Source organism: uncultured Jatrophihabitans sp., from assembly GCF_964252635.1.
Taxonomy (GTDB): domain Bacteria; phylum Actinomycetota; class Actinomycetes; order Mycobacteriales; family Jatrophihabitantaceae; genus Jatrophihabitans.
The window spans coordinates 1-54223 of record NZ_CAXUNP010000006.1; the positions used below are offsets into that span (position 1 = coordinate 1).

At 71.3% G+C, this 54223-nt stretch carries 58 protein-coding genes (1 of these 58 cut by a window edge); 31 read left to right on the forward strand and 27 right to left on the reverse strand.

Annotated elements, in window-relative coordinates; genetic code table 11:
- The first annotated feature begins 39 nt into the window (after window positions 1–39).
- The gene (locus ACFFCA_RS04040) at window positions 40–540 is read left to right on the forward strand and encodes a class F sortase (protein ID WP_375482279.1); all 501 of its coding nucleotides are present in this window, start codon (window positions 40–42) and stop codon (window positions 538–540) included.
- 7 nt (window positions 541–547) lie between these two features.
- Here the strand turns inward: ACFFCA_RS04040 and ACFFCA_RS04045 are convergent, their stop codons facing one another.
- The gene (locus ACFFCA_RS04045) at window positions 548–943 is read right to left on the reverse strand and encodes a hypothetical protein (RefSeq protein ID WP_375482060.1); all 396 of its coding nucleotides are present in this window, start codon (window positions 941–943) and stop codon (window positions 548–550) included.
- 127 nt (window positions 944–1070) lie between these two features.
- Here ACFFCA_RS04045 and ACFFCA_RS04050 point away from each other — a divergent pair, with 127 nt between their 5' ends.
- Both ACFFCA_RS04050 and ACFFCA_RS04055 read left to right on the forward strand, forming a co-directional pair.
- Entirely contained in the window at window positions 1071–1298 is a 228-nt protein-coding gene (locus tag ACFFCA_RS04050; protein ID WP_375482062.1) for an SRPBCC family protein, read from the forward strand.
- On the forward strand, window positions 1299–1466 hold the full coding sequence (locus ACFFCA_RS04055; RefSeq protein ID WP_375482064.1) for a hypothetical protein: 168 nt from the start codon (window positions 1299–1301) through the stop codon (window positions 1464–1466).
- Here the strand turns inward: ACFFCA_RS04055 and ACFFCA_RS04060 are convergent.
- From ACFFCA_RS04060 to ACFFCA_RS04070, 3 genes are all read right to left on the reverse strand, one after another.
- Window positions 1463–2848: a PP2C family protein-serine/threonine phosphatase gene (locus tag ACFFCA_RS04060; protein WP_375482066.1), complete on the reverse strand. Its 1386-nt coding sequence runs from the start codon at window positions 2846–2848 to the stop codon at window positions 1463–1465. The two genes, ACFFCA_RS04055 and ACFFCA_RS04060, sit on opposite strands and share 4 nt — an antisense overlap.
- 93 nt (window positions 2849–2941) lie before the next feature.
- The gene (locus tag ACFFCA_RS04065) at window positions 2942–3952 is read right to left on the reverse strand and encodes an NAD(P)H-binding protein (protein ID WP_375482068.1); all 1011 of its coding nucleotides are present in this window, start codon (window positions 3950–3952) and stop codon (window positions 2942–2944) included.
- Between the two features lie 13 nt (window positions 3953–3965).
- The gene (locus ACFFCA_RS04070) at window positions 3966–5018 is read right to left on the reverse strand and encodes a GlxA family transcriptional regulator (protein ID WP_375482070.1); all 1053 of its coding nucleotides are present in this window, start codon (window positions 5016–5018) and stop codon (window positions 3966–3968) included.
- A 118-nt stretch (window positions 5019–5136) separates the two neighbouring features.
- On the opposite strand from ACFFCA_RS04070, the gene ACFFCA_RS04075 reads away from it, so the two are divergent.
- Window positions 5137–5973, forward strand: a complete 837-nt coding sequence (locus ACFFCA_RS04075; protein ID WP_375482072.1) for an alpha/beta fold hydrolase — start codon at window positions 5137–5139, stop codon at window positions 5971–5973.
- 43 nt (window positions 5974–6016) lie between these two features.
- Window positions 6017–6442: a hypothetical protein gene (locus ACFFCA_RS04080; RefSeq protein ID WP_375482074.1), complete on the forward strand. Its 426-nt coding sequence runs from the start codon at window positions 6017–6019 to the stop codon at window positions 6440–6442.
- A gap of 46 nt (window positions 6443–6488) precedes the next feature.
- On the opposite strand, the gene ACFFCA_RS04085 is transcribed toward ACFFCA_RS04080, so the two are convergent.
- On the reverse strand, window positions 6489–7088 hold the full coding sequence (locus ACFFCA_RS04085) for a TetR/AcrR family transcriptional regulator (protein WP_375482076.1): 600 nt from the start codon (window positions 7086–7088) through the stop codon (window positions 6489–6491).
- A gap of 11 nt (window positions 7089–7099) precedes the next feature.
- Window positions 7100–7513 carry a hydroxyphenylacetyl-CoA thioesterase PaaI gene (gene paaI / locus ACFFCA_RS04090; protein ID WP_375482078.1) on the reverse strand — a complete coding sequence of 138 codons (414 nt, stop codon included), beginning with the start codon at window positions 7511–7513 and terminating at the stop codon, window positions 7100–7102.
- Between the two features lie 93 nt (window positions 7514–7606).
- Here paaI and paaZ point away from each other — a divergent pair, with 93 nt between their 5' ends.
- From paaZ to paaK, 7 genes are read left to right on the forward strand one after another with little or no spacing between them, the layout of a single operon-like run.
- Entirely contained in the window at window positions 7607–9661 is a 2055-nt protein-coding gene (gene paaZ, locus ACFFCA_RS04095) for a phenylacetic acid degradation bifunctional protein PaaZ (protein ID WP_375482079.1), read from the forward strand.
- Window positions 9658–10584, forward strand: a complete 927-nt coding sequence (gene paaA / locus ACFFCA_RS04100) for a 1,2-phenylacetyl-CoA epoxidase subunit PaaA (protein ID WP_375482081.1) — start codon at window positions 9658–9660, stop codon at window positions 10582–10584. The genes paaZ and paaA overlap by 4 nt, the downstream gene beginning before the upstream one ends.
- Window positions 10581–10943 (forward strand): 1,2-phenylacetyl-CoA epoxidase subunit PaaB, encoded by a 363-nt coding sequence (gene paaB / locus ACFFCA_RS04105; RefSeq protein ID WP_375482083.1) that lies wholly within the window; start codon window positions 10581–10583, stop codon window positions 10941–10943. Before paaA ends, paaB begins: the two co-directional genes overlap by 4 nt.
- Before the next feature lie 8 nt (window positions 10944–10951).
- A complete protein-coding gene (gene paaC, locus ACFFCA_RS04110; protein ID WP_375482085.1) occupies window positions 10952–11776 on the forward strand; it encodes a 1,2-phenylacetyl-CoA epoxidase subunit PaaC in 825 nt (274 codons plus the stop codon).
- A gap of 5 nt (window positions 11777–11781) precedes the next feature.
- Window positions 11782–12285 carry a 1,2-phenylacetyl-CoA epoxidase subunit PaaD gene (gene paaD, locus ACFFCA_RS04115; protein ID WP_375482087.1) on the forward strand — a complete coding sequence of 168 codons (504 nt, stop codon included), beginning with the start codon at window positions 11782–11784 and terminating at the stop codon, window positions 12283–12285.
- Entirely contained in the window at window positions 12282–13352 is a 1071-nt protein-coding gene (gene paaE, locus ACFFCA_RS04120) for a 1,2-phenylacetyl-CoA epoxidase subunit PaaE (RefSeq protein ID WP_375482088.1), read from the forward strand. The genes paaD and paaE overlap by 4 nt, the downstream gene beginning before the upstream one ends.
- A 17-nt stretch (window positions 13353–13369) precedes the next feature.
- The gene (gene paaK, locus ACFFCA_RS04125) at window positions 13370–14677 is read left to right on the forward strand and encodes a phenylacetate--CoA ligase PaaK (protein WP_375482090.1); all 1308 of its coding nucleotides are present in this window, start codon (window positions 13370–13372) and stop codon (window positions 14675–14677) included.
- A gap of 60 nt (window positions 14678–14737) precedes the next feature.
- Here paaK and ACFFCA_RS04130 read toward each other — a convergent pair whose 3' ends face one another.
- From ACFFCA_RS04130 to ACFFCA_RS04185, 12 genes are all read right to left on the reverse strand, one after another.
- Window positions 14738–15790 carry a peptidoglycan-binding protein gene (locus ACFFCA_RS04130; RefSeq protein WP_375482092.1) on the reverse strand — a complete coding sequence of 351 codons (1053 nt, stop codon included), beginning with the start codon at window positions 15788–15790 and terminating at the stop codon, window positions 14738–14740.
- A gap of 216 nt (window positions 15791–16006) precedes the next feature.
- Complete coding sequence (locus ACFFCA_RS04135) at window positions 16007–16390, reverse strand: PPOX class F420-dependent oxidoreductase (RefSeq protein ID WP_375482094.1); 384 nt, start codon at window positions 16388–16390, stop codon at window positions 16007–16009.
- Window positions 16391–16397: 7 nt separating this feature from the next.
- On the reverse strand, window positions 16398–16961 hold the full coding sequence (locus ACFFCA_RS04140; RefSeq protein WP_375482096.1) for a hypothetical protein: 564 nt from the start codon (window positions 16959–16961) through the stop codon (window positions 16398–16400).
- Window positions 16962–17091: 130 nt separating this feature from the next.
- On the reverse strand, window positions 17092–18849 hold the full coding sequence (locus tag ACFFCA_RS04145; protein WP_375482098.1) for a choice-of-anchor G family protein: 1758 nt from the start codon (window positions 18847–18849) through the stop codon (window positions 17092–17094).
- Between the two features lie 131 nt (window positions 18850–18980).
- The gene (locus ACFFCA_RS04150) at window positions 18981–20696 is read right to left on the reverse strand and encodes an FAD-dependent oxidoreductase (RefSeq protein WP_375482100.1); all 1716 of its coding nucleotides are present in this window, start codon (window positions 20694–20696) and stop codon (window positions 18981–18983) included.
- Window positions 20697–20756: 60 nt separating this feature from the next.
- Complete coding sequence (locus ACFFCA_RS04155) at window positions 20757–21173, reverse strand: ankyrin repeat domain-containing protein (RefSeq protein ID WP_375482102.1); 417 nt, start codon at window positions 21171–21173, stop codon at window positions 20757–20759.
- Window positions 21174–21261: 88 nt separating this feature from the next.
- Window positions 21262–22041 (reverse strand): phosphate ABC transporter ATP-binding protein PstB, encoded by a 780-nt coding sequence (pstB, locus tag ACFFCA_RS04160; protein ID WP_375482104.1) that lies wholly within the window; start codon window positions 22039–22041, stop codon window positions 21262–21264.
- Window positions 22042–22054: 13 nt separating this feature from the next.
- Entirely contained in the window at window positions 22055–23023 is a 969-nt protein-coding gene (pstA, locus tag ACFFCA_RS04165; RefSeq protein ID WP_375482106.1) for a phosphate ABC transporter permease PstA, read from the reverse strand.
- Between the two features lie 70 nt (window positions 23024–23093).
- Window positions 23094–24053 (reverse strand): phosphate ABC transporter permease subunit PstC, encoded by a 960-nt coding sequence (pstC, locus tag ACFFCA_RS04170; RefSeq protein WP_375482281.1) that lies wholly within the window; start codon window positions 24051–24053, stop codon window positions 23094–23096.
- Between the two features lie 305 nt (window positions 24054–24358).
- Window positions 24359–25498 carry a phosphate ABC transporter substrate-binding protein PstS gene (pstS, locus tag ACFFCA_RS04175; protein ID WP_375482108.1) on the reverse strand — a complete coding sequence of 380 codons (1140 nt, stop codon included), beginning with the start codon at window positions 25496–25498 and terminating at the stop codon, window positions 24359–24361.
- A 158-nt stretch (window positions 25499–25656) separates the two neighbouring features.
- A complete protein-coding gene (gene mshD, locus ACFFCA_RS04180; RefSeq protein ID WP_375482110.1) occupies window positions 25657–26565 on the reverse strand; it encodes a mycothiol synthase in 909 nt (302 codons plus the stop codon).
- Window positions 26566–26588: 23 nt separating this feature from the next.
- Window positions 26589–27359: a DNA-binding response regulator gene (locus ACFFCA_RS04185; protein WP_375482112.1), complete on the reverse strand. Its 771-nt coding sequence runs from the start codon at window positions 27357–27359 to the stop codon at window positions 26589–26591.
- A gap of 187 nt (window positions 27360–27546) precedes the next feature.
- On the opposite strand from ACFFCA_RS04185, the gene ACFFCA_RS04190 reads away from it, so the two are divergent.
- The 6 genes from ACFFCA_RS04190 (at window position 27547) to ACFFCA_RS04215 (ending at window position 32199) form a co-directional block, all read left to right on the forward strand.
- Window positions 27547–28371, forward strand: a complete 825-nt coding sequence (locus ACFFCA_RS04190) for an alpha/beta hydrolase (protein ID WP_375482114.1) — start codon at window positions 27547–27549, stop codon at window positions 28369–28371.
- The gene (locus ACFFCA_RS04195) at window positions 28364–29245 is read left to right on the forward strand and encodes a hypothetical protein (RefSeq protein WP_375482116.1); all 882 of its coding nucleotides are present in this window, start codon (window positions 28364–28366) and stop codon (window positions 29243–29245) included. The genes ACFFCA_RS04190 and ACFFCA_RS04195 overlap by 8 nt, the downstream gene beginning before the upstream one ends.
- 39 nt (window positions 29246–29284) lie before the next feature.
- Window positions 29285–30034: a DUF2993 domain-containing protein gene (locus ACFFCA_RS04200; protein ID WP_375482117.1), complete on the forward strand. Its 750-nt coding sequence runs from the start codon at window positions 29285–29287 to the stop codon at window positions 30032–30034.
- Window positions 30035–30336: 302 nt separating this feature from the next.
- Entirely contained in the window at window positions 30337–31170 is an 834-nt protein-coding gene (locus ACFFCA_RS04205; RefSeq protein WP_375482119.1) for a sulfurtransferase, read from the forward strand.
- A complete protein-coding gene (locus ACFFCA_RS04210) occupies window positions 31170–31469 on the forward strand; it encodes a DUF1416 domain-containing protein (protein ID WP_375482121.1) in 300 nt (99 codons plus the stop codon). Before ACFFCA_RS04205 ends, ACFFCA_RS04210 begins: the two co-directional genes overlap by 1 nt.
- 172 nt (window positions 31470–31641) lie before the next feature.
- Window positions 31642–32199, forward strand: a complete 558-nt coding sequence (locus ACFFCA_RS04215; RefSeq protein ID WP_375482123.1) for an FABP family protein — start codon at window positions 31642–31644, stop codon at window positions 32197–32199.
- Window positions 32200–32211: 12 nt separating this feature from the next.
- Here the strand turns inward: ACFFCA_RS04215 and ACFFCA_RS04220 are convergent, their stop codons facing one another.
- Window positions 32212–32964, reverse strand: coding sequence for a TetR/AcrR family transcriptional regulator (locus ACFFCA_RS04220; RefSeq protein WP_375482125.1), 753 nt, complete (start codon window positions 32962–32964; stop codon window positions 32212–32214).
- Between the two features lie 52 nt (window positions 32965–33016).
- Between ACFFCA_RS04220 and ACFFCA_RS04225 the strand changes: the two genes are divergently transcribed.
- Window positions 33017–33925, forward strand: a complete 909-nt coding sequence (locus ACFFCA_RS04225; protein ID WP_375482127.1) for a diiron oxygenase — start codon at window positions 33017–33019, stop codon at window positions 33923–33925.
- Window positions 33926–34239: 314 nt separating this feature from the next.
- Here ACFFCA_RS04225 and ACFFCA_RS04230 read toward each other — a convergent pair whose 3' ends face one another.
- The gene (locus tag ACFFCA_RS04230) at window positions 34240–35109 is read right to left on the reverse strand and encodes an aminotransferase class IV (RefSeq protein WP_375482128.1); all 870 of its coding nucleotides are present in this window, start codon (window positions 35107–35109) and stop codon (window positions 34240–34242) included.
- A gap of 45 nt (window positions 35110–35154) precedes the next feature.
- Here ACFFCA_RS04230 and ACFFCA_RS04235 point away from each other — a divergent pair, with 45 nt between their 5' ends.
- From ACFFCA_RS04235 to ACFFCA_RS04255, 5 genes are all read left to right on the forward strand, one after another.
- The gene (locus tag ACFFCA_RS04235) at window positions 35155–35628 is read left to right on the forward strand and encodes a Fur family transcriptional regulator (RefSeq protein ID WP_375482130.1); all 474 of its coding nucleotides are present in this window, start codon (window positions 35155–35157) and stop codon (window positions 35626–35628) included.
- An 8-nt stretch (window positions 35629–35636) separates the two neighbouring features.
- Window positions 35637–36662, forward strand: coding sequence for a YgfZ/GcvT domain-containing protein (locus tag ACFFCA_RS04240; protein ID WP_375482132.1), 1026 nt, complete (start codon window positions 35637–35639; stop codon window positions 36660–36662).
- A gap of 84 nt (window positions 36663–36746) precedes the next feature.
- Window positions 36747–37178, forward strand: coding sequence for a helix-turn-helix domain-containing protein (locus ACFFCA_RS04245; RefSeq protein WP_375482134.1), 432 nt, complete (start codon window positions 36747–36749; stop codon window positions 37176–37178).
- A 52-nt stretch (window positions 37179–37230) separates the two neighbouring features.
- A complete protein-coding gene (locus ACFFCA_RS04250) occupies window positions 37231–37812 on the forward strand; it encodes a hypothetical protein (RefSeq protein ID WP_375482136.1) in 582 nt (193 codons plus the stop codon).
- Window positions 37813–37927: 115 nt separating this feature from the next.
- On the forward strand, window positions 37928–38236 hold the full coding sequence (locus tag ACFFCA_RS04255) for a DUF2516 family protein (protein ID WP_375482138.1): 309 nt from the start codon (window positions 37928–37930) through the stop codon (window positions 38234–38236).
- Here ACFFCA_RS04255 and mptB read toward each other — a convergent pair.
- Window positions 38185–39711: a polyprenol phosphomannose-dependent alpha 1,6 mannosyltransferase MptB gene (gene mptB, locus ACFFCA_RS04260; RefSeq protein ID WP_375482140.1), complete on the reverse strand. Its 1527-nt coding sequence runs from the start codon at window positions 39709–39711 to the stop codon at window positions 38185–38187. The genes ACFFCA_RS04255 and mptB overlap by 52 nt on opposite strands.
- 198 nt (window positions 39712–39909) lie before the next feature.
- Between mptB and ACFFCA_RS04265 the strand changes: the two genes are divergently transcribed.
- Entirely contained in the window at window positions 39910–40407 is a 498-nt protein-coding gene (locus ACFFCA_RS04265; protein WP_375482142.1) for a hypothetical protein, read from the forward strand.
- Between the two features lie 168 nt (window positions 40408–40575).
- On the opposite strand, the gene ACFFCA_RS04270 is transcribed toward ACFFCA_RS04265, so the two are convergent.
- Together ACFFCA_RS04270 and ACFFCA_RS04275 are read right to left on the reverse strand one after the other, a co-directional pair.
- Window positions 40576–41982 carry a sensor histidine kinase gene (locus tag ACFFCA_RS04270; RefSeq protein ID WP_375482144.1) on the reverse strand — a complete coding sequence of 469 codons (1407 nt, stop codon included), beginning with the start codon at window positions 41980–41982 and terminating at the stop codon, window positions 40576–40578.
- A complete protein-coding gene (locus tag ACFFCA_RS04275) occupies window positions 41979–42686 on the reverse strand; it encodes a response regulator transcription factor (RefSeq protein ID WP_375482146.1) in 708 nt (235 codons plus the stop codon). The genes ACFFCA_RS04270 and ACFFCA_RS04275 overlap by 4 nt, the downstream gene beginning before the upstream one ends.
- A 141-nt stretch (window positions 42687–42827) precedes the next feature.
- On the opposite strand from ACFFCA_RS04275, the gene ACFFCA_RS04280 reads away from it, so the two are divergent.
- Window positions 42828–45503, forward strand: a complete 2676-nt coding sequence (locus tag ACFFCA_RS04280) for an FAD/NAD(P)-binding protein (protein ID WP_375482147.1) — start codon at window positions 42828–42830, stop codon at window positions 45501–45503.
- 86 nt (window positions 45504–45589) lie between these two features.
- Here the strand turns inward: ACFFCA_RS04280 and ACFFCA_RS04285 are convergent, their stop codons facing one another.
- Window positions 45590–46081, reverse strand: coding sequence for a PaaI family thioesterase (locus tag ACFFCA_RS04285; protein WP_375482149.1), 492 nt, complete (start codon window positions 46079–46081; stop codon window positions 45590–45592).
- A 127-nt stretch (window positions 46082–46208) separates the two neighbouring features.
- Here ACFFCA_RS04285 and ACFFCA_RS04290 point away from each other — a divergent pair, with 127 nt between their 5' ends.
- Both ACFFCA_RS04290 and ACFFCA_RS04295 read left to right on the forward strand, forming a co-directional pair.
- Window positions 46209–47405 carry an acyl-CoA dehydrogenase family protein gene (locus tag ACFFCA_RS04290; RefSeq protein WP_375482151.1) on the forward strand — a complete coding sequence of 399 codons (1197 nt, stop codon included), beginning with the start codon at window positions 46209–46211 and terminating at the stop codon, window positions 47403–47405.
- A gap of 27 nt (window positions 47406–47432) precedes the next feature.
- Complete coding sequence (locus ACFFCA_RS04295) at window positions 47433–48560, forward strand: acyl-CoA dehydrogenase family protein (protein ID WP_375482153.1); 1128 nt, start codon at window positions 47433–47435, stop codon at window positions 48558–48560.
- A 68-nt stretch (window positions 48561–48628) separates the two neighbouring features.
- Here ACFFCA_RS04295 and ACFFCA_RS04300 read toward each other — a convergent pair whose 3' ends face one another.
- Complete coding sequence (locus ACFFCA_RS04300; protein WP_375482155.1) at window positions 48629–49063, reverse strand: PRC-barrel domain-containing protein; 435 nt, start codon at window positions 49061–49063, stop codon at window positions 48629–48631.
- Window positions 49060–49650, reverse strand: coding sequence for a PRC-barrel domain-containing protein (locus tag ACFFCA_RS04305; RefSeq protein WP_375482157.1), 591 nt, complete (start codon window positions 49648–49650; stop codon window positions 49060–49062). The genes ACFFCA_RS04300 and ACFFCA_RS04305 overlap by 4 nt, the downstream gene beginning before the upstream one ends.
- A gap of 392 nt (window positions 49651–50042) precedes the next feature.
- On the opposite strand from ACFFCA_RS04305, the gene ACFFCA_RS04310 reads away from it, so the two are divergent.
- The 3 genes from ACFFCA_RS04310 to ACFFCA_RS04320 are packed head-to-tail and all read left to right on the forward strand — an operon-like array spanning window position 50043 to window position 53664.
- Complete coding sequence (locus ACFFCA_RS04310) at window positions 50043–52361, forward strand: xanthine dehydrogenase family protein molybdopterin-binding subunit (RefSeq protein ID WP_375482159.1); 2319 nt, start codon at window positions 50043–50045, stop codon at window positions 52359–52361.
- A complete protein-coding gene (locus ACFFCA_RS04315) occupies window positions 52361–52858 on the forward strand; it encodes a (2Fe-2S)-binding protein (RefSeq protein ID WP_375482161.1) in 498 nt (165 codons plus the stop codon). Before ACFFCA_RS04310 ends, ACFFCA_RS04315 begins: the two co-directional genes overlap by 1 nt.
- Entirely contained in the window at window positions 52855–53664 is an 810-nt protein-coding gene (locus tag ACFFCA_RS04320; protein ID WP_375482163.1) for an FAD binding domain-containing protein, read from the forward strand. Before ACFFCA_RS04315 ends, ACFFCA_RS04320 begins: the two co-directional genes overlap by 4 nt.
- On the opposite strand, the gene ACFFCA_RS04325 is transcribed toward ACFFCA_RS04320, so the two are convergent.
- Window positions 53661–54223: the 3' portion of a Gfo/Idh/MocA family protein gene (locus ACFFCA_RS04325; protein WP_375482165.1), read on the reverse strand. Its footprint extends 472 nt past the window's final position; 563 of the gene's 1035 nt are visible here — the last part of the coding sequence; the start codon falls outside the window, past its right edge; its stop codon occupies window positions 53661–53663. The two genes, ACFFCA_RS04320 and ACFFCA_RS04325, sit on opposite strands and share 4 nt — an antisense overlap.

The following is a 54223-nucleotide window of genomic DNA, read 5'->3' on the forward strand; positions in this document are numbered from 1 at the left end:
ACGTCGACCCCGCCCACCGCGAGACCCACGCCCGAGCCACTGACCTGCAGGGCGACGGCCAGGAGCCCCCTCGGCGGGACGTCCCCGGTCCGGATCTGCATCCCGGCCATCCGCGTCCAGGCATCGGTGATGCAGCTGGGGCTCAACGCCGACCGCACCGTGCAGGTGCCGCCGCTGTCCCGTGTCGGCGACGCCGGTTGGTACAAGTACTCGGCGGCCCCGGGCCGCAGCGGGCCGACGGTCATCCTCGGGCACGTCGACTCAGCCACCTACGGCGCCGGGGTGTTCTTCCGGTTGGGCCAGCTGCGCGCGGGCGACTCCGTCAGCATCAACCGTGGCGACGGACGGATCGCGCTCTACCGCATCGACCGGGTCCAGGAGATCGCCAAACGGAGGTTCCCCAGCCAGGCCGTGTACGGGCCCACCTCGGGGCCGGCGCTGCGGCTCGTCACCTGCGGCGGACGGTTCGACTCGGCGACCGGCAACTACGAGGACAACATCATCGCCTACGGGACCCTCAGCGGCGTCCGTTCGGCCTGACCCGTCGTCAGGGTGCGTCGTTGCGGGCGCGGTTGCTCGTGACCGGGACGGCGGCCGACGTCAGGTCGACGCAGAGGATGCCGTCCTGCACGTGTGCCGGCCACCGCAGTGAGCGCGTCGTGTCGATGTCGTAGTACTTGGTGAACGCGATCGCAGAGATCACCCACGGCCCGCTCGGGGACGGGGTCGAGGCCCGCACGTGATACGCGTTCGCCACGTCGTGGGGGACGCCCCGCAGGCCGACGATCTGTGCCCCGCGGTCGAAGAGGAGCTCGACCGAGGCGGGTGAGCCGATGGCCTCGTAGGCCGGACGGTTCAGCGACAGGGTGCCCCGCTTGTGGATCGTCACGTGCGGTTCGGCGTTCGACGTCAGCATCTGCCGACTGAAGCTCTCGAAGTTCACGATGACGTCCCCTACCGACGGCCGGTTCGCCGACCACGCAGACCTGGGCCCTACAGTCGGGACTTCGTGACGGCCGACCCGAACGGTTCTGCCTGACCATGAAATGGCGGCGACGACGGCGAGAACGATGGGCGGCCCGTCTGGCCGGGTCCGCCAGTTCGACGAGCTCCCCGCCTGGCACCCGGTGATCGCGTCGAGTTCGCTGGACTCCGGACAAGAGGGCCAGGTGGGCGCGGTTCGCCGGTTGACGACCGGCGACGGCGGCGTGGTCGTCGAGCGTCTGATCACCCTGGACGACGAGGCACACCGGCTGACGTACGCCATCGAGCAGAGCCCGTTCCCGATCCGTGGCTAGGTGTCGACGATCCGGCTCGCCCCGGTCACCGACACCGGTGGCACGTTCGTCGAGTGGTTCTCGAGTTTCGACGTCGACGCCGCCGACGAGCAGGCCATGACCGGCCTGTTCGGCGACACCCTCTACGGGACCGGGCTGGCGGCACTGCGCCAGCACCTCGACGCCTAGGGGCCACCCCACGGCGGAGTAGCGGCGGATGCTGCCCGGCCGTCGCGCACCCGGATGGCCAGGACGGCGATGTCGTCGTCGTGGGTGACGTCGACGTGCATGGCGGCGACCATGCGGCCGGGTAGGGACTCGAGATCGTCGAGGTCCGCCACGGCCAGGTGGCCGGCCAGCTCGGCCAGGCCCGAATCGATGTCGCGGTCCCGGCGCTCGACCAGCCCGTCGGTGTAGAGGAAGACCACGTCACCGGGCCGCAGCACGCATCGCCGGTCCGCCCGTGGTGCGGCGGGCGAGACGCTGAGCGGGCGGTCCGGGGGGACGTCGCCGCCCAGGAACGACGTGTCGCCGGTCCGGGTCACGATGACGGGGGGCAGGTGACCGGCGTTCGAGAACAGCACCGTCACCGACCCGTCGGGCCCCGGCGGCGACAGCTCCATGGTCAGCGCGGTCGCGAAGGTCCCGGGGCCCAGGCCGTCGCTCACGGCGTCGGTCGCGGTCAGGACCTGCGCCGGGGACGGCCGGCCGTTCCAGGCGTTGGCCCGCAGGAACGAGCGCAGCTGCGCCATGGCCGCGATCGCGCTGAGGTCGTGACCCATCACGTCACCGATCGTGGCCACCGTCGACCCGTCGGCCAGGGCGAACACGTCGTACCAGTCGCCGCCGACCTCGCGGTCGCGGTAGGCCGGCCGGTACAACGCGGCCGCATCGAGCGACGGCGCGGGGTCGGAGACGCGCAGCAGGCTGCGCTGCATCGTCTCGGCCAGCATCCGGGCTCGGCGCGCCGCCCGTGCAGCACCGAGGACGGGCCCCGCCCGGCGCGAGACCTCCAGCAGCGTCGCCAGTTCGTCCGGGGTGTGGCTGCCCCGTGCGCTCGTGGTCACCGACACCAGGACGCCGAACGTGCGGTCGGCGAACTGCAGCGGGAAGACCGCGACGCCGCGCGGGTCGAGCCGGCGGGTCAGGTAGGCGACGTCGGGGTCGGGCAGGAAGGTGGCGAGGACCTCGTCGGTCAGATGCGGCACCACCACCGCCCGGCCCGTCCGCAACCCGACCGACACCGCGGCGACCTCGGTCATGTTGTCGAGATGGCAATCGGAGTAGGCCTGCAGGTCGTCCGCGCGGCTCGGGTCGCGGTGGGCGAGGCCGATGTCGTGCAGCTTGCCGTCCTCCTCCAGGACGGTGATGAAGCTCCAGTCCGCGAGTTCGGGGACGACGACCCGTGCCAACTGACCGACCGCCTCGTCGGGGTCCGGGGTGGACAGCAGCACCTCGCTGACCTGGACGAGCAGGGCGAGGCGGCCGGCCGAGATCGCGGTGGCTTCGGCCGGCGGCGCGGTTGGATCGTCGTCGACCGCAGGACGGTTGGCCGGGGCAGCCGACTCCATCACGCGAACCCTTCGGTCTCAGGCCGTTCCGGCGCTCGGACGGGTCGCACGATCCTCCCATCACACCAGGGCGACGAGGAGAACGACCTCGGGCTAGTGGGCCCAGTCGGGGTCGGTGTCGGTGAGCAGCAACGGATCGGTGGTCGCGTACACCCCGCGTAACGGTGTCTCGATGCGCGACCGGCTCAACGCGTCCACGGTGGAGGTCAACCCCTCGGGAGGGTCGGGCACGAACTGCCGGATGCGCCGGTCGCTGCTGGTCATCGAGTTCGGCAGGCTCATGATCAGGTCGGCAGTCAGCTCCCGCGGCAGCGGCGTGAGCCACGACGCGATGAGGGCGACGAGCCGGGCGGGAACGGGCGGGAACGGCAGCCACAGCCGGCGCAGCTTCCGGTCCTTGGCGAAGGCCTTGATGAGCTGGGTGTACGTCGGGCGGTCGTCGTTGGAGATGTCGTAGCTGCCCGCCGGCACGGACCCGTCCGCGGACGCCACGAGGTAGCGCAGCACGTCGTCGACGGCGACGGGGCAGATCACGTGGTTCATCCATGTCGGGATGGGGATCACCGGGATCCGCTCGGCGATGTGGCGCACCAACTCGAAGGACGTCGACCCCGAGCCGAGGATGACGGCGGCCCGTAGCCAGACCAGGTCGACGTCGGTGTCGGCCAACGCGTGGCCGACGTCGGCGCGGCTCTGCAGGTGCTCGGACAGCTCGTCGTCGTCCGGCACCAACCCGCCCAGGTAGACGACGCGGGTGACGCCGGCGTCGTGGGCGGCTGCGGCGAACTGTTTGGCACTGTCCAGATCGTGCGTGGCGAAGTCGCCCTCCCCGATGGAATGGACGAGGAAGTACGCCACGGTGACCGGCTGCCCGGCGCCCGGACCCCGTCGGGCGGCGCTCGCGAACGCCTCGCGGCACGAATCGGCGTCGGCGACGTCGAGGTCCACCCGGCCCACCTCGGGCGGGAAGTCGAAGCGGTCCAGCTTCTCGGTGTTGCGGGCGGTGGCCGTGACGGTGACGCCGGCCCGGGCGAGCTCGGCCACGAGCCGGGACCCGATGTACCCGGTCGACCCGGTCACCAGAGCGTGGATCGGCTGGGTCATCGGTCTCCTGCGGTCACGGTGTGGTGCGCCGGGCGTTTCCGCGACGTGCCACGGGCCTACCCGCAACGCCCGTCGAAACCTCCGCCACGACCTCCGCGGGTGACCACCGTCGCCGTCGGCGCAACTGTTCCGGCGTGGTCCCGCGGCGTCGGCGGATGAGCGTCGTCAGCGTGGTGGCGTCCTGGTAACCCACGGCACGGGCGACCGCGGCCAGGCCGAGGTCGGTCGTGACCAGGAGGTCGATGGCGTGTTCCAGGCGGACCTGCTGGATGTAGCGCACCGGCGACATGCCGAGGACGTGCGAGGTCAGCCGCTGCAGCGTGCGCTGGCTGACGCCGAGCTGACCGGCGAGCCGTGCGATGTCCAGCGGCCCGGACAGCCCGTCGCGCACCGCACGGTCGAACGCGGACAGCACCGGGTCGCTGATCGACAGGAAGCCGGTCCGCATCACGTCGCCCTGGCGCGGTCGGTCGCCGACGGCCAGGTAGTCGGCGACGAGGTCGGCCAGGGCCGGGCTGACGCCCCGCACGATCGACAGGGCCAGGTCCAGGTGCGCGAGCGCGGCGCCGGCCGTGGTCACCGTGTCGCTGACGACCAGGGCCTCGGTCTCGTCGAGGTGCACCGCGGGGTACCGGGCGCGGAAGCTCGGCCCGAGCCACCAGCTGGTGGTGGCCTCGCGACCCGCCAGCAGCCCGGCCTCGGCGAGGAAGAAGGTGCCGCTGCACGCCGCGGCGAGTGCCCCGCCGTGCTCGCGCAGGACGGGGAGCAGGTCCGCGGCCTGCTGCGAGCCGACCGCGCGCAGGATCTCGTCGACGCTGACCAGGCCCAGCGACGGGGCGATCAGCACGTCCGCCGGCTCGTCGCGCAGCTCGGCGAGGGGCCGGGTCGTCACGCGCAGCCCGTAGGAGGTATCGACGTGCTCACCCGTGGCGCGCAGCGACACGTCGAACTCCGCGATGTGCCGGTCGACGCGGCCGGCGAGCAGGTTGGCGGCGACGAACACGTCCTGGATCAGGGCCAGGCCGGAGTCGGCGACCCCGTCGACGAGCAGCAGACCGACACGCATGTCGCGAATGATAAGCAGTATGGCGCGATGGCCAGGTGATCGAGGCCCGGCGACGGGCACGTCATGGGGTGAGAAGGCAACGCCCCTGTCGGGGCCGACGTCCGGGAGGACCGACACGATGACCGAGGTAACCGCCCATTCGGGCCTGCTGGGCAAGACGAAGGTGCACGTGGAGGACAGCGGCGGCGCCGGGCGCCCGGTGGTGCTCATCCACGGCTGGCCGCTGTCGGGCGAGTCCTGGTCGGAGCAGGTCGGCCCGCTGCAGGCCGCCGGGTACCGCACGGTCGCCTACGACCGCCGCGGGTTCGGCCGCAGCGACAAGCCGCACGGCGGCTACGACTACGACACCCTGGCCTCGGATCTCGACAGCCTGCTGACCGAGATGGACCTCACCGACGTCACGCTCGTCGGGTTCTCGATGGGCGGCGGCGAGGTCGCCCGCTACGTCGCGAAGTACGGGCAGCAGCGCCTGCACAGCGTGGTGTTCGCCGCCGCGGTCCCTCCGTACCTGGCCAAGACCGACGACAACCCGGACGGTCCGCTGGACGACGAGACCGCGAACGGCATGAAGTCCGGCCTCGAGAGCGATCGGGACAGCTTCTTCGACGAGTTCACGACGCAGTTCTTCTCCGCCGGGGACGAGCTGAAGGTGAGCGAGCAGCAGCGGCAGGACGCGATTGGCCTGTGCCGCCAGTCCGACCAGCGCGCCGCGCTCGGTTGCATGGAAGCCTTCGCCACGACCGACTTCCGCGACGACCTGCCCGCCGTCACCGTGCCGACTCTCGTCATCCACGGTGACAGCGACGGCGTCGTGCCGTTCGAAGGATCGGGTGCGCGTACGCACGCGGCGATCCCGCAGTCCGAGCTGGTCGTGCTGCAGGGGGCACCGCACGGCTGCAACGTCAGCCACGCGCAGCAGTTCAACGACGCGCTGATCGCCTTCCTCGCCAAGTGAACCCCGCGACCGTCAAACCAGGACCGGCCGTGAGGAGCACACGATGACCGATCAGACGTCAGGCCTTGAGGTGGCCCGCACGGCGACCCGGTTCGCCGCTTCAGCCGGCATGCTGACCGCAGGAATCGGGCACCTGTCCTTCGCGCGGAAGAGCTTCCAGGCGCAGGTGCCCGACTGGGTGCCGATCAGCAAGGACGCCACGGTGCTGGCGTCGGGCGTGGTCGAGATCGGGTTCGGCCTGGGCGTGCTGGCGCCCCAGCCCCACCGGGCCAGGGTCGGCACGCTGCTCGCCGCCTTCCTCGTCGCGATCTTCCCCGGCAACATCAGCCAGAAGCAGCACGAGCGCGACGGCGCCGGCCTGAACTCCGACCGCCAGCGCTTCGTGCGGTTGTTCTTCCAGCCGCTGATGGTGGCCACCGCGTGGTGGTCGACGCGTCCGGCCCGGAAAGCAGGGGGTTTCGGCGGGTAGCACCGCGTTCACGGTCGAGGGCGTCGTGGATGACGAGCAGCGCGGTTTAGTCGCGACGTATGCGCAGCCCGTCGAAGGCGAACCGGCAGACGAGATCGGGCAGCGACGCCGCTGACCCGTCCTGCCCGGGTCGGTACCACTCGACGAGCGAGTTCACGAGCCCGAACAGCAGACGGGCGGTGACGGCGGGGCTGAGGTCGGGCCGGATCTCGCCGTCCTTCTCGGCCTGCCGCACCAGTTCGGCCACGTACCGGTCGAACCGGCGGCGCCGCTCGAGGGCAGCCCGTTCGACGTCGGTGTTGCCGCGTACGCGCAGCAGGAGGGTGACGTGCGGAAGTTGGTTCTGCAGCACCTCGACACTGCCGCGCACGACGTACTCGAGCCGTTCGATGGCCGGCACCCGCAGGGCCCGGGCCCGGCCGGCGACGGCGAACAGGGCGTCCAGCGCACGGTCCAGCGAGAGCCGCAGCAGCTCCTCCTTGCTCGCCACGTGGTGGTAGATCGCGCTCTTGGCGATGCCGAGGCGCCGGGACAGGTCCTCCATGGACGTGCCGTCGTAACCGCGCTCGTTGAACACCTCGACGGCGACCGCGAGCAGGGACTCGAGGTCGTACCCGGGGCGCCCCCGGCGCCGCGGGACGGTCACCCCCGGGACGGTCATGATCCGGGCGCCCGGTGGACGCGGTGGCTGCGGCCACGGAACTCGGCCACCACCGCGCGGTCGGCCTCGCGGCGCACGGTGACGTCGTAGACGCCCGACCGCCCGAAGGCGGTGCGCACCGCGGCCTCGGCGACCAGCACGTCACCGCGGCGGGCCGGCGCGACGAACACGACCTCGGCGCCCGCGGCGACGGTCTGCTCGCCGAAGCTGTTGCACGCGCAGGCGAACGCGGTGTCGGCCACCGAGAAGACCACGCCGCCGTGGGCCATGTCGTAACCGTTCACCATGTCGTCGCGCACCGTCATCCGGGTGACGGCCTGCCCGTCGGCGCAGGTCACCAGCTCGATGCCCAGGGTGCGCGACGCCGCGTCGGCGGCCATCATGCCGGCCACCAGCTCGGGGATCGGCATGAGTGCTCCTTGTCCGGAACCGGGTTCGGGTAGTAACTTACTGAACGTCCGGTCGGTAAGTCCAGGGGTCCAGTAAGTCCAGGGGTGATGAACATGGTGGTCCTGCGCAGCTACGTCGGCGGGTCATGGTTCGCACCGTCCGACGGGCGGCCCGTGCACGACGCGGTGACCGGCGACGAGATCGCGCGGGTGTCGTCCGACGGCATCGACATGGCCGCAGTGCTCGACTACGCCCGTACGGTCGGGGGGCCGGGGCTGCGTGAGCTGACCTTCCACGAGCGCGCCGCGCTGGCCAAGGCCGCGGGCACGCTGCTGCGCGAGAACCGCGACGAGCTGTACGCGCTCTCCCTGTGTACCGGCGCCACCGCGGCCGACGCCCGCTTCGACGTCGACGGCGGTTTCGGGGCGCTGCTGGCCTACGCCAGCAGGACCAAGCGCGAGCTGCCCAACGACCGCATCGTCGTAGAGGGGCCGGTCGAGCCGCTCGGGCGCGGCGGCTGCTTCGTCGGCCAGCACATCCTGACGTCCAAGCCAGGCGCCGCCGTGCAGGTCAACGCCTTCAACTTCCCGGTGTGGGGGCCGCTCGAGAAGCTCGCGCCGGCTCTGATCGCCGGCGTGCCGACGATCGTCAAGCCGGCCACTCCGACCGCCTACCTCACCGCCCGCGTCATCGAGCTGATCGTCGAGGCGGGCCTGCTCCCCGAGGGCGCGCTGCAGCTGGTGTGCGGCAGCGCCGGTGACCTGTTCGACCACCTCGAGGAACAGGACTCGGTCTCCTTCACCGGTTCGGCGGCCACCGCGGCGCGGCTGCGGTCGCACCCGAGCATCGTCGGCCGTGCGGTGGCCTTCACCGCTGAGGCCGACTCGCTGAACTGCTCCGTCCTCGGACCCGACGCCGAACCGGGCAGTGCCGGGTTCGAGCGCTACGTCGAACAGCTCGTCACCGAGATGACCGTCAAGGCCGGCCAGAAATGCACGGCCATCCGGCGCGCACTCGTGCCGGCCGGCCTGGTGGACGCCGTCGTCGAGTCCGTGTCCGCGCGGCTGGCCGAGGTCACCGTCGGCAACCCGGCCGACCCATCGGTGCAGATGGGCGCGCTGGCCGGGCTCGAACAGCGCGAGGAGCTGCGTCGCGCCGTCAAGGCCCTGACCGCCGGCGCGCGGATCGTGTTCGGCGACCCCGACCAGGTCGAGGTGGTGGACGCCGACGCCGAGCGCGGTGCGTTCGTCTCGCCGATCCTGCTGCGCGCGGACGACCCGAGTGCCGACGAGCCACACGCGGTCGAGGCGTTCGGGCCGGTCAGCACCGTCATCGGCTACCGCGACCCGGCCGACGCGGTGGCGCTGGCCGCCCGCGGTCGCGGCAGCCTGGTCGGCTCGGTCGTCACCGACGACGCCGACTTCGCGCGATCGGTCATCCTCGGGGCAGCGCCTTGGCACGGTCGTCTGCTGGTCCTGGACGAACAGGCGGCAGCCGAGTCCACCGGCCACGGCTCGCCGTTGCCCGCCCTCGTCCACGGCGGCCCCGGGCGGGCCGGCGGCGGCGAGGAGCTCGGCGGCATGCGGGCCGTCTTCCACCACCTGCAGCGCACTGCCGTGCAGGCCGGCCCCCGCATGCTCACCGCCGTCACCGGCCGATGGACCCCCGGTGCCGAGCGCGACACCGATGGCCCGCACCCCTTCACAAAGTCGCTCGCCGAGCTGCGCATCGGCGACACGGTCGTCGCCGGCCCTCGCACGGTCACGCTCGAGGACGTCCAGCACTTCGCCGAGTTCACCGGTGACACGTTCTACGCCCACACCGACGAGGTCGCCGCGTCCCGCAACCCGTTCTTCGGCGGCCGGGTCGCGCACGGCTACCTGATCGTGGCGTTCGCGGCCGGGCTGTTCGTTCAGCCCGACTTCGGGCCGGTGCTCGCCAACTACGGCATCGACAACCTGCGCTTCGTCACGCCGCTGAAACCGGGCGACGCGATGACCGTCGCCCTGACGTGCAAACAGATCAGCCCGCGCGACGGTGAGTACGGCGAGGTCCGCTGGGACACCACGATCACCAACCAGGACGGCAAGACCGTCGCGACGTACGACGTGTTGACCATGGTCGCCAAGACCTGGCCCCCGAATTCTCCTGAGGACGTGCAGTCATGACCGAGACCCTTGCCGAGCACTTCGACGCCACCATCGACCACGACCGACGCATCGAGCCGCGCGACTGGATGCCCGACGCCTACCGCAAGACGATGATCCGCCAGATCGCGCAGCACGCGCACTCCGAGATCATCGGCATGCAGCCCGAGGGCAACTGGATCACCCGCGCGCCGTCGCTGCGGCGCAAGGCCATCCTGCTGGCCAAGGTGCAGGACGAGGCCGGGCACGGCATGTACCTGTACTCAGCGGCCGAGACACTGGGCGCGGATCGCGCCGACCTCACCGAGAAGCTGGTGACCGGCAAGCAGAAGTACTCGTCCATCTTCAACTACCCCACGTTGACCTACGCCGACGTCGGCGTCATCGGCTGGCTCGTCGACGGCGCGGCCATCTGCAACCAGGTGCCTTTGTGCCGCTCGTCCTACGGGCCGTACGCCCGCGCCATGATCCGCGTCTGCAAGGAGGAGTCCTTCCACCAGAGGCAGGGCTACGAGCTGTTGATGACGATGATGCGCGGTACCGACGAGCAGCGCGCGATGGTGCAGGACGCGACGAACCGGTTCTGGTGGCCGTCGCTGATGATGTTCGGCCCGCCCGACGACCGCTCGCCGAACACCGCGCAGTCGATGGCGTGGGGCGTCAAGCGGCACACCAACGACGAGCTGCGGCAGCGTTTCGTCGACATGTCCGTTCCGCAGGCCGAGAAGCTCGGCGTCACCCTGCCCGACCCGGCCCTGCGCTGGAACGACGAGCGCGGCCACTACGACTTCGGCGCCATCGACTGGGACGAGTTCGCGGCCGTGGTCGCGGGCAACGGTCCGTGCAACACCCAGCGCGTCGCCCACCGCAAGGCGGCGCACGACGAGGGTGCCTGGGTCCGCGACGCCGCCACCGCCCACGCCGCGAAGGCGAAGGCGTCATGACGGACTTCAGCGCCGAGGGCGGGCACGGGGCCGTGCCGATGGAGGGCATCCCCGTCGAGCCGCAGGCAGCCGCAGTGCGTTCGGACTGGCCGCTGTACGAGGTGTTCCTGCGTGGGAAGCGCGGCTTGAACCACGTGCACGTCGGCTCGCTGCACGCCGCCGACCCGCAGATGGCCCTGCACCACGCACGCGACCTGTACACGCGCCGCAACGAGGGCGTCAGCATCTGGGTCGTCGCGGCCGAGCAAATCACCGCGTCGAGCCCGGACGAGAAGGACCCGTTCTTCGCGCCGTCCGGCGACAAGGTCTACCGGCACCCGACGTTCTACGCCATCCCCGACGACGTCCCCCACATGTGAGCGGCGACATGAGCGAACACGACACCCCCTACGACAGACTGGCCGACGACGGCAGCGACGACCACCGTTGGGCGTTCGGCACCGGCTTCGAGGACCCGCTCGAGGGCATCGACACGTCCGTACCCGACGGTACGGACGCACACGCGCTCGCCGAGACCAGCCTCGGCCTCGGCGACGACGCGCTGATCTACAGCCACCGGTTGCAGCAGTGGATGACCCGCATGCCCGAGCTCGAGGAGGAGACGGCGCTGGCCAACGTCGCGCTCGACCTGCTCGGCCAGGCCCGGATGCTGCTCGCCCGCGCCGGCACGATCCTCGGTCGCACCGAGGACCAGCTCGCCTACTTCCGCACCGAGGGCGAGTTCCGCAACGTCCGCCTCGTCGAGCACCAGGACCAGGACTTCGCCGAACTGGTCGGGCGCCTGCTCGTCTTCTCCACCTGGCGACTCGCGACGTTCACCTCCGGCACGTACCACCACGACCCGGTCCTGACCGCCATCGCCGGCAAAGGGACCAAGGAACTGACCTACCACCGCGATTACGCAGCCCAATGGGTCGTCCGGCTCGGCGACGGCACCGAGCTCAGCCACGGCCGCATGCAGGCCGCACTCAACCGGCTGTGGCCGCTGGTCGGCGAGTTGGGCACGGATGCCGAGTTCGACTCCGTCGTCGACACGGTGCTGGCCACCGGCGGCCTCGACCGGCCGACCGCGGCGCCGCTGGCCGGGGTCGGCGGCCGCACCGGGCGCGACGGCGTGCACACCGAGCACCTCGGCTACGTGCTCGCCGAGCTGCAGAGCATCGCGCGCACCTACCCGAACGCGACGTGGTGAGCGCGATGACGAGCCCCACTCGCACGGCCTACGACGTCGCCGCCGAGGTCCCCGACCCGGAGCTGCCCCAGCTGACCCTGGCCGACCTCGGGATCCTGCGGTCGGTGGAGGTCGACGAGGCGGACGGAGCGGTCGTCGCCGTGATCACGCCGACCTACAGCGGCTGCCCGGCCATGCGGGAGATCGGCCACGACGTGCGGCACCGCCTGGAGCAGGCCGGGTTCCACGACGTCGAGGTGCGCTTCCAGCTCGCGCCGGCGTGGTCGACGGAGTGGATCACGGACGAGGGACGGCGCAAGCTGCACGCGGCGGGCATCGCCCCGCCGAGCGCCGTGCGCCCCCGGACCGGACCTGTCCCGCTGACCCTGGGACGGCCGCCGGCGGTGGCCTGCCCGCGGTGCGGCGCCGGCGACACCCGGCAGACCGCTGCGTTCAGCGGCACCGCCTGCAAGTCGCTGCACCGGTGCGTGGCGTGCGGTGAGCCGTTCGAGGCCGTGAAGCCGTTATGACCTCGACGTCCGTGCCGCGAACCTCGACCCAGTTCCACCCGCTGATCGTGTCGCGCGTGGACCGGCTCACCGACGACGCTGCGGCCGTCACCTTCGACGTGCCCGCCGACCTGCGCGACGTCTTCACGTTCGCCCCGGGGCAGTCGTTGACCGTCCGGCGGGGCGACGAACGCCGCTCGTACTCCATCTGCGCGCCGGCCGGGCACGCGCCGCGTATCGGCGTGCGTGAGGTCGCCGGCGGCGCGGTGTCGGGCTTCCTCGTGCGGCAGCTGCGGGCCGGCGACACGCTCGACGTGCAGGCGCCCACCGGTACCTTCACCCCGCAGCTCGAACAACCGGGTCGACACGCGCTCGTCGGCGCGGGCTCGGGCATCACCCCGCTGCTCTCCATCGCCGCGTCCGTGCTCGACGGCAACGACGAGAGCACCGTGACGTTGCTCTACGGCAACCGGCGCAGCGACTCGGTGATGTTCGCCGACGAGGTGGCCGACCTCAAGGACGCGCACCCGTCCCGCATGCACATCGTGCACGTGCTCTCGCGCGAGCCGCAGGAGGTCGAGCTCTACAACGGCCGCCTCGACCGGGCCCGGCTCGCGGCGTTGCTGCCGGCGACCGTCGACGTCGCGCAGGTCGACCACTGGTGGCTGTGCGGGCCGTTCGGCATGGTCACCGACGCCGTCGAGCTGCTCGGCGAGCTCGGCGTCGAACGCGGCCGTATCCACCGCGAGCTGTTCTACGTCGGTGACGACCCGCCCGAACAGGCCACCCACGACGACCCGCCGGTCGGTGACGGCGCGCAGGTCACGGTCGTGCTCGACGGCCGGTCCAGCACGCTCACCCTGCCGCCCGGGACGCCGGTGCTCGACGGCGCGCAACAGGTGCGTCCCGACCTGCCTTTCGCCTGCAAGGGCGGCGTCTGCGGCACCTGCCGGGCACGGGTCGTCGCCGGCAGCGCCACCATGCGCCGCAACTACGCGCTCGAGCCCGACGAGGTCGAGGCCGGTTACGTCCTCACCTGCCAGACGCTGCCCACGACCGACGCGCTGACCGTCGACTACGACGCCTGACCCGCCCGGAGGCCTCGATGCACGACCGCACCCCGTCGCCCGACACCCTCGAGCCGGTCGAGCGGGCCGCCCCGGACGAGCTGCGCCGGCTGCAGCTCGAGCGGCTGCGGTGGTCGCTGCACCATGCCTACGACAACGTGCCGCACTACCGGCAGGCGTTCGACGCCGCCGGTGTGCACCCGAACGACTGCAAGGAACTGGGCGACCTCGCCCGCTTCCCGTTCACCACCAAGGCCGACCTGCGCGACAACTACCCGTTCGGCATGTTCGCCGTGCCGCAGGAGCAGGTGTCGCGCGTGCACGCGTCGTCGGGCACGACCGGTCGGCCGACGGTCGTCGGGTACACCGCGCAGGACATCCGGACGTGGTCGGCGGTGATGGCCCGCTCGATTCGCGCGGGCGGCGGCCGGCCGGGCGACAAGATCCACGTCGCCTACGGCTACGGGCTGTTCACCGGTGGTCTCGGCGCGCACTACGGCGCCGAGGCGCTGGGCGCCACCGTCATCCCCGTCTCGGGCGGCATGACCGAGCGTCAGGTCATGCTCGTCCGCGACTTCGAGCCCGACGTGATCATGGTGACGCCCAGCTACATGCTGGCGATTGCCGACGAGATGGAGCGGCAGGGCGTCGACCCGCGCTCGACGTCGTTGCAGGTCGGCATCTTCGGGGCCGAGCCGTGGACGAACGACATGCGCCTGGAGATGGAGCAGCGCCTGGACATCCACGCCGTGGACATCTACGGGCTGTCCGAGGTCATGGGGCCCGGCGTGGCGATGGAGTGCGTCGACACCAAGGACGGCCTGCACATCTGGGAGGACCACTTCTACCCCGAGGTCATCGACCCGGTGACCGGTGAGGTGCTGCCCGACGGCGAGGAGGGTGAGCTCGTCTTCACCTCGCTGACCAAGGAGGCCATGCCGGTCGTGCGCTACCGCACCCGCGATCTGACGCGCCTGCTGCCGGGCACGGCCCGCACGATGCGCCGGATGGAGAAGATCACCGGCCGCACCGACGACATGATCATCCTGCGCGGCGTGAACCTGTTCCCGACCCAGATCGAGGAACTCATCCTGCGCACGCCGGCGCTGGCGCCGCACTTCCAGTGCGTGCTATCGCGCAGCGGTGCCCTGGACGAGCTGGCGGTGCGGGTCGAGCGGCGTGCCGACGCCAACGAGGACGACGGGCACGCCGCGGGCCGTGCACTGCGGGCGCTGGTCAAGAACAGCATCGGCGTCAGCGTGGCCGTCGAGGTGCTGGCCCCGGACGGCGTCGAGCGCTCGGTCGGCAAGATGCGCCGCATCGTCGACGAGCGCCCGGCCCGCTGAGCTGCATCGCGGGGAGGCTTGTGTGCCGACGTGGCCGACAACTCTCCCCGACGACGGACGTCAGGAGTGGTAGACGCCCACCCAGGCGAGGCGCCAGGTGTTCGGGCCGATGTAGCCGTTGGGGACGAGCCCGTTCAGGCGTTGCAGCTGCTTGACCATGCGCAGGGTGTTGGGGCCGTACTGGCCGGTGCCGACGGGGAAGTAGCCGCGCTTGTGCATCTGGTCCTGGAAGGTCTTGATCTTCCTGGACGTCTCGCCCGGCGTGTACCAGTGACTGCCACCCGGGAACGCCGGGATCTTCGGCGCAGCCACCGTGGTCGAGGTCGAGTACCGGCCCGTCCAGGCGAGGCGCCAGGTGTTCGGGCCGATGTAGCCGTTGGGGACGAGCCCGTTCAGGCGTTGCAGCTGCTTGACCATGCGCAGGGTGTTGGGGCCGTACTGGCCGGTGCCGACGGGGAAGAAGCCGCGCTTGTGCATCTGGTCCTGGAAGATCTTGATCTTCCTGGACGTCTCACCGGGGGCGTACCAGTGACTGCCCCCGGGGAAGGCGGGGATGCCGTGCGAGCTGCCCTTGGACGTACCACCCGATGAGCCGTGCGAACCACCGGACGTCGACCCGCCGGCGCTGATCTTGATGTCCGACGTGCGTCCGGAGCGGGCGTCACCGTCCTCGCGCAGGCCCAGGATCCCCGCACACTGCCACGGCTGCCAGCCGCGCTCGCGGTACAGGATCAGCGCGCGGGCGTCCTGCTCGGCCTTGGAGGCGTTCTGCGGGTAGCCGGAGCCGCCGACGCTGCGCCAGGTGGGGACGTCGAACTGGTAGGCGCCGTAGTGGTCGTTACCGGTGTTGATGCGGTAGTTGTCGCTCGACTCACACATGCGCAGCCGGTACCAGGTGTGGGCGGACGGATCGGCGACCGCGCTCGCATTGGGGAGCACGACCGTGGCGGCCGCGGTGACCAGCAGCGCGCCGAGGGCGATCAACCGGGGCTTGGCCCGGCTCGGCTCGCAATCGGGCCCGTCGTCGGGGACGGCGTCGGCGTTCTTGTCGCGCCAGCCGGCGAAGAACGGCGCGTTCTCGCGTGCGGCATCGGTCGATCGGGTGCGGCCCATCGGTGATGTTCCTTCCGGCGTGCGGCCGGGCGCGTGGAGGGCGGGCCGGCGTTGCGTCGGCGCTCGACGGGGTGGAGCTGAGCGACGACTTCCGTATCAATCGCACCAACCGTCACACAGGTCACGCACGTTCACAAGGCTCGGGGCCAAAAAGTTGCGTCGGTCATCGGCGTGTCGCCGCGAATTACACCGGTGTAATGCTAATGCGCCGAGGTGTCAGGCCAGGAGGGACGGTGAGCCCAACATGCGGTGCACGGTGATCTCGAGCGCCACCCTGGCCGGGTTCTCCCGCGGCTGGCGGTAGCGCCCCGCGTACTTCGCCACCGCCGCGGCCACCGCTGCGGGCTCGGATGTGACCACGGCCGTGCCCTCGAGCGTGAGCCAGAGCCGTCCCTCGACCTGACACAGCGCGACCCGTCCACCGTCGCCCACGTTGCGGGCCTTGCGGCTCGACCCGCTGCAGATGACGCGGGCCAGCGTCCCGTCCCAGGTGAAACCGACCGGCGTCACGTGCGGGCTGCCGTCGGGTCGCAGCGTGGTCAGCGTGGCCAGATGGCGTTCGGTGACGAAGGTGCGCCCGGCGTCGGACAGGGTCCGCACGCGGTCGTCAGATCAGCTGACGGTCGTCGTGGGGCAGCACCGGAGGGGTCTCGTCGACGTCCTCGCCGCCACCGTCGCCACGGCACCAGGGGCACCAGGGCTGCAACCGGCGGTGCGTCGACTGCGCGAGGATCAGGTAGATCATCGACAGCTGCATGACGACCCAGAACACCCGCCCGGGCGTGCTGGTGGCGAAGTTCGACCCGATGAGCACCGCGAGGTAGGGGAGCAGGAACCGCGGCTCCGAGCCGGTGTGGGCCGTCCAGAAGCGGCGTTGGTAGCGGGTCGCCTCCTGCGCGGCGTTGAGCGGCATGGCCTTCATGCAGGCCTCGCACAGTCGGCGGTCGTGGGCACGCATCAGCAGGAAGCTGGCGATGACGAAGCCGAACAGCGCGATCGGGACGGTGAGGCCGAGCAGGCCGGGCAGTGGCCGCAGCCCGAGGACGATCGCGGCGCCGATCGAGACGATCAGCAGCTCGCTGGCGTGGTGCCCGAGGCTTGCCGCCAGTCGTGACGTCCACGGCCCGTCGTGCCAGCCGGCTCCGTCCGCGGCGCGCGCCGAACTACCCATCGTCGAACTCCCCCCACCGTGCTGCGTGGAACGCCCCCCGGCTTGCAGCACCCAACAGCTTACCCAGGATTAACGACATCGGCCCGCTGTCCGATACGGACAGCGGGCCGACGCGTGGTTCAGGGCCTGATCAGTGGCCGAACCGTCCGCGCACACGGTAGGCGGTCACGCCACCCCCGGCCAGCACCAGGCCGACCAGGACGAGCACGATCGGCAGCGCCGGTGACCCGCCGCCGTGGTGCCCCGCCGCACCGGCCGGCACGCCGGTCGGGATGGCGGTGTTCGGGGCGGTGGTCGTGCCTGTCGTCGGGCTGGTAGCGGAAGGCGCGCTGTTCGCGACCGCAGACAACGCCAGATTCAGCTGCAAGACCGCGGAACTTGTCGGTGCCGCCTGGACCGGACGAGCCGCCGCCGGAGCAGCCTCACGCACAGAAGTCAGCCGCACCGTGGAGAAGGAATGCGGGCTGGCGGATCCGCTCGGCTTCGACGACGGTTTTGCAGCGCGCGCCTTGGCCTGTGGTATCACACCAGTTGGTACACCCGGAATGTTCGGCAACCCTGGGAGACCAGACGTGGGCAGTCCGGGAATGGTCGGCAGCGAACCGCCATTCGGAATCAGCTTCAATACCAACGCCGCTTCAGTGAAGACGCCATCTGTTTCGTCTTGGGCGTTGGCCGTCAGGTCCAAGAGATTGTTCGTGATTGCATCGAGGGCCGGCTGGAAGGATGAGTCGAAGGTCGAGCCAATCTGGCTGGCGTTGGTGGACAGCGCGGACCCCGCGTCAGTGAACAGCGTGGTCAATGCGGACGATGACGGGAGCGCAACACCACCGACCTTGATCACGACGTTCTTGAAAGACTTCGTGATCGTCGTGAACGCACCAGAGATCACTTCGCCCAATGCAGCCGGGAGCTTGGACAAAGCATCGGCCAGGTAGGACACGAGCGACGTGTTGGGGCACAGATTGTCGAGGTCCAACCCGGCAGCCTCCAGAATCTTGGCGAGGTCGATCTTGAGCGAGCCGTCGGTCAGGCTGGCGGTAATGCCACCATCGGCCAGCGACACTGTGAAGTCTTTCTGCAGGTCCCCGGCTGTTGGCAGACCCGTAACGGTCACGGCTCCACCAGTGGAACCGACGGCGTTTGAGAAGGCCGTACTCAGAGTGCCCAGCGTCCCGGTCAGCGCCGTACCGAGAGCGCTGAGCAGCGGGCTTGTCGCGGACAGCGTGAGGTTGGCGAATTGGTACGACCCAGCTTGATCACTGTTGCTAACTCGGGAGTAGGTGCCTCCGGTGCACCCAACCGACGGGTCGGCCAGCTTCTTGCCGAACGCGGCCTGCCGGGCTTGCGACGACACAGCGCCGATCTTCAGTTTGAGGCCCCCCAGGGTGTCCGTCAGCGTTGACGCGCCCGGCAGATTCGCGAGGTCGATGGTTGCGAAGTCATCGTTGCCGGAACCGGCGACGTTGATATCACCGTTGCTACCAATCAACCCCGATGAGGCCGTCGCGCTGCCGTTGCTGCTGGCCGATGCGTACTGACCTACGGTGCCGAATGTGATGCCGCCAGGGAACGGCACGCTGATGTTCTTGGTCGGCCCCGCGAGCGCCATGCCCAGCACGCTGCCCTTGAGATCATTCGCGTTAGGGCCAGGGTTGCCCGGGTACGCAGCGTTCTCGCCTTCTAGTGCAGCAACCGAGTCGAAGCTCTGGCCCGCGGCCGTGCCGGTAAGGAACCGCCCTTCGGACTGACTGACCGGCTTGGCGGCGGCGTTCGCGCCGGTCGAGCCGACGATCGCGGCCGCGGCGACGCCGAGCGTCACACCGGCGGCGGTGAGGCGGACGAGCCGGCGCCGTGGGCGGACGGGGACGGGTGAAGAGGTGGTCATCGATGACCTTTCAGTCGTGGTCCGCGACGAGTACCGACACGTCGTCGCACATATACCTTGTTGCGCACACTAGATCCTGGCTCACACCGTGGCTACTCGAAGCGCCCCATGCCACAAGGGGTGGAACAGGGTCAGGCGGTCCGGGTGCTCGGCATGCCGAGCGGGGTCGGGCCGAAGCGCAACGCCGCGGGTGCGTGCTCGGGGACGGCCGGGTGAGCCGGCTCGACCGGTGCGATGCGCTCGTAGGCCGCGCCGAGCGGAGGCCGCTCGTCGACCTCGCCCTTGTTGGGCCACATCGACGCGGCGCGCTCGGCCTGCGCGGTGATCGACAACGACGGGTTGACGCCGAGGTTGGCCGACAGCGTCGAGCCGTCGATGACGTGCAGGCCCGGGTGACCGTAGAGGCGGTGGTAAGGGTCGATGACACCGGTCTCGGCCGAGTCGCCGATCGGGCACCCGCCGATGAAGTGCGCCGTCATCGGGATGTTCATCAGGTCGCCCCAGGTGCCTCCGGCCACGCCGTCGACGTTCTCGGCGAGCTGCTCGGCGGCCTGGTTCGCGACCGGGATCCACGTCGGGTTGGGTTCGCCCGCGCCCTGGGTCGACGTCAGCCGGCCTTTCCCGAACCGGGTTTTGCGGCGCAGGACCGTGATGCTGTTGTCCAGCGACTGCATGACCAGCAGGATGATGACCCGCTCCGACCACTTGCGCGGCACGAGCAGGCGCGCGTTGCCCGGCTTCTTCAACAGCAGCATGACGAACTGCAGCCACCTGCTGCGGCGGGTGCCGCCCCGCGTCAGCATGGTGTTCAACATGCCCATGGCGTTGCTGCCCTTGCCGTAGCGGCACGGCTCGATGTGGGTGTTCTCGTCCGGATGCCAGGACGACGTGATCGCGACACCCTCGGTGTAGTCGCGCTTGGGCTTGCTGACCCGCACGCCGAGGATGGCCTCGGAGTTGGTGCGGGTGAGGTGCCCCAGCCGCGGGGAGATGTTCGGCAGGCTCGAGTTCTGCAGCTGGTGCAGCAGCTTCTGGGTGTTGTACGTGCCCGCCGAGAACACCACCTGGTCCGCCGTGAGGGTGCGCGACTTCGGGAACCAGGCGCCGGTGGGGACGGTGACGACGTCGTAGGTGCCGTCGCGTCGGGGCTTGACGTCCTTGACGGTGGTGAGCGGCAGGATCTCGGCGCCGTTCTTCTCGGCCAGGTACAGGTAGTTGGCGGTCAGCGTGTTCTTGGCGCCGTGGCGGCAACCCGTCATGCATTCGCCGCACTGGATGCAGCCGGTGCGCTCGGGCCCGGCACCGCCGAAGAAGGGGTCCGGCACGGTCTTGCCCGGCTCCGGGGTGTCGTCGCGGCCGAAGAACACCCCGACGGGCGTGGGGTGGAAGGTGTCGCCCTTGCCGAACTGCTCGGCAAGGCGCTTCATCTCGAGGTCGCTCGGCGTCGTCGTGGGGTTGGTGACCACGCCGAGCATCCTCTTGGCCTGCGCGTAGTGCGGGGCCAATTCGTCGCGCCAGTCGGTGATGTGCGCCCACTGCGTGTCGTCGTAGAACGGCTGCAGCGGCTCGTACAGGGTGTTCGCGTAGTTCAGCGACCCGCCGCCGACGCCGGCGCCGGCCATGATGAGGCAGTCCTTCAGCACGTGGATGCGTTGCAGGCCGGTCATCCCCAGCTTGGGCGCCCAGATGTAGTCGCGCAGGTGCCAGGAGTTCTTGGGCAGGGTGTCGTCGGTGAAGCGGCGACCGGCCTCGACGATCCCGACGCGGTAGCCCTTCTCCACGAGGCGCAGCGCGGTGACGCTGCCCCCGAACCCGGATCCGATCACCAGGACGTCGTAGTCCGACACTGCTGCCTCCGTTATTGAGCACTGATCAATAACTGAGTTTACGGGTGACAGCCGGTCAGATCAATCGTCTGACGGCCCGGGAACGGCCGAATCGTCGAGCAGCAGGTCGACGAGGTCCCCCCGGCCGAACATCCGGGCCGTGTCGAGCGGGGTGGGTGAGCCGGTCGTCCGGTCGGCGCCGTGCTCGAGCAGCGCGCGCACGACGGCCACCTCACCCTTGAACACCGCACCCGCCAGGGGCGTCTGCCCGCGGTCGTTGGGCCGGTCGACGTCGGCCCCGCGCGTCGCGAGGGCACGGACGACGTCGGCACGCCCGTGGTACGCGCCGAGCATCATGAGGGTGTTCCCGGCGGGGTCGGTCAGGTCGACGGGCACGCCCGCGTCGACGTAGCCGGCCAGTTCGTCGGCACGCCCGTCGCGGGCCAGGTCGAGCAGGCGGTGCGCGAGCTCGACCGCGTCGGGATCAGGGTCACTCACGCGTCCATCCTGCCGTGCCCGTCCGACGGCGATCTTCCTGCACTGGCAGCGGCAGGGCGCACCAGGCGCAGGAAGATCCGCCCGAGGCTCAGCCGAAGCGGCCGGAGATGTAGTCCTCGGTGCGGCGGTCGGACGGGTTGCTGAAGATCTTGTCGGTGTCGTCCATCTCGACGAGCTGCCCGGGCTTGCCGACGGCGGCGAGGTTGAAGAACGCCGTGCGCTCGGCGACGCGGGCCGCCTGCTGCATGTTGTGGGTGACGATGACGATCGTGTAGCTCTTCTTGAGCTCCTGGATGAGGTCCTCGATGGCGAGCGTCGAGATCGGGTCCAGGGCCGAGCACGGCTCGTCCATGAGCAGCACCTGCGGCTCGACGGCGATCGCGCGGGCGATGCACAGCCGCTGCTGCTGCCCGCCCGACAGGCCGGCGCCCGGCTTGTCGAGACGGTCTTTGACCTCTTCCCACAAGTTCGCGCCGCGCAGCGACTTCTCGACGATCGAGTCGGTCTCCGACTTCTTCATCCGCTTGCTGTTGAGCTTCATGCCGGCCACGACGTTGTCGTAGATCGACATGGTCGGGAACGGGTTCGGCCGCTGGAAGACCATGCCGATCGTGCGGCGGACGTCGACCGGGTCGACGTTCGAGGCGTAGATGTCGTCGCCGTCGAGCATGACCTTGCCCTGCACGCGGGCACCGGCGATGACCTCGTGCATGCGGTTGAGCGTCCGCAGCACGGTGGACTTGCCGCAGCCCGACGGGCCGATGAAGGCGGTGACGCTGCGCGGGGCGACGGTGAGGGTCACGTCGCTGACCGCGAGGAACTTGCCGTAGTAGATGTCGAGGTCTTTGGTCTCGATGCGCTTGGCCATCGTGGGTGCTCCGTCAGTTCGCGATCTTGTTGCGACGGCCGATGAGCCGCGCGATGAGGTTGAGGGCCATGACGATGATGATCAGCGTCAGGGCGGCGCCCCAGAGCCGGTCCGGGGCGTAGTTCGCGGTCGATCCGGCCACGAGCTGGCCGGTGACCGGGTCGAGGTGCTTGGTTGCGGTGGCCCCGGACGGGTTCAGGTTGATCGACTGCACGTTGATGAACAACGGCAGCGCGGCCTGGTTCCCGCTGAACGGGTTGAGGTTGGTGTAGCCCGAGTAGCCGACGAGGATCAGCAGCGGCGCGGTCTCACCGGCGACGCGGGCGATGCCGAGCACGATCCCAGTGACCAGCCCGGTGAACGCCGTCGGGATGACGACCTTGACGATCGTGCGCCACTTCGGGATGCCCAGCGCGTACGACGCCTCGCGCAGCTCGTTGGGCACCAGCCGCAGCATCTCCTCGGTGGTGCGCACGATGACCGGGATCATCAGGATGACCAGCGCCAGGGACACCAGCCACGCGGCTCGGGTGCCGTGCAGGGTGGTGATGAACAGGGCGTAGATGAACAGCGCGGCCACGATGGACGGGATGCCGGTGAGGATGTCGACCATGAAGGTCGTGATGCGGGCGAACGGGCCCTTGCCGTACTCGACGAGGTAGATGCCGACGAGCAGCGCGATCGGCACCGAGATGATCGTGCACAGCGCGACCTGCTCGGCGGTGCCGATGATGGCCGCGGAGACGCCGCCGCCCTTGGTCTTGTAGTCGATGCCGGTCTGGTCGGAACTGAACCACCCGGTCTGGACAATGGCGTGGTAGCCCTTGCCGATGACCGTGTAGAGCAGCCAGATCAGCGGGACGAGCGCGATGCCGAAGGCGAGCCAGACCAGGCCGGTGGCCGCGTTGTTCTTGATCCGGCGCGAGCCGCGGCCCTTGGCGAAGGCGAGGTCGCTGCCCGGCGACGCGGTCGCCGTGCTCATGAGCGAGCCTCGCGAGCGCATGAGCTGGGGGCGTGGCCTTCGGCGCCCGGAGCGAAGCGGAGGGCGGTGCTCATGAGAAGTCCTTCTTCCGGTTCACGATCGCCCGTGCTGCCGAGTTGACGACGAACGTCAGCACGAACAGCACCAGACCGGCGGCGATGTAGGCGCCCGTCGACTGCGGGTTGTTGAACTCCGACGAGCCGTTGGCGATCTTGGAGGCGAAGGTCTCGCCGCCGCCGAAGATCGAGAAGCTGAACGTGCTCGAGGTGCCCACGATCAGGTAGACAGCGATGGTCTCGCCGAGCGCCCGGCCGAGGCCGAGCATCGCGCCGCTGACGACACCGGCGCGCCCGTAGGGGATGACCGACATGCGGATCATCTCCCACTTGGTGGCGCCCAGGGCCAGGGCGGCCTCGACGTTGGCGCGCGGGGTGCGCTCGAAGACGTCACGGCTGATGGCGGTGATGATCGGCAGGATCATGACGGCCAGGACGACGCTGCCGTCGAAGATCGTGCGCGTCGAGGTCTTGTTGTCGAACAGGCCGATGGGGATGTGGGACAGGAAGCTCTGCACCGGCGAGAGCTTGGGCGCCAGGACGAGCAGGCCCCAGATGCCGTAGACGATCGACGGGATCGCGGCCAGCAGGTCCAGGACGTAGGCCACCGGCTTGCGGATCGCCTGCGGTGCGTACTGGGTGATGAACAACGCGACGCCGATCGCCACCGGTACGGCGATGATCATCGCGATCAGCGAGATGACCACCGTGACCCAGAGCAGGGCCGCGATACCGAAGCGCAGGTTGCCCGGCGTGGGCGACCAGGCCGTCGAGGTCAGGAAGTTGACCTTGTCGTCCCGGATCGACGGGAACGACTTGATGATGAGGAAGGCGGCCACGAGGACGACGAGCAGGATGACGAAGCCCGCGGCACCCGTGCTCATGCCGGCGAAGATGCGGTCGCCGATGCGGCGCTTGCCGCCGGTGTCGCCGGCCCCGAACACCGGCGGGGCGTCGTCGAGGCCACCCGTCATGGCCAGGGGGTCGGACGAGCTGATGGTGGTCTCGCCGACGGCCGGGTCGTGACGCAGCGTGGCGGATTCACCCTCGGCGGCCCCGCCCGCGGCGTGCCGCTCCGTGTGCAGGCGCGGCTCGATGGACTCACCGCCCACGCGGGGCGGGGGCAACGGTACGTCCGGCGACGGCTGGGCCCGGTCGGTCATGGTCTCTCGCTCTGGCATGAGGCGGGTTCCCCGTGAACGTAGTGGATGGTCGAACGTGTTGCGCCCTGCTGGCCGCCCCAGGACGGGCGACCAGCAGGGCGTGTCGAGAGCAGTGATCAGGAGATCTTGGCGATCGAGGCGTTCACCTTGGTCTGCAGGGCACTCGGCAGTGGTGCGTAGCCGAGGCCGGTGAGCAGCGACTGGCCACCGTTGGCGGTGTAGGTCAGGAAATTCTTGACGAACGTCCCGGTGGCCGGGGTCTTGTACTTGCTGCACACGATCTCGTACGTGACCAGGACGATCGGGTAGGCACCCGGGGTCTTGGTCGCGTAGTCGAGCTTGAGGGTCAGGTCGTCACCGGTGCCGGTGACCTGGGCCGCCCCCGCAGCCGCGCTGGCCGTCTGCTTGTTCACCGCGACCGCGCCGCCGCCGTTGTTGATCTTGGCGGTGCTCAGCGTGGTGGCGACGAAGGAGTACTCGTCGTAGCCGATGGCGCCCTCGGTGGTGGAGATCGCCTGCGCCACGCCCTGGGACTTCGCGGCGCCGGTGCCCTTGAACACGGTGGCGGCGTTGTCCTTGGCCGGGGTGGCCGTGAAGTCGCTCGGCGCCGCGGCGGCGAGGTACTTCTCGAAGTTCTGCGTGGTACCCGAGGCGTCCGAGCGGAACACGACGCTGATCTTGGTCGACGGCAGGTTCGCGCCCGAGTTCAGCGACTTGATGGCTGCGTCGTTCCAGGTGGTGATCTTGCCGGTGAAGATCTTGGCCAACACGCTCGGCGTCAGGGTCAGGCTGGTGACGCCCTTGAGCTTGTAGGCCACGGCGATCGGGCCGACGACCATGGGCAGGTCGAGCGCGGTGCTGCCGCACGCCTTGGCGGCCGCGGCGACCTCGCCCTTGGTCGGGTCGAGGGCCGAGTCCGAGCCGGCGAAGTTGACCTGGCCGGCGTTGAACTGGCTGACGCCCGCGCCCGAGCCGGTCGGGTTGTAGTTGATCTTGGCGCTGGTGCACTTCTTGGTGTACGCGTTGACCCACGCCGTCATGGCGTTGGTCTGGGCGGTCGAGCCCTCGCCGTTCAGCGTGCCGGACGAGCAGGCGGTGGTACCGCCGCTGCCGGCCGATCCGCTGCCGGAGGCGGACGATCCGCCGGCGGCCGTCGAGCCGGACTTGCCGCTGCCGCCGCCGGACGAGCCGCAGGCGGCGAGGGCGACGGTGGACGCGAGGATGCCCGCGGCCACGGCAGCTCGGGTGAGCTTCACGATTGGTTCTCCTTCGTCGGTTGACCTTCGAACCGGACGGTAGGAGCGACACGTGGCGCGATGGGGTGGCGTAGGTGAACGAAAGATGAATGCCGCGACCAGCTGAGGTGACTCTGACAAATCGGACACGTGGCGGTGAGATGAACGACGGCGTGCCCTCAGCCGCGCCGCCACTGCACGTCGAGGTCGTAGGTTACGAAGCCGTCCTTGGCGTACAGGTGCAGCGCCGCGTCGTTGTCCCCGTCGACGTAGAGCAGCACGGCCGGGCAGCCCCGCCCCGCCAGGAGCCGCAGACCGCGCACGAGCAGCCCGCGGCCGAGGCCGAGGCCCTGGGCCTGCGGCGAGACACCCAGCACGTACACCTCGCCCAGCGGGCCGTCGGGCTGGGCGCCGTCGGGCTGGGCGCCGTCGGGCTGGGCGCCGTCGGGCTGGGCGCCGTCGGACGGAGCGGTGTCGTGGACCTTCGTCCAGTGGAAGCCGAGCAGCTCGCCGTCCCGCTCGGCCAGCAGGAACCCGGCCGGGTCGAACCAGGGCTCGGCCATCCGGGCCTCGAGGTCACGCTCGTCCCATCCCCCCTGCTCCGGATGGTGGGCGAAGGCGGCCGCGTTGAGCGCCAGCCAGGCCGCGTCGTCCTGGCCGGCGACGAACGCGCGGACCGTGATGTCGTCGGCCAGCGGCGGGTCGGCCGGCACGGGGTGGTCGGCGTCGAGCGGCCGGCGCAACTGGTGCAGTTCGCGCTCGCGGACGAACCTGGCCTGCTCGAGCGACCCGACGACCCGGCTGCGGCGCCCGTGCGACCACACCAGCAGCGGGCCGTCGCCGGCCGCGGCGAGCAGCCCGGGCACCGCGTCGGCGCGCGCCGCGATCTCCAGCGACTCGCCGTCCAGCTGGGCGTAGCCCACCACGGCGGCGCCGTCACGGGCGAGCAGGTGCGTGACGTTGCCGCGGTCGAGCTGGGCCAGGGCCTGGTCCGACAGCGGTGGCGCGCCGTCCTCCGCCTCGATCGAGGCGGCAAGGGCCAGGACGGTCTGCCGGTCGGGCTGCTGGCGGGAGATCGACGGCGTCATCGTCCCGACGCTAGTGGCTGGGCTCAGGCGTGGAACTGCCGCTCGAGCGACGCGGTCTCGCCGTCGTCGGTGGCGGTGTCGTCGGAGTCCGTCGAGTCGCTGGTGAGCGGGCGACGGCCGCCGGCCTCGGACGGGCGGACGAACTTGTAGCCGACGTTGCGGACGGTGCCGATCATGCCCTCGTGCTCGACGCCCAGCTTGGCCCGCAACCGGCGGACGTGGACGTCGACGGTCCGGGTGCCGCCGAAGTAGTCGTAGCCCCACACCTCCTGCACCAGGTGCGAGCGGGTGAACACCCGGCCCGGGTGCTGGGCCAGGAACTTCAGCAGCTCGAACTCCTTGTACGTCAGGTCCAGCGAGCTGCCCGACAGGCGGGCCGAGTACGTCACCTCGTCGATGGTCAGCTCGCCGATCTCGAGGCGGCCGTCGACGTCGTCGGAGTCCGCGGCGCGCTTCTCGACGGCCAGCCGGAGGCGTGCGTCGAGCTCCGCCGGGCCTGCGGTGTCCAGGACGAAGTCGTCGACGGCCCACTCGCCGGAGATGGCGATGAGCCCGCCCTCGGTGAGGACGGCCACGACGGGCACCGCGGTGCCCATCGCGGTGAGCAGCCGGATGAACGACCGCGCGCCCATGAGGTCGCGACGGGCGTCGACCAGCACGGCGTCGCCGAGGCTCCGGTCGACGAGCGCGCCGGCGTCCTGGGGCAGCACCGTGACGTGGTGGGGCAGGAGTCCGAGGGCGGGAAGCACCTCGGCCGTGGGCTGGACTGCACCGGTGAGCAGGATGAGTTCCACTCGGGCCTCCGGATCACTGAGATCGTGGGGGTCGGACGTGGTCGGGCGCTGTTTGCCATCTCGGGCGGTCCAGCGCCGTTCCCGGCGGGCTCCGTTGCCCTCAAGCGCTTACAGAGTAGCGGAGCGCGGCGGCCCGCCGAGCCAAGGGTGCCCATCGCAGCCGCGATGCGACGGCCACAATGGCTCCGTGCCCCTGCCCGTCCCCCGTCGTCGCGCCGCAGCGACGACCGACGACCGGTACGAGCCGGTCGTCCTGCGCACCGACGACGGGCTGCGCCTCGCCGCCCTGCACTGGCCCGGCGGGTCACGGGAACTCGGGTGCGTCGTCGCGCACGGCTTCACCGGGTCCTCGCGCAACGTCGACGTCCAGCGGATCTGCGCCGGGCTGGTGGCCGCGGGCGCGGCGGTGCTCGCGCCCGACCTGCGCGGGCACGGGCGTTCCGGCGGCGCCACGACCGCCGGGGCCGAGGAGGTGCACGACATCGCGGCCGCCGTGCGCTGGCTACGGGCGTGCGGGTACCGCCGCGTCGTGGTGCTGGGCTGGTCGATGGGCGGCACGTCGGTGCTGCGGTACGCGGGCCTCGGCGGGGATGCGGACGCCGTCGTCAGCGTCAGCGCGCCCGGCACCTGGTGGGAGCGCGGCACGCGGCCGATGCGCATCGTCCACTGGATCTTCGAGAGCCGTACCGGCCGGGTGCTGGTGCGGGCCGCCCGGCGCACGCGGGTGGCTCCCGACGCGTGGGCCACCCTGCCCGAGGCGCCGGCCGAGGTCGCAGGCGCCATCGAGCCCCGTCCGCTGCTGATCGTCCACGGTGAGGACGACCACTACTTCCCGCTGTCGCACGTCGAGCAGCTGGCCGCGGCCGCGCCATCGGCCGACGTCTGGGTCGAACCGGGCATGGGCCACGCGGAACTCGCGACCACCGACGACCTGCTCGAGCGGATCGCCGACTGGGTGCTCGCGGCGATGCGCCGCGAGCCGGCCGTCTGCGACGATGAGCGCCGTGACTGACCTGCACGCGGAGACGCCGGCGGCCTCCGCACCGGGTGGCCGGGCACGCGGCGCGGCGCAGGTCGACGCTTCGCTTCTCGCGTCCCTGGTCACGGTGCTGGTGGCGGCCGGGGGGCTGGCCGCCGCGTCGCGCCTCAGCGCCGTCGCCCTGCTCGTCGCCGCCGGCGTCGTCCAGGCCGGTTTCGCGCTGTCGTGGGTGCTGGCGACCGGCATGCCGGGCCGCAAGGGCGCAATCGTGCTCGCCGCCCTCGGCGCCGCCGGTGCCGACGTCGTCGTGTCGGTGTGGCCGCACGGCCGGCTCGGCACGCTGCTCGCCGTCCTCGGGCTGGCCGTCCCTGCGATGTTCGTCCACCAGCTGGCCCGGGGCGCCGCCCGTACCCGGCTGGTCGAGTCGCTGTCCTTCGTCGCGCTGCTCGTGGTCTGCGTGGTGGCGCTGCCCGCCCTGCTGCAGCTGCGCCACGAGTTCGCGACCCCACGTCTCGGCGGGATCGTGGTCACGGCGGTGGTGGGGGCCGTCGGCGGCGCGCTGGTCGTCGGCTACCTCGTCGACCTCGTGTTCCCCGCACCGCGCTTCGACGCCGAGGTACCGCGGGGGATGCTGGCCCTGCTCGCCGCCACCGTGGTCGGCGGCGCCGTCGGTTATCTCGCGCTGAAGTCGCACGCCGAGTTCGCCGACGGGCGGGCCGTGTTCGTCGGCGCGGCACTCGGCGCCGTGGCGGCCTTCCTCGCGGTCGGCGCGGCCTTCGTGCTGCACAGCGTCCCGGCGGCCACGACGCGGTCCGCATCGGTGACCCGGCCGGTGTGTGCTGCGCTGCTGCCCCTGTGTCTGCTCGCGCCGGGAGCGTTCCTGCTCTGTCTGGCCGTCCGCACCTGACGTGGCGAACTGCGCTGTTGATCATCGGACAGGGCCGCCGTGCTGATCGCGCTGGCCGTGCTCGCGCTGTTGCTGCTCGTCGGCGTCGGGGCGGTGTTCGCCGACCGCAGCCTCTCGGCGCTGGCCGAGCGGCGGGCCTCGGAGGTGCTGTCGCAGCCGTTCGCGAACCCGGCCACCGTGCGGGTGATCGGGCGCCCGTTCGTGACCCAGGCCCTGCGCGGCCGGTACCGCGAGGTGCACGTCGCCGGGGGCGGCCTGAGCATCGGCGAGATGACGGGGGCGACCCTCGACGCCCGGCTGCACACCGTCTACCTGCCGGCGCGCGACCTGCTGCGCCACCGGGTCGGGGAGATCACCTGCGACCGCGTCGCGGGCCACGTCGTGCTGCCGTTCGGCGAACTCGCCCGGGTCGCGCCCATCCCGGGGCTCGAGCTCACGCTGGTCGGCGAGCGGCTGATGGCCTCGGCCGCACTGCCCATCCCGGGTTTCAGCCAGCTCGCCCGGGTCAACGGCCAGGCCGTCTGGACGGTGGGCAACGGCGGGGCGCTCTGGCTGCGCGTTCGCGGCATCTCGGTGGCCGGCATCTCGGTGCCGGGCATCGTCCTCAACCAGCTGCTGCCGGCGCTGGACGTCCCCGTCACGCTGCCGGAGCTGCCGTGGGGTCTGCGCATCGACGACCTCCGGCCCACCGCCGAGGGGCTGGTGGTCACCGGTTCGGCCGACGCGCCGGTCTTCCGCAGCTTCCCGGGCGGTCGCCCGCGCCAGGTCGACGAGCTCTGGTCCCAGTGAATGGGACGCCCGTCCCGTGCGGTGGGCGTCCCGGGTGGCTCTCGCCGCCGTCGGCCCGCTAGTCTGGGGCCCATGTGCAGCCCGCTCGTCCTGAGCCTGCCGGTGAGCCTGCTGCTCACCTCGCGCCGCACGGTGGACCTGTGCCGGCAGCGCAGCTGCCTGTGTCGCCACGCCTGAGCGGACTTTCCCGGCCCCCGGCCGCGTTCCACCCGACACGTCCGCACGTCCGGTGGCTGCGACGCGCCAGCGTCCCGGCCCCCGCCCTCTTCACCTCACCGCACGTCCATCCGAAGGGATCCACCATGAGCCGCAGTGACGCGCTCGTCTCGGCCGACTGGGCCGAGCAGAACCTGAACACCCCGGGGGTGGTCTTCGTCGAGGTCGACGAGGACACCACGGCCTACGACGGCGGCCACCTCGCCGGCGCGGTCAAGCTCGACTGGAAGACCGAGTTGCAGGACCAGGTCCGCCGCGACTTCGTCGACAAGGAGCAGTTCGAGAAGCTGCTGTCGGCCAAGGGCATCGGCAACGACGACACCGTCGTGCTCTACGGCGGCAACAACAACTGGTTCGCCGCCTACGCCTACTGGTACTTCAAGCTCTACGGCCACCAGGACGTCAAGCTGCTCGACGGCGGTCGCAAGAAGTGGGAGCTCGACGGTCGCCAGCTGTCGCAGGACACCGTCTCGCGTGACGCCACGGCCTACACCGCCAAGGACCAGGACACCGCCATCCGCGCCTTCCGCGACGAGACCGTCGCCGCGATCGGCAAGAAGAACCTCGTCGACGTGCGCTCGCCCGACGAGTTCAGCGGCAAGCTGCTTGCCCCGGCCCACCTGCCGCAGGAGCAGAGCCAGCGCGGCGGTCACATCCCCACCGCCCTGAACGTGCCCTGGAGCAAGACGGCCAACGAGGACGGCACCTTCAAGTCCGACGACGAGATCCGCAAGATCTACGCCGACGAGGGCCTCGACGAGGGCCGCGACACCATCGCCTACTGCCGCATCGGTGAGCGCTCCAGCCACACCTGGTTCGCGCTGCACGAGCTGCTCGGCTTCGACAACGTCAAGAACTACGACGGTTCGTGGACCGAGTACGGCTCGCTGGTCGGCGTCCCGATCGAGAAGACCGCCTGATGTGCGGGGCCCCGGCGCAGACGCCGACCATCCCCGCAGGCATCGACATCACGAAGGAGACCGTGATCTACGGCGTGGTCTCCCAGGGCGACGCGCCCGTGCCCGGCGCGTACGTCCGCCTGCTCGACGCCACCGACGAGTTCACCGCCGAGGTCGTGACGTCCGCGACCGGTGACTTCCGGTTCTTCGCCGCACCGGGCAGCTGGACGTTGTCCGTGCTGCACCGCGACGGCAAGGTCCGCCGGGCGGTCGCCGCGACCGAGCCCGGCCTGGTCGAGGTACCGCTGACGCTGTCCTGAACGTCCCGCGTGAATGCCCCCTCCTGCCGCGTCCTACCGGCCGGAGGGGGCATTCATCGCTTAAGGTCGGCAGCGTGGAGACCGCCTACTTCGCCGTCCTCGTCCTCGCCTTCCTGGCCATTGTCGCCGGGTGCGGGTGGGTGCTGGTCACGCTGATCGGGCAGCGCTGACCGTGCCCGACGGTCCCGACGGCACCGACGGCGCCGACGCGGTGGCGGTCGCCGACACCGACGACCTGCGTACCGGTGTCCCGGTCCACGACGCGTTGCTCGCCGTGCTGCCGCTGGTCGGCACCTGGCGTGGCACCGGCACCGGCGCCGTCCCAGACGAAGACCGCGAGTTCCGCTACGCCCAGCGCGTCGAGTTCGTGCACGACGGCCGGCCGTTCCTCGCCTACTCGTCGCGGTCCTGGCTGGTCGACGACGCCGGCGGCCTGATCCGGCTGGCCTGGCGCGAGAGCGGTTTCTGGCGACTGGGCACGGGCCCGGACGACGTCGAGGTCGTGCTGGCGTCCAACACCGGCCAGACCCTCGTGCTCACCGGGGCGGCCGGCGACCAGGAGTGGCAGCTCGAATCCACGTCCGTGGTGGGGACGCCGACGTCGGTGCCCGTCGACGGCGAGCGCCGCTTCTACGCGGTGCGCGGGAACGACCTGCTGTACGCGACCGAGCTGGCCCCGGGTGGCCACGCGTTCGTGCCGCACCTCAACGCCCGCCTGTCCCGCACCTGACCGACGCAGGAGTCAGGGGGCCAGGCGCGGGAGCGGCTGGTCCAGGTCCAGGTCGAGCCCGAGCTCGCGCGCACTGCGGTCCAGGATGACCCAGACCCGGTCGGTCAGCTCCGCGGTCAGTACCGCGCGCGGCGGCTCCCCGGTCTCCAGCCACCACGCCGCGGTGGCGTCGACCAGCCCGACCAGCCCGACGATGATCCGCTCGGCGGGGCTCGTGTCTGCACCCAGAACAGCCAGATAGCGCCGGATGAGGCCGGTCAGCTCGGCGGCGAACGCGGCCTTCGCGTCGACCGCGTCCGACGACCCGCTCAGCCGGACCGCGTAGGCGTGCTGGGCCAGGAAGCGGTAGAGGTTCGGATGGGCCTCGATCCAGCTCAGGTGCTCGTCGATCGAGGCGCTGACGATGGCCCGCACCGAACCGCGCCCGGCCAGCGCGACCCGGATTCGCTCGCCGATCTGCGCGCCGATGTGCGAGGAGACGGCCAGGTCCAGGGCCTGCTTGTCGTCGAAGTGCCGGTAGACGTGCGTGCGTGGCAGCCCCGCGAGCTCGGCGATCTGGGCGGTGAGCGCATCGGGCCCGTACCGCTCGATCGCGGTCACGGCGGCGGTCACGATGGTGTGACGCCGTGCGCGGCGGTGCTCGTCCCAGCGTGTCGACCGACCGTCGACGGCCGGTGTCGTCCCAGCATCCGCCGGGGTTTGCGTCCCCACCGGCGCAGCGTAGGCGAGGTACGGCGGGTCAGTTTTAGTGCGACACCTTGTCATCGACAAAAGTAAGGGGTACACCTAGTCACACACACAGCGTCAGGAGCAGGCCATGACCGCAGTGCAACAGCCCGTCACCCCGATCGACGGGGTGCGCAAGACCGCGACCCGGTTGCTCGGCTCGTCCTCGCGCAACTCCTACAGCCCCGAGCTCGACATCGACTGGGACGCACCCGTCGACGCCGACAAGCGCTTCATGCCCTTCGAGCGCGTCTCGCTGTACGGCACCGAGTTGTGGGACGGGCTCACTGACGCCCAGCGCATCGAGCTGTCACGGCACGAGCTGGCGAGCGTGGCCTCGACCGGGCTGTGGTTCGAGATCATCCTCATCGAGATGCTCGCCCGCTGGGCCTACGACCAGGACCCGCAGGACTCGCGCACCCAGTACGCGCTCACCGAGATCGGCGACGAGACGCGGCACGTGCTCATGTTCGCCAAGGCCATCCAGACCCTCGGCGCCCCGACCTACCGCCCGGCGCGGTGGATCCGGCGGGTCGCGAAGCTCTATAAGGCGACCGCGAACGGGACGGCGCTGTTCGCGCCCGTCCTGGTCGCCGAGGAGATCACCGACCGGCTGCAACGCGAGACGATGAACGACGAAGACGTCAACCCGCTCGTGCGGATGGTCAATCGCATCCACGTGGTCGAGGAGGCGCGACACGTGCGCTTCGCGCGCGAGGAGGTGCAGCGGCAGATGGCCACGATGGGCATGCCCGCCAAGGTCTTCAACAATCTCGTCGCCGCGGCGGTGGCCGGCGGTGTGACCGCGTCGCTGATCAGTCCGCAGGTCTACCGCGCGGTGGGCATCAACCCCAAGGCCGGCCTCAAGGCCGCGCGCAACAACCCGCACTACGCCGACACCCGGCGCTGGATGGGGGAGAAGATCATGGCCTTTCTCGAGGAGCAGGGCATGGTCACCTGGTACTCGAAGCCGATCTACCGGCTGGTCAGCCTCGTCTGACGGATCCGGGTCGGACCCGGACCCAACGGGCCCGGACGTAAAACAACCCCCGAGTCACTTCCTCGCCATCCGTGGTGGATGACGAGGGTCGGCTGGACGGGCTGACGACTCGGGGGCCGGGTAGCTACCAGGGAATTGCTCACCGCCGCGTTCACGGCAGGGGCTGTGATTCCCAGAGCCCGCACTGTCCGGTGCCCTGCGGCGGTTAGCTGGAAGCCACCTCACGTGTCCTGAAAGTATTCAACTTCGGACCACCCCCTCTCTCGTGTACGACCACGGTACGACGCGATCGAGCGGGTCGGCAACGAGGTTTGTCAGAAGCCGGAGAGCCGGCGGATCTCGGCGTCGATGTCGGGCCGACGCTCGCGGGACTTGCCGTCCAGTTCGACCACGTCGACGGGCCCGCGCACGCTGCTGATCACCCAGACGACGTCGGCTGCGTGCAGCTCGTCGACGGTCGCCGTCGTCTCGCGCACCTGCCATCCCGCGGCGCCCGCGTGTTCGAACATGAGCTGCTGGGTGGTTCCGGGCAGGATCCCGGTGTCGCCGGTGGGCGTGGTGTGCAGCGTGCGGCCGTGCGACCAGACCACCGTCCCGGTGGGCGCCTCCAGAACGATGCCGTCGGCGCTGACGAAGATCACGTCGTCGGCGCCGAGCCGCTCGGCCTCGCGCTGCGCGGCCATGTTGATCGCGTACGACAGCGTCTTGACGCCGCCGAGCAGCCACGGGCTCTGCGCGAACGCGTCGGAGCCCAGGCCGCGCGTGAGGGTGATGACCTTCAACCCGTTCTGGCGCAGGGCAACGGTCTCGGCGGTCACGGGGACGATCCACGCCAGCCCGGTGGGCTCACCGGTGCTCGCCGGGCCGCGGCTGAGCAGCAGCTTCATCGCCGCCTCGCCGCCACCGGTACGGGTCCACTCGGCGACCGCTACAGCGACGAGGTCGCGCCACGCCTCGGCGTCGAAGCCGATGTCCAGCGCCGCGGCCGAGCGCGTCATCCGGGCGAGGTGCGCGTCGAGCTTGGCCACCGTCGCGCGTCCGTCGGCGTCCATGACGATCCGGCAGCCCTCGAAGCAGCCGTCGCCTCGGGTGAGACCGGCGTCGTCCGCGCGCGCCACCGGCGACGCCGGGTCGACGAGCCCAGCACCCAGGACGGCCAGGACGGCGGAGCTCGGATCGGGCACGCGCACAGGCTACCGACGCGGGCTCCGGCTTCTACGATGGTCGGCATGGACGGGCACGGGCACGCGCACGGGCACGCTTCCGCGGGGCAGGACGAGTTGGCGGCCCGCCTGCGCGAGCGCGGGTTGCGCAACACGCCCCAGCGCGGCCAGGTGCTCGCGGCCGTCCGCGAGCTCGGCCACGCCACGCCGGAGCAGATCAGCGAGTCCGTTCCCGGTGTCGACGTCACGACCGTCTACCGCAACCTCGAGGTGCTCGAGGATCTCGGCTTCGTCAAGCACGCCCACCTCGGCCACGGCGCCGCGAGCTACCGGCCGGCCGAGGACGATCACGTGCACGTCGTCTGCCACCAGTGCGGCGCGGTCGTGGACGCGCCGCCCGACCTCGTCGACGCGCTGGCGACCCGCCTGCACACCGAGCGCGGGTTCGTCCTGGACCGCTCGCACTTCACGGTCTTCGGTTCGTGCGCTGACTGCGTGGCGGCGGCCGACGGGGAACAAACCCCGCCCGTAGGACGATGAAACCGGTGATGACCTCGAACCTGGAACGCGCAGTCCTCGGCACCGGCCGCGACGCCGGTGTGCCCTGGCACTACGGCGACCCGCTCGCCGAGCAACGGCGTGCCGTCCGCGGCGCGGGCGTGGTGCAGCGCGACCGCGACGTCGTCACCGTCTCCGGGGTGGACCGGTTGGGCTGGCTGCACTCCATCACCTCGCAGCACTTCGCGGCGCTGGCCGACGGCGACGCCGTCGAGTCGCTGGTGCTGTCGCCGCACGGGCACGTCGAGCAGCACTGGCAGGCCACCGAGCTCGGCGGCACCGTGTGGATCGACACCGAGGCCGGCGAGGGCCCCGAGGTTATCGGCTACCTGCAGAAAATGATCTTCATGAAGCGGGTCGAACCGCTGGACGTGTCCGCCGACTGGGGCGTGGTCTCGGTCGTCGGCCCGCAGACCGCGACGGTCCTCGCTGCCGCCGGTTACCCCGTCCCCGACCGTCCGGGCCGGGCCGTGTCGCTGCCCGCCGGCGGTTTCGTGCGCCGGATGAGCTGGCCCACCGACGACGCCGCCGACCTGCTCGTCCCGGCCGGGCAGGTCACCGACACGGTGGCCGCCCTGGCCGGCGCGGGGGCGGAGCCCATCGGACTGTGGGCCTTCGAGGCGTTGCGGGTCGAGGCCCGCCGCCCGCGCCTGAAGTACGAGACCGATCACCGGACCATCCCGCACGAGGTCGGGTGGATCAACCGCGCCGTGCACCTCGACAAGGGCTGCTACCGGGGCCAGGAGACCGTCGCCCGCGTGCACAACCTCGGCCGCCCGCCGCGCCGACTGGTGCTGGTGCACCTGGCCGGCGAGTCCGACGAGCTGCCGGAGCCGGGCACGCCGGTCGAGTCCGCCGGCCGGACCGTCGGATTCATCGGCACGGCGCTGCACCACCACGAGCTCGGGCCGGTGGCGCTCGCCGTCGTGAAGCGCTCGCTCGCCACCGACGCGCCGCTCGAGGTCGACGGCTCGCCCGTCGCCGTCGACGACGACCCGGTGACCGTCGGGCTCTGACCGCCGGAACACGCCGCGACGGCGTGACGCACATCGCTAGCTGAGCGCTTGCAACAGCTAGCACTCGTCCGCGAAACTGGACGGGTGATCGCCGAGAAGCCCAAGGAACAGGCCAAGCGCAGCAGCGCGGCCATCGGCGAGTTCATCCGCGACCAGCGCCAGCAGGCGCAGGTGTCGTTGCGGCAGCTCGCCCGGCTGGCCGGGGTGTCCAATCCCTACCTGTCGCAGATCGAGCGCGGCATGCGCAAGCCGAGCGCCGAGATCCTGCAACAGATCGCCAAGGGGCTACGGATCTCGGCCGAGCAGCTGTACGTGCACGCGGGCTTCCTCGAGTTCCGCGAGGGCAACCAGGAGATCGTCGGCGCCATCCTGGCCGACACCGAGATCAACGAGCGGCAGAAGCAGGTACTGCTCGACATCTACGACTCCTTCCGCCGCGAGAACGAACAACTGCAGGCCGAGGCCGGCCACGCGGCAGCAACGGCCACGGCCCGCGACGAAGCACCCACCGAGTAGTTCCCCGGGCCCCGACCGGGGCCGAAGTCTCGACCCTCACGAGGAGTGAGTCATGTCCATCGCCAGTGACATCCGTACGTACGCCGACAGCGCCGTCGCGCAGGGCAAGCAGTCGCTCGCCAGCGCCCAGGCCCAGCTGGGCGGGGTGGCCGGCACCGCCAACGACTACGCGTCATCCTTCGCCGACAAGGCGGGCGACACGGTCAACGACCTGCGCGCCACCGCCGAGAAGACGATCAACCTCGACGCGATCCGGACCGCGGTCGAGCCCTACCTGACCCAGGTCAAGGAGTACGGCGCGTCGGTGACCGACCGCGCCGAGCTCGTGCTCACCAACCTGCGCAGCGACAAGCGGGTGGCCCGCGTGCTCGACTCCGCGACGGCCGTGACGGACGTCGTCGTCGAGCAGGTCAACGACCGCATCGTCAAGCCCGTCCAGTCCGTGACGGGCATCGGCGTCAAGCAGGCCGCGCCGGCCCGCAAGCCGGCTCCGAAGCCGGCTGCCAAGCAGGCCGGCACCCGCCCGGCCGCGCGCAAGACCGCGTCGCCGACGACGGCCCGTAAGACGACGGCCCGTAAGACGAGCTCGACCTCCGCCGCGACCACGACGGCCAAGCGCACCCCGAAGGCCTGATCAACCCCGACACCGCTCGACGGCCCCGTCGCCCTCCGCCCGAGGGTGCCGGGGCCGTCCTGCGTCCGCGGCCGTGACGCCGATGGGGCACAGTCTCGATGCGTATCCTGCGGATGTGGACATCGTCGATCAGCTCTACCTCTGGACGGACCGCGTCCTGTTCTGGGGTCTGGTCGCGCTGCGGGCCTGGGCGCTGCTCGACTGCCTGACCCGGAAGGCCGCGGCGTTCCCGGCCGTCGACAAGCTGACCAAGCCGGCCTGGGCGACCATCCTGTTGATCAGCGGCGCCCTGGGCACCCTGCTCGGCATGCCGAACGGCCCGGCCAGCGTGCTGTCCGTCTTCTCGCTCGTGTCGGCGGTCGTCGCCGCGGTCTACCTGGCCGACGTTCGGCCGGCGGTGCGCGGGATCTCCAACGGTCGCTGACCCGCTGCCGGCTCGGGGCGCTCGAGCCAGAGCGCGACGCCGGTGGCCAGCACCACGACCGCCAGGCACGCTCCGGTGACGATGTCGGCGGGCCCGTCGACGAAGCCCTGCGGGGCCAGGACGCATCCCGCCACGGACAACCCCACCAGGACGATGCGCGACTGACCGGTCGCGAACGGCAGCAGCGCCAGCGTTCCCCAGAGCAGGTACCAGGGCTGCAGGATCGGCGCGAGCAGCCCGAACCAGAGCAGCGCGTACCCGATGCTCAGGGTCAGCGGACGCTGCCGGAGCGTCGCCAACAGGTAGGCGAGCACGCAGGCGGCCGCCAACGCTGCGGTGAGCCGGCCACCGGCCGCGAGGTCGTCGTCCGGCGCGATGCGCACGACCAGCGCGAGCCCGTTCTCGACCGCGCCGGCCAGCGAGTACGGCGTCCGCTCACTGGAGAACTCGCTGCGGACGTTGCGCAGCCACCCCCACCCCCGGTCGACGGCCAGGAAGGGGAGGACGAGCACGACCGCGACGATCACCGAGTCACGGGTGATCACCGGCCAGAGTCGCGTCCGGCGACGGCCGAACCAGTGCGTCGCGGCGATCAGCGGCACCGCGACCAGGCCGACCGGGCAGATGCCGCCCGCGAGCGTGGCCAGGATCAGCGCGCGCCACCACCGACGTTGGCCGGCGGCCACCGCCGCGGCGAGGACGAGCGCGACCATCACCGCGTCCAGGTGGGGTGAGGACACGACGTAGAGCAGCACCAGCGGATTCATCGCGCAGGCCGCCACGGCCGCCGCATCCGAGGGTGCGGGCTGCCCCGCGAGCTCCGCGCGGGCCGCGAGCTCGGCCACCGAGCGCGCGATCCACAACGCGGCAGCGACGGACACGACACGCCACACGAGCACCGTGGCGAGCAGTCCGCCGTTGCCGACCGACGCGGCCAGGTGCTGCAGCAGGGCGCCGACCGGGCCGGACGAGCTGGCCGTGCCGCGCCGGGCCGGGTCGATCGCCGAGACGATCGGGGAGTCGCCGAGGGCGGTCGGCCCGTCGCGATAGGGGTTGCGCCCCGCCCGGAGCAGGCGCCCGTAGGCCACGTAGGTGTAGACGCTGGTGTCCATCAGCGGCGGACCGAGCACGAACGGGATGGCCCAGGCGGCAGCAAGCACCCATACCCGAGACAGCGGGAGCCCGCGCGTCACGACCAGCCACAGGGTCGCGACCCAGAGCACCGCGAGGGTCAGGACGCCGGCCAGCATGATCGACCCGGCGGCGGACCCGATCGCGGAACTGCGGACGTCCTGCAACCCGGCCCAGGAGGTGAGCGGGCGGTCGGGGCGGGCCGCCGTCGCCCGCCCGCCGGACACGACGACCAGGACGCCGACCACGAAGCCGGTGGGGCCCAGCGCCCACACGGGGTGGTCGTGCACCCGGCGGCGCACGACGGTGACGCCCTCGAGTGCCTTCTCGGCGAGGTCGTTCATGCGGGGTGGACGTCCATGACGCCCGTCATTATGGTGGCCGGCCGGAACCGGTTACCGGCGGAGCCGCCGCGAGCTGCCGCCGGGAGCCCTTACCGGACCCGAACATTCCCTTGGCCTCGTGCGTACCTGCCGGGCGCAGAGTGGATCACGTCGGCGCACCGCGCCGCGCACCACAGCACGTTTCGGACAGGAGAATCCATGTACCGCAAGATCCTGGTCAGCGGCGTCACCGCGGCCGCCATTCTCGGCGCCGGCACCGCTGCGCTCGCCACCACCGGCTCGGACACCACGGCCGGCACCCCGTCGCCGAGCGGCACGAGCACGTCCTCGACGCACGCCAAGGCGGGCGCGAACGGCAAGGACCACAAGGGCAAGGGCAAGCACTCGCCGCTGCGCCGCGCCGCGCACGCCAAGATCACGGTCAAGACGAAGAAGGGCTACGTCACCCGGGACCTCATCCGCGGGACGGTGACGTCGGTGTCCGCGTCCTCGATCAGCGTCCAGGCCGGTGACAAGTACAGCGAGACGTTCACCGTCACCAAGGACACCAAGGTCGTCGCCCGGTCCGGCACGAAGGGCGCCAAGCCCGCGGCGTCGTCGATCAGCAAGGTGACCAAGGGCCAGCACGTCGTCGTCGCAGGTGTCGGCACGTCCAAGGCGACCGCGAAGCACATCGTGGACCTCGGCACCAAGTAGGCCCGCACCTCTCGAGTTGTCCGCGCGTCGTCGTTCGGGGGCCCGACGAGGCGCGGACAACTCGTTTCGGCCGGCCCGCAGGCGGACGTGCCATCCGCAGCTGTCCGCGCGTCGTCGTGGCGGGGCGCGACGGGGCGCGGACAACTCGTTTCGGCGGGACAACTCGGGTCAGGCGGGCGTGGCCGGGGGCAGCAGCACCGTGAACCGCGCCCCGCCCTCGGCGGCGTGACCCGCCTCGATCCGGCCGCCCAGGCGCGTCACCAGCCCGTGCACGATCGCGAGTCCCAGGCCGGTGCCGACCTGCCGGACCCCGCGGTAGCGCTGGTGCAGCACTCCTTGCGTGAACGCCACGCCGAGGTCCTCGTCGGTGAGCCCCGGGCCGCCGTCGCGCACCTCGGCCACCACCGCACCGAACGCCGGTTCGGCGCGGACGCCGAGCACCACCGGCGCACCCGCCGGCGTCACGCGTAGCGCGTTGTCGAACAAGCCGTCGAGCACCTGGCGCAGCCGGGACGGGTCGGTGTGGGCCAGCAGCGGGCCGGGCGGGCGCTCGAGCCGGAACTCGACGCCGCCGGCGGCGCTGCGGGACTGCCAGACCTGGGCGGCGTCCTGCGCGAGTGCCGCGACGTCGACCACCGCGAGCTCGACGCGGAAGTCCTCGGCGCCCAGCCGCGCGAGGTCGAGCAGGTCGCCGACGAGGCGTTCGAGACGCTGGGCCTCACCGAGCACGACGCCGCCGACCCGAGCGGTGTCCTCGGCCGGCACGAGCCCTTCAGCCATCGACTCGGCGTACCCGGCGATGGCGGTCAGCGGTGTGCGCAGGTCGTGCGACACCGAGAGCAGGAACTCGCGCTGCCGTGCCTCCGAGTGCCGCAGCGCGCCGGCGATGCTGTTGACGGCCTCACTCACCTCGACGACCTCGGCCGGTCCCACCGCGGGCAGGGTGACGTCGCGGTTGCCGGCCGCCACCGAGTGCGCGGCCGCCGCCGTGCGCCGCAGTGGCCGGGCCAGTCGCCACGCCACGAGCAGCCCGATGACGACGGCGGCGGCGGCGGCGATCAGCAGCGCGAGCAGCAGTTGGCGCACGGCCCGCTCGTCCTGCGCGACCGCGTCGGTGCGGCGCTGCACCACGACCACGCCCCCCGTGGGCGTCGGCCGCGCCTCGACGAAGACGGTGCTGCTGCCCACCGAGCGCGAGGCCGAGACGCTCTGCCCGGCGAGCACCGCGCTGACATCGGCGGGCGTGACCGCCTGCCCGACCAGCGGGTTGGACGCATTGATCCGGCCGTCGTCGTGCACGACGCCGCTCTGCACATGCAGTCCGCGCAGCGCGATCTGCAGCCGGGCCAGCACCGGGCGGCCCTGCCGTCCCGGCGTGGTGCCCCGTTGCATGGCGACGGACTGCGCGACGCCTGCGAGGTTGCCGAGGGTCTTGCGAGCCGAGTCGGCGCCCGCGTTGCGGATCAGGCCGGTGGCGATCGCTCCGGCGATCAGGGCGGTGACCACGGCGATGCCGACGCTGAGCAGCGCGATCCGTGCGGCGAGCGTCGAACGGCCCCGCCGGGTTCGGTTCATCGTCGTTCGGCGGCGCTGCGCTCAGCCGCGTACCCGACGCCGCGGACCGTCCGGATCGGGCTGTCCTCGCCGAGCTTGGCCCGCAGCTGCGCGATGTGGACGTCAACGGTCCGGGTGCCGGCCACCGACGAGTACCCCCACACCTCGCTGAGCAGCTGCTCGCGGCTGAACACCCGGCCGGGACGGCGCATCAGGTAGGCCAGCAGGTCGAACTCGGTGGCGGTGAGCGCGAACTCGCGGTCGTCGGCGTACGCACGTCGCCGGCCGGTGTCGATGGTCAGCGGGCCGACGGTCTGCGGGGCGGTTTCGGGCGTCCCCTGCGTGCGTCGCAGGACGCCGGTCACCCGGGCGACGAGCTCGCGCGGCGAGAAGGGCTTGGTGACGTAGTCGTCGGCGCCGAGCTCGAGCCCTACGATGCGGTCGACCTCGTCGTCGCGCGCGGTCACGAACAGCACCGGCGTCCAGTCCTGGTCGGCGCGCAGCGCGCGGCAGATCTCGATCCCGTCCATGCCGGGCAGGCCCACGTCGAGGATGATCGCCGCCGGTCGCAACCGCCGGACGTCGCCCAGCGCGTGCGCCCCGTCGTGCTGGACGTGCACCCCGTACCCGGCCTTGACGAGGTTGAGCCGTACGACGTCGGCGATCGCCGGCTCGTCCTCGACGACGAGCACCAGCCCACGGGGCGGGCGGGACTCCGGGGACACGCTCGCACGGTAGCGCGGCGGTCCCGCAGGACAGGACACAGCGGCGTCAGAGTCGTGTTCGGGTCAGGTTCGGGGTCGCGGTTGCTAGCATCCCTACTTCATTCGTAGACAATGTGGTCCGCGAAGGTCAGGAGGTAGGCAATGGGTGAACGGCCGGTCGTCGCCGTCGTCGGAGCGGGCGCCAGCGGGGTCCTGACGGCTACCCACGTCGCGCGCGCGGCGCAGGCCGCCGGGCGTTCGGTGGACGTCCTGCTGGTGGACCCGGCCCCGCTCGCCCAGGGCCTGGCCTACTCGACCCCCGACCCGCGGCATCGCCTCAACGTCCCGGCCAAGGGCATGAGCGCCCTGCCCGAGGACGGTGAGCACTTCCTGCGCTGGTTGTACCGCCACGTGCACCCGGAGTTCCCCGCCGGCGGTTTCGCCCCGCGCCTGCACTACGCCGACTACCTGCGTCAGACCCTCGAGGACGTCAGCGGGCCGGGCACCGGGGTGCACGTCGAACACCTCGCCGACACCGTCCGCGACCTGCGCCGCCACGGCCGCCGACTGCGGCTGACCCTCGCCGACGGCACCAGCCGTCCCGCCGACGCCGTCGTGCTGGCCATGGGGCACGGCGCGCCGTCGACGACCTGGGCGCCTGAGCAGCTCGCCGCCTCCCCGCACTTCCTCGCCGACCCGTGGCGGGCCAGCTCGGCGCCCACCGTGCGGGCCGGCGACCACGTGCTGCTGGTCGGGGCGGGCCTGACCATGGCCGACATGGCCCAGCGATGGGGGCGGCGCGGGGTCACCCTGCACGTCGCCTCACGTCACGGGATGCTGCCGCTGCCGCACGCGCAGGACCCGCGACCGCCGCTGCCCGCCGAGCTCGACCGGACCCTGGAGCCTGACCCGTCGGGAGCCGCGTCGCTCTCGCTGGCCGACGCCCGACGCCTGGTGTTCCGGCACGTCCGTCGCGCCGGCGGCGACTGGCGGCGGGCGATCGACGGGCTGCGTCCGGTGACGTCGGCGCTCTGGTCGCGGATGGACGACCGGGCCCGGCGCGACTTCCTGCGGACGGCTGCCCGCCGCTGGGACCGCGTCCGGCACCGGGTCGACCCCGCCCTGTCCGCCTGGCTGCAGCAACGCGTCGACGACGGCTCGCTGGTCGTCCACGCCGCGGAGGTCCGCGACGCCGTCGACGACGGCGACCGGGTCGTCGTCGAGCTGTCGGACGGCACGCGGCAGCGCTTCGCGGCGGTGCTGAACTGCACCGGGACGTGCGTGGGGCTGCGCGCCAGCGACGACCCGTTGGTGCTCAACCTGCTCACCTCCGGGACAGCGCGTCCCGGCTCGCTCGACCTGGGGTTCGCGACCGACGACGGGGGACGGGTGCTGTCCGGCGACGGGTCCTCGCCGGCGGTGTGGACGGTCGGCCCGTTGCGGCGTGGCGAGCTGTGGGAGAGCACGGCCGTGCCGGAGATCCGCGCCCAGGCCGCCGAGGTGGCCCGGGACGTCGTCGCCGCGCTGCCGTCCCCGACGTTGCAGCGGCGCGTCCGCGACCCGTTCGGGCTGCCGCTGACCGCCGCCACCGATGCCGCGATGCTCTACAACGACGCGCTCGGCAACATCCTGCGCGTCCGGTCCGGCGCCGAGGGCCTGCTGCGCGACGCGCTGGTCGCCGACCCGCAGTTCGCGCTGGGGCAGGCCGCGCTCGCGCTGCTCGGGGTCGAGTGGGGCGCGGACGTCGACGTCGACGCCGCCCTGGCTCACGCCCAACGGCACGCGGGCCGGGCCGACGAACGCGAACAGCGCTTCGTCGAGGTCGCGGCGCAGCGCGTGCGCGAGCCCGGGGCCGGTTCGGCGGCCGCCCTGCTCGCCTACATCCAGACCTATCCCGAGGACGCGCTGGCGGTGAGCATCGCCGTGCCGACCATCGCCTTCGGAGGCGCCACCGAGATCCCGGCCGAGGCCTGGGCGCTCGTCGAGGGCCTCGCCCCGGTGTACGGCGAGCACTGGTGGTACCGGAGCCTGCTCGCGTTCGTCCGGCAGGAGCAGGAGCGGTACGACGAAGCCCGCGAGCTGGCCGACCTGTCGCTGGGGGTCGAGCCGGCCGCCGGCCACGCGGTGCACGCCCGCACCCACGTGCACTACGAGACCGGCGACCACCTGGCCGGCCTGCGCTGGCTCGACGGATGGATCCGCACGTGCGGTGCGCGGGCCTCGCACCGCGCCCACTTCTCCTGGCACGCGGCCCTGCACGAACTCGCGCTCGGTGACGACCGCGCGGTGCTGTCGCGGTACGCGACGCAGCTCGCGCCGCCGGTGGTGACGGGGGTGCGCGCCCTCGTCGATTCGGCCTCGTTGCTCTGGCGCGGCTTCGTCGCCGGCGCCTGGGACACCGTCGACGTCGGGCCGGTGCTCGCCACCGTCGACCCCGCGCTGCTGGCTGCGCCGCCGACACCGTTCGTCGGCCTGCACGCCGCGTTGGCACTCACCGCGGCCGGCGACGCGCCCGCGTTGGCGCGATTGCGCCGGTACGCCGCCGCCCGCCCCGAACCGGTCTTCCGTGAGACGGTGGCGCCCCTGGCCGACGGCCTCGTCCACCTCGTCCTCGGCGACGCCGATCGCGCGGCAGACGCCCTGGGCGCCTTGCACGGCGTCGAGCAGCTCGGCGGCAGCGCCGCGCAACGCGAGATCGTGCAGGACACCCTGGTGCTCGCCGCCGTGCGGTGCGGGCGCGGCCAGCTGGCGCGCAGCATCCTGCACGCGCGCCTGGACCGCCGGCCGTCACCGCGCGACGTGCAGCGCAGCCTCGGCCTGCCGTCCGGCCCGCGCTGACTCCGCCCCCCTCCCGACCTGTCCGCGCCCGGACGACCTCCGGCCTGTCGTGGCGCGGACAACTCGGGGCGGGCCGGGCCGGGCCGTCAGCCGGACAGGATGAGGCAGCTGCTCGTGCCCGTCGACAGCAACCGGCCCGACGGGTCCTCGATGCGGGCCTCGGCCAGGGCGGTGCGCCGGCCGAAGTGCGTCACGGTGCCGGTGCAGCGCAGCAGCCCGGAGCCCAGCCGCGCCGACCCGAGGAACTTCACGGACAGGTCCAGGCTGGTATAGCCGACGCCCGCGGGCAGCATGGTCTGCACCGCACAGCCCATGGCCGAGTCGAGCAGGGTGGCGTAGACCCCGCCGTGCACCGACCCGATCGGGTTGAAGTGGTACTCGGCGGGTTCCACGGTGAACACGCACCGGCCGTGCTCGGCCTCCTCGACGCCGAAGTCCATCAACCGGGCGATGGGCGCGGGCGGGATCTCGCCGCGGGCCAGCGCCTGGATGAACTCCAGGCCGGTGCGGCCCTGTGCGCCGGCCGCCGTCTCCAGCGGGTCGTCCCAGGTGAAGGTGCGGGTGCGTTCGGCGGTCATGGCGGCAGCCTAGCTGACTATGGTGAGCAAAAGCCAGGAACGCCGGACCGAGCCGGGTGCGCGAAGCACAGGGGAACCGGGCATGCTGGTGGCAGTACTGGCCAGTAGCCAACGCCGAGGAGCGCGCATGGACATCGCCCTGAGCAAAGAGGAGCGTGCCTTCGCCGAGCGCATGCGCACCTTCTTCCGGTCCGAGATCCCGGAGGAGATCCGCGCGAAGGGCGCCCGCGGCGAGCACGCCAGCCGCGACGACATCCTGACCAGCCAGCGCATCCTCAACGAGCACGGCCTCGCCGTGCCGCACTGGCCCACCGAGTGGGGCGGGCAGGACTGGTCGCCGGTGCAACGTCACCTCTACGCCGAGGAGATGCTGCTCGCGCACGTGCCGCCGCCGCTGGCGTTCAACACGCAGATGGTCGGGCCGGTCATCGCCACCTTCGGCAGCCAGGAGCTCAAGGAGCGCTTCCTGCCGAAGACCGCGAGCCTGGACATCTGGTGGTGCCAGGGCTTCAGTGAGCCCAACGCCGGCTCCGACCTCGCGTCGCTGAAGACCACCGCGGTGCGCGACGGCGACGACTACATCGTCAACGGCCAGAAGACGTGGACGACGCTCGGGCAGTACGCGCAGTGGATCTTCTGCCTGGTCCGCACCGACCCCGAGGCGAAGAAGCAGCGCGGCATCTCCTTCCTGCTCATGGACATGGACGACCCGGGCATCACCGTCCGGCCCATCCACCTCATCGACGGCGGGTACGAGGTCAACGAGGTCTTCTTCGACAACGTCCGGGTGCCGGCCGAGAACCTCGTCGGCGAGGAGAACAAGGGCTGGGACTACGCGAAGTTCCTGCTCGGCAACGAGCGCACCGGCGTCGTCGCCGTCGGCCAGACCAAGGCGCGGATCCAGCGCATCAAGCGCCTGGCCGCGCAGACCGTGTCCGATGGTAAGCCGCTGCTCGAGGACCCGCTGTTCAAGGCCCGGCTGACCAAGCTCGAGGTCGAGCTGTCCGCGATCGAGATGTCGGTGCTGCGTGTCCTGGACGCCGAGGGCCGGCACGGGCCGGGCAAGCCCGACCCGGTGTCGTCCGTCCTCAAGCTCAAGGGTTCGGAGCTGCAGCAGGAGGCCACCGAACTGCTGGTCGACGTGCTGGGCCCGAACGCGCTGGCCTACCGCGAGGACCTGTCGGTGCCTGACGGTTTCGACACCCCGCCGGAGGGCTCGCTCGACGCGTTCCCGACCTACTTCAACTGGCGCAAGGCCTCGATCTACTCGGGCTCCAACGAGGTCCAGCGCACGATCATCGCCAAGGCCATCCTCAAATTCTGACGATCCTGCAGTTCTGAGAGGGACGACGTGGAACTCGAACTCACCGACGAACAGCGGATGCTCACCGACGCGGTGAACAGCCTGCTGGACAAGCGGTACGACGCCAACACCCGCCTGCAGCTGCTGGAGCAGGACGAGCTGGGCTGGTCGCGCGAGATGTGGAAGCAGTACGCCGAGCTCGGGTTGCTCGGGCTGACCTTCGACGAGCAGTACGGCGGTGCCGGTATGGGCGTCGGCGAGCTGTCGGTCGTCATGGAGGCGTTCGGGCGCGCGCTCGTCCTCGAGCCCTTCGTGGCCACCGTGGTGCTGGGCGGCGGGCTCGTCTCGGCCGCGGGTTCCCCGGAGCAGAAGCAGCAGATCCTGCCCGGCGTGGCCGGTGGCGAGACCCTGCTCGCGTTCGCCGCCACCGAGGCGGGTTCGCGCTGGTCGCTGACCGACATCGAGACCAGGGCGACGCCGGGCGACGGCGACGCGTGGACATTGCGCGGCGAGAAGGTCGCGGTGCTGGGCGGAGACGTCGCGGACACGCTCGTGGTCACCGCGAAGACCCCGGACGGCGTGGTCGGCCTGTTCCTCGTCGACGCGGCCGACGTCGCGCGCGCCGGGTACCGCATGCAGGACGGGCTCGGTGGTGCGGACATCGTGCTGGACGACGCTCTGGCTACCGCGCTGGGCTCGCCCGCGGACGCGCTCGGTCACGTCGAGGCGGCGCTCGACATCGCGACCGCCGGGCTGTGCGCCGAGGCCGTGGGGGCCATGGAACGCATGCTGTGGCTGACCGTCGACTACCTCAAGACGCGCGTGCAGTTCGGCCAGCCGATCTCGGTGTTCCAGGCCCTGCAGTTCCGCGCCGCCGACATGTACGTGTCCTACGAGCAGGCCAAGAGCATGGCCATCCTGGCCCGCCTCGGCCTCAACGACGACGACCCGGCCGAGCGGCACCGTTCGGTCAGCGCCGCGAAGGTGCAGATCGACCTGTCGTCGCGGCACGTCGGCCAGGAGGCCATCCAGCTGCACGGCGGGATCGGGATGACCATGGAGTACCCGGTGGGGCACTACATGAAGCGCACCGCCGTCATCGCCAAGACCTTCGCCGACCAGAACGCGCTGCTCGAGGCCGTGGGCGCCGGGGGCGGCATCGTCCGCGAGAGCTGATCACCGCACGTCCGACAGTTGTCCGCGCCTGCACGGGTTCAGGCCCGTGGGGGCGCGGACAACGTCGTTCAGGACGTGCGGACGACCACGGCGTAGTGGCCGATCCCGATCAGCGTCGACCCCGGCACCGAGCGGTCGCCGACGTGCAGGCTCGTGATGCCACCCGTTGCGGGGTCGAACTCGACGTCCTTGACGTCGCCCAGCTCGTCACCGCCGGTGGTGAGTACCCGCTTCTTCAGCACGTGGTTGCGCTTGTCGAGCAGCGGGGCAAGATCGTCGCCGCCCTCGCCGATCTTGCTCGCGTCGGCGACGGTGATCGCGTCGGCGCCGAACGCGGCGACGTCGGACCAGCGCAGGATGTCGCCCGAGTCGGTCTTCTTCAACTGAAGGGCGATGACGTTCGGCCCGCGCACGTCCACGATGAAGCCGTGGACCTTGCCGACCGTCTCGGCTGTGCTCGTGCTGACGACCTTCATGCCGTCGGCGTCGCTGAAGGAAATCATGACGACCGTCCCAACTGGGCGCGGAAGTCGTTCACGGCGGCGCCGAACCCGGCGAGGTCGTGACCGACGAAGTCCTTCGCGCTCGCCGGCACCATCAGGTGCTCGCCGGATGCGGCGATCGTGTCGGGCAGGGGGATGAGCACCTTCTGGCCCTTCGTGCCGAGCGCCTCGGACGCCTCGATCTCGTACCCGACGACATCGCACTGGCCGCCGTACTCACCGGTGACCTCGATGACGACGTCGACGACCTTGCCGAGATCGGTCCCGGCGTCGGTCAGCACCTGCGAGCCGAGCACGTTGCCGCCCGACCCGCCGCTGGCTGCGGATGCGTCGAGCACGGCTGCGGTGGGCTCCAGGGAGTTCTCGTCGCGGATCATCACCGCGTCGGCCCCGAGAGCGGCGACCGACGTCCACGCCAGGCCCTGCTTCAGCGGACCGGAGAACATGCCACGGCCGGCGAGCGTGAACCCGCCGACTGCACCGCCACCGGCGGCGTAGACGACGTCCTTGATCTGCGCGACGTCGTCACCGGCAAAGGTGACCACCGGCCGCTTGGTGATCTCTGACGTCCGCATGAGCCTGCTCATCGGCCTACGCTCGTTTCGCTCGCTGCGGCCGCCAGAGGGCTCCGTATAGCACTGTTCGCTCCGCAAGCGTCGCTCATCGGAGCCTCTTCCGGCCGGACGGACGAGCAGGATCGACGATGACCCCGCCGCGGCGTCGGCGGGCTTGGACGAACAGCACGGCCGCAACGATCAGGATCACCACCACGACGACAACGATCAACCAGATGAGCCAGGACATGCCCGCGTCTTACCCGCCCGGGGCCTGCGTCCAATCGAAGAGCAGGCAACGTCACTGCGGGCCGCGGGCTGCAGGCCGGTCCGGCGCCGGGAGCGGCCGCGGTTCACGGGTGCTGCCGGTGTGCTTGTATCGATAGGCGCCGGTGGCGAACGTCGCCGGTGGTCCGGAGGTGCACATGACGACAGTCGAGCAGAACACGGACAGCATTCGCGGCAGCATCCTGGGGACGCGGGTGCGACGCGTCGAGGACCCCGCCTTCCTCACGACCGGCGCGGTCTACACCGAAGACCTGGTCGACGAGCGCCTGGCCGGTGCGCTGCGGGCCACCTTCGTCCGCTCGCCCATCGCCCACGCCCGGATCACCTCGATGGACACGGCTGCTGCGATGGCATCCCCCAGTGTGGTCGCGGTCTACACCGCGGCCGACCTCGACACCCCGCCGCAACCGCCGCCGCTGCCGGCCTACGACACGATCTTCGCCCAACCGCTGCTGGCCGACGGCGTCGTGCGCTTCGTCGGCGAGCCCGTGGCCGTGGTGCTGACCGACGACCGGTACGCGGGAGAGGACGCGGCCGAGCTCGTCGACGTCGAGTACGACCCGCTGCCCGCGGTCGTCGACCCCAAGGCCGCCCTGGCCGGTGAGACATTGCTGTTCCCCGACGCGGGCACGAACGTGATCCTGAATCGGGCGGCAGAGTTCACGGACGACTTCTTTGCCGACTGTGCGGTGGTCGTGTCGCAGGAGATCGTGAACCAGCGCGTGGCGGTCGCCCCACTGGAGGTGCGTTCGGCCGCAGCCGTGTGGGGTGCGGACGGTCGACTGACCCTGTGGTTGCCGAACCAGGGCGCGCAGGGCAGCAAGGCCTCGGTCAAGGGCATGCTGGGCCTGCCGGACGAGCAGGTACGCATCATCACCCCGGACGTCGGCGGGGCGTTCGGGGCGAAGTTCGGCGCCGACCCGGAGCACGTGGTCGTCGCGTGGGCCGCCCGCCGGGCGGGACGGCCGGTCACCTGGGTCGAGACCCGCTCCGAGAACATGGTCGCCATGGCGCACGGCCGCGCGCAGGTGCAGACCGTCACCATCGGCGGTGACCGCGACGGCACGGTCCGCGCCTACCGGCTCTACGTCCTGCAGGACAGCGGCGCCTACGGGCGGTTCGGGGCGCTGCTGCCCAGCCTCACCCTGCTCATGGCGCCCGGGGTCTACGACATCCCCAAGCTCGAGCTGGCCTTCGACAGCGTCGTCACCAACACCACTCCCGTCGGCGCGTACCGCGGCGCCGGGCGACCCGAGGCCACGGCCGCGGTCGAGCGGGCCATCGACCTGTTCGCCGCCGAGCTCGGCCTCGACCCGGCGGTGGTGCGCGAGAAGAACCTGCTGCCGGCCTTCACCGAACCGCTCCGGTCCGGTGGTGGGGCCCTCTACGACTCCGGCAACTACCCGATGGCACTGCGCAAGGTGCTGGAGGCTGCCGACTGCGACGGGCTGCGCCGTGAGCAGGCCGCTCGGCGCGAGCGCGGCGACGCGAGGCAGTTGGGCATCGGGCTGAGCACCTACGTCGAGATCACCGGTGGTGGCGACGAGTCCGGAGACCCGCACGAGAACGCCACCGTCGAGATCCATCCCGACGGCAGCGCGACCATACTCACCGGTACGTCGCCGCACGGGCAGGGCCACGCGACGGCCTGGGCCATGCTGGCCAGCGAGGAGTTCGGGATCCCCGTCGACCGGATCACCGTGAAGTGGGGTGACACCGACCTCGTCCCCGAGGGCGGCGGCACCGGTGGTTCGCGGTCGTTGCAGCAGGGCGGGGCCGCGGTGCGCCAGGCCTCGCGCGAGCTCGTCGAGCTGGCGAAGACGCGCGCCGCCGACGTCCTCGAGGTCGACCCCGGCGACCTGGTCGTCGACCGTGCCGCCGCCGGCCTGACCGTTGCCGGAGCGCCGGGTACCGGGGTGTCGTTCGCCGCGCTCGCCGACCGGGAGCGGCTGTTCGTGCGCAGCGTCTTCAGTGCACCGGGCGCCACGTACCCGTTCGGCGCCCACGTCGCGGTCGTCGAGGTCGACATCGAGACCGGCAAGGCGACTCTGCAACGCATCATCGCCCTCGACGACGCCGGAACGATCATCAACCCGTTGCTGGCCGATGGGCAGCGCCACGGCGGGCTGGCGCAGGGCGCGGCGCAGGCCCTGCTCGAAGAGGTGCTGCACGACCCGGACGGCAACCCGACGACCACGACGCTGGCCGACTACCCGATCGTGTCCATCACCGAGGTGCCGAGCTTCGAGCTGGTCGAGTCCGAGACGCCGACGTCCTACAACCCGCTGGGCGCCAAGGGCATCGGCGAGGCGGGCACGATCGGGTCGACGCCGGCCGTGCAGAACGCGGTGATCGACGCGGTGTCCCACCTCGGGGTACGGCACATCGACATGCCGACGACGTCGCTGCGGGTCTGGCGCGCCATTCACGCAGCGCAGCAGGAGGGTGAGCACTGATGCACATCACGATCACGGTCAACGGCGAGCAACGCACCGACGAGGTCGAACTCCGCCTGCTGCTCGCCCACTACCTGCGCGACACACGCGGGATGAAGGCCACCAACATCGGTTGCGACACCACGTCGTGCGGCGCGTGCACGGTGCACGTCGACGGCAAGGCGGTGAAGTCGTGCACAGTGCTCGCGGTACAGGCCGACGGCGCGTCCGTCACCACGCTCGAGGGCCTCGCCGCGACGGCCGGGGATGCCGCCGTCGACGGGTTGCACCCGATGCAGGCCGCGTTCCGCGCCGAGCACGGCCTGCAGTGCGGCTTCTGCACGCCGGGCATGGTCATGGCCGCCACCGCGCTGCTGCAGGGCAACCCGGCACCGACGGAGCAGGAGATCCGCGAGGGTCTCGAGGGCAACCTGTGCCGCTGCACCGGCTATCACAACATCGTGCGTGCGGTGCAGCATGCGGCCGGCACGCCGGCACCGGCGGGAGGTTCGGCGTGATCCCCCCGGCCTTCGACTACGTCCGCGCCGGCTCGGTCGACGAGGCGGTGTCGTTGCTGCACGAGCACGGTGACGACGCCAAGCTGCTCGCCGGCGGGCACTCCCTGCTGCCCATGATGAAGCTGCGCTTCGCGTTCCCGTCGGTGCTCGTCGACATCGGCCACATCGTCGACGGTTCCTACGTCCGGGTCGAGGGCGACGAGGTGGCCATCGGCGCGCTGACCCGGCACGCCGAGCTCGTCGGTTCGGCGGTCCTGCGCACCGAAGCGCCGCTCGTCGCGCTCGTGGCCGGCTACGTGGGTGACCCCCAAATCCGCAACCGTGGCACCATCGGCGGCTCCGTCGCGCACGCCGACCCGGCTGCCGACCTGCCGGCGGCGGTGCTCGCGTCCGATGCCACGTTGGTCGCGCAGGGCCCGGGTGGCCGGCGCAACATCGGTGCCGCCGAGTTCTTCGAGGGCTACTTCGAGACCGCGCTGGAGCCCGACGAGATGCTGGTCGAGATCCGCGTGCCCCGCACCGGCACGGCCGGGGCGCACTACGAGAAGTTCACCCGTCGCGCCAACGACTGGGCCATCGTCGGCGTCGCCACCGTCGCCGGGCGGGTCGCGTTGGCCAACATGGGCGGCGCACCGCTGCGGGCCGAGGCCACCGAGGCGGCCCTGGTCGACGGCGCGTCGATCGAGGACGCCGCGGCGCTCGCGGCCGAGGGCACGACGCCGGTCGAGGACATGCACGCCGACGGCGAGTACCGCCAGCACCTCGCGCGCGTACTCACCCGCAGGGCGCTGGCGGCCGCGTCCTAGCCGGGCTCGCCGGGGTAGCGCACCCCGAGCTGGGCCCGGACCTCGTCGAGGACCTGCATGATGCGCAGCGTCTCGTCGAGCGGCATCAGGTCGGACTCGGTGCGGCCGTCGGCGAGCAGGCGCGCGAACTCGGCCGCCTGGTAGGCCAGCCCGTGCGTGCGCGCCGGCGGCTCGTAACGGTCGAGCTCGACGTCGTCGCCGTCGAACAGGCGGACGGTGTTCGGCCGGTAGAACCAGCTGTCGACGTCGACGCGGGCTTCAGTGCCGATGACGGAGGCGAGGCAGGCCGAGTGCGCAGCCATGGTGGTCGACAACGTCCCGACGGCCCCGGACGCCGAGACGACACCGATGGTCTCGCCCTCGTCGACACCCGTCGTGGCGATCGTCCCGAACGCCTGGACGCGGTCGAAACCGCCGAGGGCGAGGTGCGCGAACGACACCGGGTAGATGCCCAGGTCGAGCAGCGCGCCGCCGGCCAGCGCCGGGTCGCTCATCCGCTGCGGGCCGTCCGGGTAGAGGTGCTGCCCGTGGTCGGCGATGACGGCCTTCACCTCGCCGA

Excerpts from the sequence above, each read along its gene's own strand:
- ACFFCA_RS04050 (WP_375482062.1), top strand. The coding sequence starts at position 1,071 with ATGGGCGGCCCGTCTGGCCGGGTCCGCCAGTTCGACGAGCTCCCCGCC.
- ACFFCA_RS04060 (WP_375482066.1), bottom strand. The coding sequence starts at position 2,848 with ATGGAGTCGGCTGCCCCGGCCAACCGTCCTGCGGTCGACGACGATCCA.
- ACFFCA_RS04065 (WP_375482068.1), bottom strand. The coding sequence starts at position 3,952 with ATGACCCAGCCGATCCACGCTCTGGTGACCGGGTCGACCGGGTACATC.
- ACFFCA_RS04070 (WP_375482070.1), bottom strand. The coding sequence starts at position 5,018 with ATGCGTGTCGGTCTGCTGCTCGTCGACGGGGTCGCCGACTCCGGCCTG.
- ACFFCA_RS04075 (WP_375482072.1), top strand. The coding sequence starts at position 5,137 with ATGACCGAGGTAACCGCCCATTCGGGCCTGCTGGGCAAGACGAAGGTG.
- ACFFCA_RS04080 (WP_375482074.1), top strand. The coding sequence starts at position 6,017 with ATGACCGATCAGACGTCAGGCCTTGAGGTGGCCCGCACGGCGACCCGG.
- paaI (WP_375482078.1), bottom strand. The coding sequence starts at position 7,513 with ATGCCGATCCCCGAGCTGGTGGCCGGCATGATGGCCGCCGACGCGGCG.
- paaZ (WP_375482079.1), top strand. The coding sequence starts at position 7,607 with ATGGTGGTCCTGCGCAGCTACGTCGGCGGGTCATGGTTCGCACCGTCC.
- paaA (WP_375482081.1), top strand. The coding sequence starts at position 9,658 with ATGACCGAGACCCTTGCCGAGCACTTCGACGCCACCATCGACCACGAC.
- paaB (WP_375482083.1), top strand. The coding sequence starts at position 10,581 with ATGACGGACTTCAGCGCCGAGGGCGGGCACGGGGCCGTGCCGATGGAG.
- paaC (WP_375482085.1), top strand. The coding sequence starts at position 10,952 with ATGAGCGAACACGACACCCCCTACGACAGACTGGCCGACGACGGCAGC.
- paaD (WP_375482087.1), top strand. The coding sequence starts at position 11,782 with ATGACGAGCCCCACTCGCACGGCCTACGACGTCGCCGCCGAGGTCCCC.
- paaE (WP_375482088.1), top strand. The coding sequence starts at position 12,282 with ATGACCTCGACGTCCGTGCCGCGAACCTCGACCCAGTTCCACCCGCTG.
- paaK (WP_375482090.1), top strand. The coding sequence starts at position 13,370 with ATGCACGACCGCACCCCGTCGCCCGACACCCTCGAGCCGGTCGAGCGG.
- ACFFCA_RS04130 (WP_375482092.1), bottom strand. The coding sequence starts at position 15,790 with ATGGGCCGCACCCGATCGACCGATGCCGCACGCGAGAACGCGCCGTTC.
- ACFFCA_RS04140 (WP_375482096.1), bottom strand. The coding sequence starts at position 16,961 with ATGGGTAGTTCGGCGCGCGCCGCGGACGGAGCCGGCTGGCACGACGGG.
- ACFFCA_RS04145 (WP_375482098.1), bottom strand. The coding sequence starts at position 18,849 with ATGACCACCTCTTCACCCGTCCCCGTCCGCCCACGGCGCCGGCTCGTC.
- pstB (WP_375482104.1), bottom strand. The coding sequence starts at position 22,041 with ATGGCCAAGCGCATCGAGACCAAAGACCTCGACATCTACTACGGCAAG.
- pstA (WP_375482106.1), bottom strand. The coding sequence starts at position 23,023 with ATGAGCACGGCGACCGCGTCGCCGGGCAGCGACCTCGCCTTCGCCAAG.
- pstC (WP_375482281.1), bottom strand. The coding sequence starts at position 24,053 with ATGACGGGTGGCCTCGACGACGCCCCGCCGGTGTTCGGGGCCGGCGAC.
- mshD (WP_375482110.1), bottom strand. The coding sequence starts at position 26,565 with ATGACGCCGTCGATCTCCCGCCAGCAGCCCGACCGGCAGACCGTCCTG.
- ACFFCA_RS04205 (WP_375482119.1), top strand. The coding sequence starts at position 30,337 with ATGAGCCGCAGTGACGCGCTCGTCTCGGCCGACTGGGCCGAGCAGAAC.
- ACFFCA_RS04210 (WP_375482121.1), top strand. The coding sequence starts at position 31,170 with ATGTGCGGGGCCCCGGCGCAGACGCCGACCATCCCCGCAGGCATCGAC.
- ACFFCA_RS04220 (WP_375482125.1), bottom strand. The coding sequence starts at position 32,964 with ATGACAAGGTGTCGCACTAAAACTGACCCGCCGTACCTCGCCTACGCT.
- ACFFCA_RS04225 (WP_375482127.1), top strand. The coding sequence starts at position 33,017 with ATGACCGCAGTGCAACAGCCCGTCACCCCGATCGACGGGGTGCGCAAG.
- ACFFCA_RS04235 (WP_375482130.1), top strand. The coding sequence starts at position 35,155 with ATGGACGGGCACGGGCACGCGCACGGGCACGCTTCCGCGGGGCAGGAC.
- ACFFCA_RS04240 (WP_375482132.1), top strand. The coding sequence starts at position 35,637 with ATGACCTCGAACCTGGAACGCGCAGTCCTCGGCACCGGCCGCGACGCC.
- ACFFCA_RS04250 (WP_375482136.1), top strand. The coding sequence starts at position 37,231 with ATGTCCATCGCCAGTGACATCCGTACGTACGCCGACAGCGCCGTCGCG.
- mptB (WP_375482140.1), bottom strand. The coding sequence starts at position 39,711 with ATGAACGACCTCGCCGAGAAGGCACTCGAGGGCGTCACCGTCGTGCGC.
- ACFFCA_RS04265 (WP_375482142.1), top strand. The coding sequence starts at position 39,910 with ATGTACCGCAAGATCCTGGTCAGCGGCGTCACCGCGGCCGCCATTCTC.
- ACFFCA_RS04270 (WP_375482144.1), bottom strand. The coding sequence starts at position 41,982 with ATGAACCGAACCCGGCGGGGCCGTTCGACGCTCGCCGCACGGATCGCG.
- ACFFCA_RS04280 (WP_375482147.1), top strand. The coding sequence starts at position 42,828 with ATGGGTGAACGGCCGGTCGTCGCCGTCGTCGGAGCGGGCGCCAGCGGG.
- ACFFCA_RS04285 (WP_375482149.1), bottom strand. The coding sequence starts at position 46,081 with ATGACCGCCGAACGCACCCGCACCTTCACCTGGGACGACCCGCTGGAG.
- ACFFCA_RS04290 (WP_375482151.1), top strand. The coding sequence starts at position 46,209 with ATGGACATCGCCCTGAGCAAAGAGGAGCGTGCCTTCGCCGAGCGCATG.
- ACFFCA_RS04300 (WP_375482155.1), bottom strand. The coding sequence starts at position 49,063 with ATGATTTCCTTCAGCGACGCCGACGGCATGAAGGTCGTCAGCACGAGC.
- ACFFCA_RS04305 (WP_375482157.1), bottom strand. The coding sequence starts at position 49,650 with ATGAGCAGGCTCATGCGGACGTCAGAGATCACCAAGCGGCCGGTGGTC.
- ACFFCA_RS04310 (WP_375482159.1), top strand. The coding sequence starts at position 50,043 with ATGACGACAGTCGAGCAGAACACGGACAGCATTCGCGGCAGCATCCTG.
- ACFFCA_RS04315 (WP_375482161.1), top strand. The coding sequence starts at position 52,361 with ATGCACATCACGATCACGGTCAACGGCGAGCAACGCACCGACGAGGTC.